Here is a 56952-nt window from a genome sequence, read left to right as displayed (position 1 = left end):
AACGTCTGGTTGGTTTGATAGAGCAGCGTGTCGAGGCGATGCACGTTGCGGGCCAGCAGCGTGAGGCGGGCGCGGGCCACCAGCGTGCTGTAGTAGGCCTTACTCACCTGCTCAATCACGTCGATTTCGGCCTGCTGAGTCTGCTTCTTCGAGAGCTCTTCGTACACTTTAGCGGCCCGCAGACCAATGAGATACGAACCATCAAAGAGCATCTGCGAAAACGAGGCGCTCGTGTTGCCCGCGTACTGTAGGCCGAAGGCAATGGCCTGGGGCGGCAGCGACACGGCCTGGGCGTAGGCCGGCGAGAGCGTGACGCTCTGGCCAGCCGAGGCCGCCGCAATATCGCGCGGCGTGAGAGTGGTACCGCTGAGCGTGGGGCCCGAAAAGGCGCCCGCATCGAGCAGCGACTTTTGCAGCTTGAAGTTGTCGGCCAGGTTGGCGGCCAAGCTCACCTGCGGCAGGCCCTGAGCCTTGGTTTCGCCTACTTTGGCCTTGGCGGTTTGCTCGGCCAGGCGGGTGGCCAGCAGGCTGGGCTTGTTAGCCACGGCGTAGCGCACGGCCTGGCTCAGGCTCATGGCCATGGGGCCAGCGGCGGGCTGCGCAGGCAAGGCTGCCGGGTTTTGGGCTTCGACCGGGGCCCAGGTACCGAGGGCCAGGGCCGCCAGCAGCGCCTTGGTTAATACGTTCTTCATGAAAGTGGTGAGGACCGAAGAAGGGTGATAAGTAGCAGCCAAGCAGGCTATTCTTCTTCCGTAATGTGTTGGTATTTATTGAATAACCGGTGGCCTTTCAGCGTAGCCACCCCTAGCAAAAAGTGCTCATCGAATACTCGGTTGACGCGCACGGGCGAAAACTGCGCGGGTGGGTAGCGGTCGGGGTCGAAGGCCAGCTCTATCTGGGCCAGGTTGAGGCGGGCCAGCACCTCCACGTCGAGGTCGGCCCGAAATAGTCCTTCGGCGATGCCGCGCCGCAGGTTTTGAGTTATTTGGTCGAGAATGAAGGCGTTTTTGTGCGTGGCAAACAGCGCCCAGGCATCGGAGTGGTACTTTTTGAGGTCATAGAAAATGCTGGGGTGCACGTTACTAAATTCCTTGTCGGCCCAGGCCGAGAGACTGAGCATCTCTTGCACGGCGTTGGCGGCGGTGCTCGCTACGCGGGTGCACTCGCCCTGCGCCTGGCCGAGGTGCGTCGTCATCACGGCCAGTACTATGTCATCCTTGCTGGCAAAGGTTTTGTACAACGTCTTTTTCGACATGCCAAGGTCCGCAGCAATGTCGTCCATGCTTACACTCTTGATACCGTTGCGCAAAAACAGCGCGCTGGCTCGGGTCAATATTCGGTCCTTGTTTTCCATGGTTGGCATGGCAAAGATACGACGGAAACTATGGGTGAGTTCAAAGTTTCCAAAGTTTCTTCCGTTGCCTCTCCGTTTCCCTTCTTGCTCCCCTAACGCGTTCACCTGCCGTTTACTTTAACTCACCCCCTTAATTTTTCAACAAGCGCGCTGGCCGGCGCGCCGCAGCTACTAATATTAGTTTTGCAAAGCTAATAATATTGGCTTAAATATAGTAGCATTTGGCTACTAATTTTTTTACAATCATTCTGGCGGCGTTGGGCCGGGGCGCGGGCCAATACCTTTGCAGTCTCGCTATTCTGCCTCATTTTTATGAAAATCCGCGTTGGCTTCGGCTACGACGTTCACCAACTCAAGGAAGGCCTGCCCTTCTGGCTCGGCGGCATTGAGGTGCCGCACACCCACGGCGCCCTAGGTCACTCCGATGCCGACGTGCTCATCCACGTCATCTGCGATGCCCTGTTAGGCGCGGCCAACCTGCGCGACATCGGCTTCCACTTCCCCGACACCGATGCGCAATACAAGGGCATCGACAGCAAAAAGCTGCTGGCCGAGGTCATGCGGATTCTGCGCGCGAAGGGCTACGAGGTGGGCAATATTGACTCGACCATCTGCCTCGAGCGGCCCAAGGTAAACCCGCACATTCCAGCCATGCGCACGGTGTTAGCCCAGGTCATGGGCGTGGACGAGGACGATATTTCTATTAAGGCCACCACCACGGAGAAGCTGGGCTTTGTGGGCCGGCAGGAGGGCGTAGCGGCTTATGCTACCGTGCTGGTTACGAAGGCCTAGGCAGCATCTATTCGCTATCTGGCACCCTATCCTTAATTATTTCCGCTTAGCTCCCGCTCACTGCCTTTCTAGTATGAGATACCCCCTGCTGCTCCTCGCCACCCTAGCGCTCCCGGCTACCCTAGCCGCCCAAACGCCGGGCGCGGTTAAGGTCAAAACCAAGACCAAAACGAGGCTCAACAAGACGCTCGTGGCCACGCCCATTGATGGCGGCATTGCGCCCCACGGCTCGGTGCCGGTGGCGCCCGTGCAGGTGGCCGACTACGCCACGCGCTACGCCGAGCGCTACATCACGCAGGACAAGCTGCGCCGCGACCTTTCGGTGCTGGCCTCCGACGAGTACGAGGGCCGCGAAACCGGCACCAAAGGCCAGAAAATGGCCGCCGCCTACATCACCCAGCAGTTTAAGCTGGACAGCCTGGTGGCGCCCGTGGCGGCCAACGCAGCTAACCCTTATCTGCAAACCTTCGACCTGGAGCGCAGCGCCTGGCAGAAGGGCGGCACGCTTACGGTGGGTGGCAAGACCTACGCGTGGCTCAAGGATTTTTACGCGTTTGGGCGCTCGCCCTTCCAGCAGGCTACGGCGGTGCAGCCCGTGTTTGTGGGTTACGGCATCGAGCAGGGCCCGTACTCCGACTACGCCGGGCGCGACGTGCAGGGCAAGGACCTGGTGATGCTGCTCGGCGAGCCCCGCACGGCCGAGGGAAAGTCGGTGCTGAGCGACGACGGCAGCGCTACCAAATGGAGCGTTGACTTTCGGGCCAAGGCGGCGCTGGCGGCGCAGAAAGGCGCCCGCAGCGTCTTTTTCATCAGCACCGAGCCGGCGCTGGCTTTCGAGAAAACGCAGGAGCGGCTGGCCCCGCGCGTGATGCAGCCCATCATTGCGGCGGCCGAGCCGGGCGGGGGCCGGGCGCCGTCGTTCTTCGTGTCGCCGGCCGTGGGCGGCAAGCTCCTAGGTGCCTCGGAGGCGGCGCTGCGCAGCTATGGCGCGGCCACAGCAGCGGCCAAAGCGCCGGTAGCCAGCAAGTTTAAGCCGGTTAAGTTCACCATCAACGCCCCGCAAGAACGCTCGGCGGTGGGTACCGAAAACGTGCTGGGCTTTTTGCCGGGCACCGACAAGAAGAACGAGATTCTGGTTGTCTCGGCCCACTACGACCACCTAGGTATCATTGGCGGGCAGGTGTATAACGGAGCTGACGACGATGGCTCGGGCACGACCGGCATGCTGGCCATTGCCGAGGCGTTTACGAAGGCGGCCCACGCGGGGCACGGGCCGCGCCGCAGTATCCTGTTTCTGGCCAATACCGGCGAGGAGAAGGGGCTGCTGGGCTCGGAGTACTACGCCAACCACCCGGTTTTTCCGCTGGCTAATACCATCACCGACCTCAACATCGACATGATTGGGCGCACCGACGTGGCCCACGAGGGCAAAGCCGACTATGTATATGTTATTGGCTCGGACAAGCTGTCGTCGCAGCTGCACACGGTGCTAGAGGCCGCTAACCAGCAGTACACCAAAATCGACCTCGACTACCGCTTCAACGACCCCAACGACCCGAACCGGTTTTACTACCGCTCGGACCACTACAACTTCGCGGTGCACAAAATTCCGGTGGCGTTTTTCTTCAACGGCGTGCACGCCGACTACCACGAAGCCAGCGACGAAATCAGCAAGATTGAGTTTGGCAAAATGGAGGCACGGGCCCGGCTCGTGTTCTACATTGCCTGGGAGCTGGCCAACCGCGACGAGCGGCCGGCCGTGGATTCCAATAAACCTTAAGTAACTTTCTCGCAGAGTTTGGCAGGGATAAACCGCAGCGGTTCGCGAAGTTTATTTCACCCTGCAAACTTCTGCGGTTTACCTCTGCAAACCGGAGGACAACGAAGTTCTACTCTGCGAGAAACTATGAAAGCCCAAGCCTTCCAACTAGACGCCGAAGCCAAAGCCTTCGACCTCGAGCACCGCCGCAAAATCCGCTTCAACATCGGCAAGTACGATGCGGCCGTGACGGCCGGCATGCAGCTTTACCAGCAGCACGACCTGGCCCGCGCCCGCGCCGCCTACCTCAAGGCTGGCGTGCTCGAAAAGCTCGATGAGTACCTTTTGCAGTTTGAGGCGGCCTTCACGGCCCGCGGCGGGCGCGTAGTCTGGGCCAGCGATGCCCAGGAAGCGCTGGACGAAATCGGTCGCCTCACTGAGGCGCGCCAAGCCCGCACGGTGGTGAAAGCCAAGAGCATGACCACCGAGGAAATCCACGTTAACAAGTACTTGCAGAGCCGAGGCGTGGAGTCGGTGGAGACCGACCTAGGCGAGTATATCGTGCAGCTCAACGGCGAGCGGCCCTACCACATCGTGACGCCGGCCATGCACCTGAGCAAGGCCGACATCGCCAATATCTTCGTTAAGCACCTCGGCATCGCGCACACCGACGATGCCCAGCAGCTGGTGCTCACCGCTCGGCATTTACTGCGCGACAAGTACACGGCGGCCGAGGTCGGCATCACGGGCGGCAACTTCTTGATTGCCAAGGAAGGCGGCGTAGCCGTGACCGAGAACGAGGGCAACGCCCGCCTCTCGGCCACTTTTCCCAAGCTGCACATTGCGGTGGTGGGCATCGAGAAACTCATTCCGCAGCTCACCGACCTCGACCTGTTTTGGCCCTTGCTGAGCACCAGCGGTACCGGCCAGCAGGTTACGGTGTACAACACGGTGTACTTCGGACCTAGGCAGCCCGGCGAGCCCGACGGCCCCGAGGAGATGGTCGTCATCCTGCTCGACAACGGCCGCACCAACCTGCTGGCCCGCCCCGACCGCCGCGAGGCGCTGCGCTGCATCCGCTGCGGCGCTTGCCTCAACGTGTGCCCAGTGTACAAAAATATCGGTGGCCACACCTACGAAACCACGTATTCGGGCCCCATCGGCTCGGTTATCAGCCCGCACCTGAGCGGCCTCAAGGAGCACCAGCACCTAAGCTTCGCCAGCAGCCTGTGCGGGGCGTGCACCAGCGTGTGCCCGGTGCGCATCAACCTGCATAATCTACTGCTGCTCAATCGGCAGGAGTCGGTAAGCGAGGGCCACAACGCCCCGGTCGAGAAAATGGCCATCAGCCTCTGGCGCTGGAGCATGCGCCACCGCTGGGCGCTCGACATTCTGCCCGGCCGCCTCAAGGATTTCAGCCTCGGCTACCTGCTCGACCAAGCCGGCTGGCGCAAGCGCCGCGAGAGCCTGAAAATAGCCGACAAGTCGTTTCGGGAGCTGTGGAGAGCCAGCCGTAACAGCTAGAAACTCATTACCCCCGTACAACGGGCCATGTCTTCTGCTGTTGAATATGGGTTGCGGGTGCTGGCTGGGGTAGCCGGGGGCTGGTTGATTATCACTACGGTATCGGGGGCCATCCGCTCGTTTGTGCTGCCGCGCAACGAGTCGGTGCGGCTCAATGCCTTCGTGTTTGGGGGCGTGCGGGCGCTGTTCAACTTTGCGGCGCGGCGCGCCCCCACCTACGCGCACCGCGACCGCATTCTGGCGCACTACGCGCCGGTGGGGCTGGTGGCGCTGCCCATTGGGTGGCTGGCGCTGGTGGGCATTGGGTACTCGGGCATCTACTGGGCGTTGGGCGTCGAGGATTTTACGAAGAGCTATGAGCTGAGTGGCAGCTCGCTGCTGACCCTAGGCACTACGTCGGAGGCGGGGTTGGCCATCAACGTCTTTAGCTATTCGGAGGCCACCATTGGGTTGCTGCTGCTCACGCTGCTCATCTCCTACCTGCCCACCATTTACCAGGCTTTTTCGCGGCGCGAAATCGTGGTGGCGCAGGTAGAATTGCGGGCGGGGGTGCCGGCCTCGGCGGCGGGGCTCGTGCGCTGGCTGGGGCACGACCACGATTTTCTGAACGACGATGACCAGTGGCTGGAGTGGGAAAAATGGCTGGTCGAAATCGACGAGAGCCACACCTCGCTGCCGGTGCTGGCCTTCTTTCGCTCGCCCAAAAGCGGGCGCTCGTGGGTGCTCACGGCCGGGCTGATTCTGGACGCGGCCAACATGCTGTTCTCGGCCCTCAACGTGCCGCGCTCGCGCCAGGTGGAGCTGACTTTCACCGCCGGCGTGCTGGCGCTCAACCGCGTGCACCGCTTTTTTGAAAATAAATCGGAAACCGAGCCAGCTGAGCTGCGCACCCCGGAGGAGCTGAACGCCACCACGCCGGGCCGCCAGGAATTTGCCGACGCTTGGCAATCTTTCCGCGACGCGGACCTACCCCTGCGCGCTGATGAGGAAACGGCCTGGCGCAACTACTCCGAGCGCCGGATGCGCTACGAGCCAGCCCTCAAATTTCTGGGGGCGCTGCTGATGACACCGCCAACTATGGAGTAACCGCTTGCTGATAACTCGTTATTTAACAGACCTAGGCGTTATTCATCGGGCAGGATGTTGACATCCTGCACCAGCACCATCTTCTCGATTTCGCGGCCGCGCCGGGTGTTGGCCAGGCCCCCTAGGGCCGTTTCCTTGTACCGGGTTTCCATGCTCTGGCCCACCTCGCCGAGGGCCGCCACGCACTGGTCGACGGGGATAACCGGGTCGACGCCCGCAATAGCAATCTGGGCCGACGAGAACGCGATGGCCGCCGCCGAGGCATTGCGCACCACGCAGGGCACCTCCACCAAGCCCGCCACCGGGTCGCAGACTAGCCCGAGCATGCACTGAATGGTGATGGCCACCGCCGCAAATACATGCTCGACAGTGCCCCCTAGGCAGTACACAATAGCCCCGGCGCCCATGGCCGCCGCCGAGCCGGTTTCGGCCTGGCAGCCGCCCACGGCGCCGGCCAGCGAAGCATTCTGCTCGATGATGAGCGCAATACCAGCCGCCACCAGCAGGCCCTCCAGTATTTTCTGGTCGGGCAGGTGGTGGATATTTTGAATGGTGGTGAGCACGCCCGGCAAGATGCCCGAGGCGCCCGCCGTGGGCGCGGCCACCACGCGGCCCATGCACGAGTTTACTTCCTTGGCGCCTAGGGAGCTGATGACCAAGTTTTTGAACTCGGGTGATAGAACCGTAACGGGCGAAGCGGCAATCTTCTTGGCGCCGTTGTTTATCATGCCCGAGCGCGAGGTCATGTCGCCGGTAAGGCCGGTGTGCACGGCGTCGCGCATCACGTCGTAGGCGCGTTGTAGGCCGGGCCAGATGTCGGCCTCGCTGGCCCCCTTCTGCTCGATTTCATAGGCCAGCACGGGCCGGAAGAGCGGCTCGCCGGTGGCGGCGCAGTGCGCCTGCCAGGAAGCGAAATCGGTGAAGAGGAGCGACATGGTGGGTGGAATAAATTAGGAAGTAGAGAATAGGCGCAAAGATAAAACGTCCGTCATGCTGAGCTTGCCGAAGCATCTTGACTGGTCGCGCTAGAAATAATATTCCAACGAACCGACCAAGATGCTTCGGCAAGCTCAGCATGACGGACGTTTTATTTAATAACCTAGGGCTGTTACCCCTAGGCCGGCGCCTTTTCCGTCACCAGCTTGATACTGGCCGAGTTGATACACAGGCGCAGGCCGCTCGGGGCGGGGCCGTCGGGGAAAACGTGGCCCTGGTGGGCGTCGCACACGTTGCAGAGCACTTCTACGCGCACCATGCCGTAGCTCGTGTCTTTGTGATACTTAATGGCATCTTCCTCCACGGGCTGCGTGAAGCTGGGCCAGCCGGTGCCGCTCTCGAACTTGGTGCGCGAGTCGTAGAGCGGGGTGCCGCAGCACACGCAGGCGTAGAGGCCAGCCTCGTGCGCCTCGCAGTACTCGCCGGTGAAGGCGCGCTCGGTGCCGTGCTCACGCGTGACGTGGAATTGCTCGGCGGTAAGCTCTTTTTTCCACTCGGCATTGGTTTTTTCTACGCGGCGGGGCGGGGTGGGCGCGCCGTGGTTGGCCAGGCGAATAACGTCGTTCCAGGTTTGCATCTTGGGTTGGTTTTTAGCAGGGGATATACCTAGGTAAAACGCAGGACGCGGCGCAGAGTTCAAGCTGAACCTTTAGGCCCAGTCGCCCAGCAATTCGAGGCCCGCGGGCCAGTCGCCGTAGCCACTATCGGCGTTGAGGTGGCCGGCGTTGCCTACTACGACTAGCTCGCTGCCCCAAGCCGCGGCAAACTGCCGGGCGCGGGCTTCGGTCACCCACTGGTCATTGGTACTGGTCACGACTTTACTCGGAAAAGGCAGGCGCTGCAACGGCATCGGCCCGAAGCCGGTGGCCGGGCAGGCTGCAAAATGCGCGGTTTCTACGTCGGCGGGCGCCACCAACAGTGCCCCCCGGATGGCCCGCCCGTACTGCGCAGCCCAGTGCGCCACCGTGGCGCACCCTAGGCTGTGCGCAATGAGCACCACCTGGGCCAGGTCCTCGCCTGCCAGCGCCTGCTCGATGGTGACCACCCACTCGGTGCGGTCGGGGGCGTCCCATTCGCGCTGCTCGATGCGCGTAAACTCGGGGTGCACGCGCTCAAAATAGGTTTGCCAGTGGGCGGGGCCCGAGCCGCCCAGGCCGGGCACGAGGAAGAATCGGGTGGTTCTTTGCATGGCCGAAGGTAGCTTTTGACTGGCCGCCGCGCGCACTCTTATTCTTATGAAACTCCTCTCCGCCGCCCAAATCCGCGAGCTCGACCAGGCCACCATCCGCGAGCAGCGCACCACCTCCACCGAGCTGATGGAGCGCGCCGCCACCGCCGTGGCCGAGTGGCTGCTCGGCCACTACCACCCCCACGCGGCCACCGACGTGCTCGTGCTGTGCGGCCCCGGCAACAACGGCGGCGATGGCCTGGCCCTGGCCCGCCTGCTCTACTACGCCGGCTACGCCGTGCGCCTGGCCCTGTTGCCCGCCGCCAAGTACTCCGACGACTATCAGCACAACCACCACGTGCTGCCCAAAGTCATTCCGGTGCAGGAGCTGGCCGCCGGGGCACTGCCCAGCATCGGGCCCGATACGCTGGTGATAGATGCGCTGTTTGGCACCGGCCTCGCGCGCCCGCTCACGGGGCTGCCCGCCGAGGTGGTGCGCCACCTCAACGCCAGCCGCGCCCGCGTGGTGGCCATCGACCTGCCCAGCGGCCTGCTGGCCGATGCGCCCCAGCCCGACCCCGCGGCGCCCGTGGTGCGCGCCACCCACACCGTGAGCTTTGGCCCGCCCAAGCTGGCCTTTTTGCTGCCGCAGAATGCCGAGTACGTGGGCGAGTGGCACCTGGAGGATATTCGCCTGAGCCAGCCGTACATCGACCACACCGATACGCCCTGGCATTTTACCCGCTACGCTCCGCCGCCGCCCGCTGGCTGGGCTGCCCCGCACGCCGCCCCGCAGCCCGCGCTGCAGCTACCTAGGCGCAACAAGTTTGCTTATAAAAACACCTTCGGCCACGCCCTACTGCTGGCGGGCAGCCGGGGCAAGGTGGGCGCGGCCGTGCTCAGCGCCGGGGCCTGCCTGCGCGGCGGCGTGGGCCTGCTCACGGTGGCCGTGCCTGGCTGCGGCTACGACATCATGCAGGCCACCCGGCCCGAGGCCATGTGCCTACCCGACCCGCAGGCCGACTTCATCAGTGAGCTGCCCGAGCTGGCCGCGTACCAAGCCATCGGCATCGGCCCTGGCCTGGGGCAGGAAGAGGCCAGCCGCGCCGTGCTTGAAAAGCTGCTGCGCGAAGCCCGGGTGCCGCTCGTGCTCGACGCCGACGCGCTCAACCTCCTAGGTGCCCACCGCGAGCTGCTGGAGCTACTGCCCGAAAACACGGTGCTCACGCCCCACCTAGGCGAGTTTGCGCGCCTCACCGAGAAGACGAAAGACGACTACCACCGCCTTGACTTGCTGCGCGCCTTTGCCCAAAAGCACAAGTGCATTGTGGTACTGAAAGGCGCCTACACGGCCACCGCCGCGCCCGATGGGCAGGTGTATTTCAATGGCACTGGCAACCCCGGCATGGGCACCGGCGGCAGCGGCGACGTGCTCACCGGCCTGCTGCTGGCCCTGCGCGCCGACCAGCGCCTAGCCCCGCTGCTGGCCACGCGCCTGGCCGTGCTGGCCCACGGACGCGCCGGCGACCTGGCCGCCGCGGCCACGGGCGAGGCCGGGCTGGTGGCCGGCGACCTGGTGCAGCACATCGGACCCGCGCTGCGCGAGTTGGAAACGGGCTCAATTGGGTAGCGTAGCTCGGACTCGCAGCGTCCAAGCTACGGGCTTACTCGGCAATGTTAAAATATAGGAAATAAAAACTTGTTGGGTGCAACCACTTGGCGGCCAGGCCGGCTCTGCCTAGTACCCCGCCGCTGGCCGGGGCCTACCCTCCTCATTTTCCTAACCTGATTGCCACATGAACCAACTGCTACTTCGCTCGTCGAGCTGGGCCCTGCTGCTGGGGCTGCTCACTTTGCTGGCTTGCGCCCGCCAGGAATCAGACCCGCAGCCGTCTACCTCTTCGTACCTGGTGTATGCCAGCTACCGGCCCCTGCTCCTGACGCGGGCCACCCTGGAAAGCTCGGTGGCCGCCGTGGCGCCCCAGGCCATGCACAACACCGGCAAGATTTACTTGCGCGGCAACTATGTATTTGTGAATGAGCGGTACGAGGGCATCCACGTCATCGACAACCGCGACCCGGCCAACCCCCGGCCCGTGAGCTTTCTGCGAATTCCGGGCAACGTGGACCTGGCCGTGCGCGGCAACCTACTGTACGCCGACAATGGCCCTGACCTGGTAACTATCGATATCAGCAACCCGGCCCAGCCCCAGCCCGCCGGCCGCGTGCGCAATGCTTTCCGCGAGCTGCCCATGCCCGAATACAGCCCCCTAGAAGAAGCCTACCAGCCCGACAAGCGCCCCGCCAATACCGTAGTGGTGGGCTGGCGCAAGCTGGCCGCCAACGAGGCGATACCCTACCGGGTAACGTACCGAAACTGGGGCTCTTCTTTTTATGCCGCTACGGCCGCCAGCGCGGCTAATTCGGCCGCGAGCGCCGATGCTGGTGCTGGCAAAGGGGGCTCGCTGGCCCGGTTTGCCATCGTGGGGCAGACACTCTACACCGTAGATATGCAGAGCCTGCGCGTGTTTGACCTGCAAGACCCGGCTACGCCCGTGGCAGGCAAGGAAATATCGCTTGGGTTCGGCATCGAAACGATTTTCCCGCAGGACCACTACCTGTTCCTAGGTACGCAGTCGGGCATGTACATCTACGACGTGGCTACGCCCGCGGCTCCGCAGCGGGTGGCCTTCTACCAGCACATGATGAGCTGCGACCCGGTAGTGGTGGATGGCCGCTACGCCTACGTGACCCTGCGCACGGGCCGCACCTGCGGCGGCGGCATCGCCAACGTGCTTGAAGTCATTGACCTAGCTACTCTCAGCCGGCCCACCCTGGTTCGCTCTTACCCCATGACTAACCCCGGCGGCCTAGGTGCCGAAAATAACCGGCTGTACGTGTGCGACGATGGCCTCAAGCTGTTTGATACCAGCAAGGCCCCGGTGCTGACGCAGCTTCAGCACTTTAGCACCACCATTACCGACGTTATTCCGAACGGCGACTACCTGCTGGCCATCGGACCGGGCGGCCTCTACCAGTACCGCGTGGGCGCCTCCAGCTTGCAGCCGGTGAGCTTACTCCCCATCTCCCCTACCCTGTAAGATGCGGATGCACTGCCTATTAAGCCGGGGGCTGGCCTGCCTGGCCCTCGGGTTGCTGGGCGGGCCAGCCAGCGCCCAAGCGCCCGGCGGCTGGGCCATCAAGGCCACGCCCCAGCACCTGGTGCTGAGCGGGTATTGGCTCGAAGCCGAGCACGCCCGGCCCGGTCACCCAGCCCAAACGCTCACGCTGGGCCCGCAGCTGTATTGGGGGCCGGCCGGCCGGCCCGACGTACCCGCCGACCTCAACCGCCCCCGCTACAACGAGGTGGTGCGGGGCGCGGGCCTACAAGGGCAGCACCGCTTTTACTTGTCTGCACCCGGGGCCAGTCACTCTTTTGCCACGGGCTTTTACCTGGGCTACAGCCCGCAGGTGCAGTTCTTCCGGCTGCACTTTGGGCGCAATGACCAGTGGCATGAGGAGCCCGGCCCCGGCGGCTTGCCCTACCTGGTATACGGCCCCCTTCGCTACCGCGAAACCGTGCTGCGCTACGGCGTGGCGGCGCAGGCGGGCTACCAATTGGCGCTGGCCAGCTGGGCGCTGCTCGACGTGTACGCCGGCGTAGGCGTGCGCAAAAGCTACTCGTGGTCAGACTTCGGGGAAAGCCAGTTTCGCAGCGGACCCTCCGACTATGCGCACCAGGGGGTGTACTTTCCGGCGGGCTTCAAGCTGGGCGTGGCGCTGCCCTAACGATTCTGCTTTCAGCCAGAGAAGTAGCACGCTGCAACTGAAATCATTTGCCTGATTAAAAACCAATTGCCATTAGCCTATACTTGAAGTAATCAGTTCTCTCAACCTAGGCGTGCTATTTGTAAGCTTAGGCAATATGGATGGATTCGTAGTAGGTCTGCTGGCGGTGCTTGTGCTACCACCACTGCTAGTGGGCGGCTTCCTACGCTGGTTTTGGCGGTTAAGCCGGGTGGCCGACAAGGCCGCGGCTGACCAGCTACCCCGCGCGCGGCGGCTAGGGCTACTGGCGATAGCTTGCGTTACGAGCCTGGTTTTTTACGGCTGGCTCGATACCGTGACGCAGCCGATAGGCACCCCACATGGCCCTAGTACGAGCATCTCGCCCCAGCACCACTACGCTACGCTGGGGCGGGTGCTGATACTGGGGGCGGGCGTCGGGCTGCTGCTGGCGCTGCAACCTAGGCGGCGGGCGGCGGCGCTTTACTTCGGGTCCGGGCTGCTACTGGCGCTGGGTGGCGCCGGCGGCGGGTGGTACCTCTACTTCGCCCACGAAAAACAAGTATATCAAGCCCGAATGGTTGATTACGCGCTCGTAGCGCGTACTGATAGCTTACAGCGGCTACCGAACGGCTTTTATGGGCGCAGAGCTGGAGGCAGCGCTACTGACCCTCGCTCGGACGAGGAAATTCCTACTTTTCCGGGTGGCGAACCAGCTCTTTACCAAGCTATTCAAGAGCGAATAAACTATCAGGCACTAACGCGCAAGTATCCACTTGATAAAGAGGTAGAGGTACAGGTTGAGTTTATTGTAGAAACTGACGGCCGCATCACTTGTGCCCACGTGAGCGAACACCACAGCTTTGCTTGCGACGCAGAAGCCGTACGGGTACTAAACAGCCTCCCCCGCTACAGGCCGGGCCTGCAAAAAGGCCGGCCTATAGCGGCCTCTTGGTATACGAGCGTACTGTTTCAGCGGCGGGGCGCGGCCAAACCGTAATACTGCTGATCGCTTTACAGCACGAGCACCGCCGCGGCCTGCACCAGCAGCACGGCATCGGCCACGCGGGCAGAGGAAGCCTTTTAGCACCCTAGCGGGCCACCCTGGCAGTTGCCGACAGGTCCTGCCAACGCAACCATTTAGCCTAGCGCCCGCCTCTTGTGGTAGCGGGCATCGGCCGAGGCTGCTCCGTGCTGCCGCTTACCTTAGGAGCCGCACCTTACTGCGGAGTAGCTGCTCTGGCCTTCTTTTTCTAGTTGTAAACGCATGGCATGAGGATTTTTAAGGGTTGGCTACTGCCTGACTACCAGCGGGCCGGCCAGCGTGGAGGCCGGCCGACAAGCCTGCTGCACTGGCTGCTACTGCTCGGGGCGCTGCTTGGTAGCCAGCCGCCCGCCCGGGCGCAGGCCGGCCAGCCCACTCCGCAAATACGAGTGAGCGGCACGGTAAGCGATGCCCGCACCGGGCGGCCGCTGCCGGGGGCCGCCGTGCGGCGCCTGCACACCCAGCGCGGCGTGGTGGCCGATGCCCAGGGCGACTTCCTGGTGCCCGCTACCGCTACCGATACGTTGCTTTTCCAAGCCCTAGGCTATAAGCCGCAGCGGCTGCCGCTGCGCGGCACTGCCCTGGCCCAGCTGGTGGTGCAGGTGCGGCTGGTGCGCGACTCGGTGCGGCTCGGCGAGGTGCGCGTGACGGCCGACCGCACCGACCGCACCAGCATCGACCGCGCCCTGCGCAACCTCAAGCGGCCGGCGGCGCCCGTGGTGCACAGCGCCCGCCGCCCACCCGCCCCCAAGCCGCTATTTGCGGTAGACTCGACCCCGCCGTCGCTACCACATCCGACCATCGGCTCGCCCGTTAGTTTGGTGTATGAAAAACTGTCGCGGGAGGGCAAGGAGCGCCGCAAGGTGCAGCAGCTAAAGACGCAGGATGCCCGCCGGAAAGCCTACCAGAAGCACCTGGAATACAACAAAGCGTTCAAGGATAACCGCGGCTACGAATAACCGCTAGTTAAGCAAAGCCGCCACACTGGCGTAGCCCAATTTACATTACCAGGCCAGCGCCACCGCGGCCTGCATCAACAGCGCGCCATCGGCCACGAGGGCGAAGAAATAGTCGCTGCGCGTGTCGCGGGCCACCGCGATAATCCAGGCGGCGAGGGCCGAGGGCAGCAGCACGACCAGCGGCGGCGCCCCGCGCCCCAGCCCAATGGCCACCGAGATGGCCAGCAGCGCCAGCGCCACGGCTTTGGCGCCACCTAGGCCCAGCACCACCGGCATGGTGCGCAGGTTGGTGAGCCGGTCGCGGCTAAAATCCCGAATATCAAAGACAATGGCCAGCGCCGAGACCAGAAAAAACCGCTGGGCCAGCAACGCCGCCAGCGGCGCCAGCGGCGCCAGCGGCCGGTGCAGCGCCAGCGCCGGCAAGCCTACCGTAACGGCCGCCCACACGCCCCCGATGAGAAAAACCTTGAGCAGCGGCACCTCGCGCACGGCCCGCCAGCGCCCGCGCCAGGGCAGCAGCGGCAGCGAGTAGCCGAGGGCCAGCGCGGCCAGCGGCAGCAGCAGCGGCAGGTAGTGCAGCCACCCGCCCGCCAGCAGCAGCCAGGCGCCCCCTAGGGCCGCTGCCCCGGCCAGCGCGGCTAGGCCCCAGCGGTGGCGGTGCTGCCAGGCCTTGCGCCCCGAGGTGCCCACCGGCTGCCGGTGCTTGAAGGGCAGGGCCGCGTCGAGGTTGTAGGTGAGCAGCGTGACGGCAAACACCAACGCCACTGCCTGCCACCCGGCGGCCCCGAAGCCGCCCGGCAGCCCGCGCAGCACGGCCGCCGTTTGGGCCGCCGCCGCCGCCGCCAGCCAGGCGCTGCTGTAGAGCAGCGCATCGAGCAGGCGCAGGGGCAAAGCGCGGCGGGGCAGCATGGGCAGGGCGAATGGGCTCAACAAAAGAACGCCAGGCAACCCGGCCGAGGCTGGGCTGCCTGACGTTCAGGCGGTGTACTACGCGGACCTAGGCGAGCTTGTGCTCGGCGCCGAAAGTTTCCTCGTACAGCTTCACGCTCTCGTGGATGATGCGGTAGGCATCTTCACGGCCCAGGAACTGCTTTACTTCTACGTGCTTCTTTTCCAAGGCTTTGTAGTCTTCGAAGAAGCGCTGCATTTCGAGAATCATGTAGGGCGGCAGGTCGCCCAGCTCGTTGTAGTGGTTCACGCTCACGTCGTGAGCGGCTACGGCGATGATTTTGTCGTCTTCCTCGTCTTGGTCGAGCATCTGCATCACGCCGATTACTTTGGCCTCCACTACGCACATGTGCGGAATATCGACCGAGCATAGCACCAGGATGTCGAGCGGGTCTTTGTCGTCGCAATACGTGCGCGGGATGAAGCCATAGGCGGCGGGGTAGTGCACGGCCGAAAACAGCACGCGGTCGAGCTTCAGCAGGCCACTGTCTTTGTCAAGCTCGTACTTGCCTTTGCTGCCTTTCGGAATTTCGATGATACCGGTTACGACTTCGGGGAGGCCGTCGCCACGCGCTACGTCGTGCCAGGGGTTAAAATGGGCCACGTTAAATGGGGTGAGAAAGTGAGGGGGAAGGAGAAATGGGCTGGTAATTACGTGACAAAGATGCGACGGATGTAGCCCTAGGTCGAAAAAAGCCGCCGCCGCCGCTATCTACTTCAGCAGCAGCGAGCTTTTTCTTTCCTACTAAAAGTGCTTATTCTATTTCATTACCTCCGTCAGCGGCACGCCCGTGCAGCCGCTGGGCTCCTGAATGTGGAGGTAGCGCGCCACGGTGGGCGCAATGTCCGTGATTTTGACCGCCGCCGCCGACTCGCCGTGGCGCACGTGCCAGCCCCAAAACAGCAGCGGCACGTGGGTATCGTAGGCCCAGGAGGCGCCATGGGTGGTGCCTTTCACTACGGGGTAGCCGTAGGCTTCGAGCCAGCCGGGCGAAAGCACGGCCAGCACATCGCCCGAGCGGGCGGCGTAGAAGCCGTTTTGCTGGTAGTGCCCCAGGCCCTCGTTCCAGCTGCCGTGCAGCAGGTCGTGGGCCGTAATGGCCTCCGTGATGTGCGGCTGCGCCCGCAGAATGTCCGCCACTTCGTCCTGCACCTGGCTCAAAACCAGCTTTTTCTGGGCAATAAGCGGGCGGTTGAGGTAAACCTGCTGGTTTTCGTAGCTCAGCACCCACTGGCCGGGGCCGTGCTGGCGGGCAAGCACCCGCTGCACGGTGTCGCGCACAATGGCCGGGCCCACGCCGCCGCCGGGTAGCCGGTGGGCTTCCAGAAAGCCGGGGGCCTGGTCGGCGGCGTGGTCGGCGGTGAGGAACACCAGGGCGTTGCCCTTGCCCACTTGCCGGTCGAGGCCATCGAGCAGGCGGGCCAGGTCGCGGTCGAGGCGCAGGTAGGTGTCTTCGGTTTCGATGGCGGTGGTGCCGAATTGGTGGCCCACGTAGTCGGTGCTGCTGAAGCTAACGGCAAGGAAGTCGGTTTGGGCGCCTAGGCCCATTTGCTCGGCGCGCAGGGCTTCGAGGGCGAAGTCGGCGGTGAGCGAGTTGCCGAAGGGCGTGGAGCGGATGAGGTCGAGGTTTTGGGAGCTGGCCTTGGCGGGCTTTTCGCCGGCGGCGCGCATGGTAGCGGCTACAGCCGTGGGCGTGGCGCCGCTCAGCACGGGCAGGTCGTGCGGAAACACGGGCTTGGTTTCGCCCTTGAAAGCTGATTCCCAGGCCACATCGTCGGGGGTGCTCTCGGTGTAGTCGCCTAGGGGCAGCAGCGTGGTCCAGGGCTTGCTGAGGTACTCGGCGGCGTGGCCTGCGGCGTTGAATTTTTGCACCCAGGCCGGCAACTCCTTGGCGTAGAACGTGCTGCTCATGAAGGCGCCGTTGGTGCCGTCGTACCAGTAGGCAGCGTTGGCGGCGTGGCCGGCGGGCAGGATGCTGCCCCGGTCCTTCATGCTCAGCCCGATAACCTTACTCTGGAAGTTGGTGGCTAGGCGCAGCTCGTCGGTGATGGTGGTGGTGAGCAGGTGGGCGGGCGACATTTGGCCGGCCGCTGCCGAGCCGCCCACGGCCTGCACAGTTTTGTCGTCGGTGACGTAGGTGGCTTTGCCGGCCTCGCGCTCAAACCAGTTGTTGCCCACGATGCCGTGGTTGGCGGGCGTGGTGCCCGTGTAGATGCTGGCGTGGCCGGGGCCGGTGTAGGTGGGCACGTAGTTGTAGTGACAGCTTTCGTAGCTAAAGCCCTCGCCCAGCAGCCGCCGGAAGCCGCCGCTGCCGAACTTATCCCAGTAGCGGTAGAGGTAGTCGTAGCGCATCTGGTCGACCACGATGCCCACCACCAGCTTGGGGCGGGCCAGGGCCGGGCCCTTTTTCTGCGCCGCCGCCGGCAGCGCCAATAGTAAGAGCAACAATATCTTTTTCATGCAAATGCCGGTAAACAACGGCTCGCAAAGATACCGTGCGGCCCTACTGGCTGCATTGTGAGCTTTTTGTTACCCTTTTTTGATGTCCGATTTACAAGCCTTGATATTCGACATGGACGGGGTTATCGTGGATAACACCCTCATCCAGGCCCGCGCTTTCCAACTCCTTTTCCGCGACCAGGACGTGGACGCCGATGCCATTGAGCTCCTGCGCCGCCTCAACGGGGCGCCCGCCTCCGAGATTCTGAAAGAAGCATTTGCCAAGAAACCTCAGCCCGACGAGAAGCTGACGGCCTACGCCGAGCAACGCGAATTCTTGTATCGCACCCTGTACTGGGACGACCGCCGCGCCCTGCCCGGCCTGGTTGAGTTTCTGGAAGCGGCCCGCGCCTCGGGCCTCAAAATCGGCCTAGGTAGCGGCTCGGGCCAAGAGTCGATAGCCTACATCCTCGATGGCCTCAACCTGCGCCGCTTCTTCGACGTGATTATCAGCAAAGACGATGTGGACAAAGGTAAGCCCCACGGTGACACCTACTCCGTGACGGCCGAAAAGCTGGGCGTAGACCCCGCGCAGTGCGTAGTTTTTGAGGATGCCACCCTAGGCGAGCAAGCCGCCTACCGCGCTGGCATGCACTGCGTGGCCGTAGCCTCGACCCTGCCGGGCCGCGATTTTCAGGCGCCTCTGCTCGTCATCCGCGACTTTACCGAGCTCACGCCCGAGCGGCTGCGCGAGGAGTTTGGGCGGGTGGGCGCGGTACCAAAGCCGCGTAGCAAAGCCTAGGTAGTAATAAAAACACGTTCATCAGGCTGAGCCTGACGAACGTGTTTTTACTCACTCTTACCCCTACCGTACTCAGCCCACCGGCTGAAACAGCCGTTCCCAACGCACTTTGTGCAGCAGGTCGGCGTAGGGGTCGAGGGAGAGCCACACAAAGAGCGCCTTGCCCACCACGTGGTCGGCCGGCACGAAGCCCCAAAAGCGCGAATCCTCGGAGTTGTGGCGGTTGTCGCCCATCATGAAGTAATAATCCTGCTTGATGGTGTACTGCGCCAGCGGCCGGCCGTGCTGGTAAATCTGGCCGTTTTGCCACGTCACGCCTAGGTTATGCTCGTACTGGGCAATGACTTTGTAGTAGATGGCCGCGTTGGCGGGCGTCAGCCGGATGGTTTGGCCTTTCCTAGGTACCGGCAGCGGCCCGTAGTTGTCAAGCTGCCAGCCGCGGGGCGCGGCGCTTTGCGCCGCTGACACGTGGAAGTCCGCGGCATCCGGAAACAGCGTATTGGCGGGCATGATGCCGCCCGCTACTGTCAGCGCCTGCACGTAGGGCTGCCGCCGGAAATAGGCAGCCACGCTGGCGGGACAGCTGATGAGGTAGCCGGTTTCGCCCGTCTCGGGGTTGGTTCCGGCGGCGGGCACGCCGTCGGGCTGGGTGTAGTCGACTACGTGCTGGTCGTGCAGGGCTTGGCGCACCTCGTCGTTGGGATGGGCCACGCGCATGAAATACGTGGTTTGCGGCTGGCCACCGATGGCGCCGGGCCGGCCACTGAGAAACACCTGACCCTGCCGAATTTCTAGCGTGTCGCCGGCCACCGCGATGCAGCGCTTGATGAGGTAGGTGCGCAGGTCGGCGGGCCGCTGCTGCTCGTGGGGCACGTGAAACACCACCACGTCGTTGCGCTGCACCGAGCTAAAGCCCGGAAACCGATAAGTCGGCAGTTGCACAAGGTCGGAGTAGCTGGGCCAGCCCACCACCGGCAGCGTCTGGTGCGTCAGGGGCACTTGCAGCGGCGTCTGGGGCGTAATGGGCCCGTAGTGCAGCTTGCTCACAAACAGGTAGTCGCCCACCAGCAGCGAGTGCTCCATGCTCTCCGACGGAATCACGTAGGCCTCCACCGCCGACCACCGGATGAAGGAGGCCACCACCACCGCAAACAGCAGCGAATTAGCCCACTCGCGCGAGTTGGATTTGGGCGGGGCGTCGGTCGCCGGGCGTTGGGGTCGGGAGAAGCGCATGAGAAAGGGTAGATTGGTTGCGCTAAATGTAAGGCGTGAAGCCAATTGGATTGTTCTGGCCAGGGCAATCCAATTGGCTTCACGCCTTACATTTAGCGCAGACTATCAGTAGCTTGTTTGTCATGTTTCTTGAATGTTGGTTTAAGAAACGTGACAAGACTCCCTTAGCCCGCTTTTTCACATTCAAGGAGAGGCGTTTACAACTCGTAAGAGGCACCCTGTAGCGGCCTTAACTTACTGAATATAAATAAGTTATAGTGTATAATCCTGCCTGCGTAATCTGCCTTGCTTCTGGCACTCATCCGAAAATCGGGCGGTTCAGCCACCGGCGAAACGCCCAAGTACCCAGCGCATAAGCGACCACGTCCCGCCAATCACCCACGGCGTGGGCAGCAAGGTGGGGGAGCAAGACTTCAAAGACCAGTGCGACGTACGCCCACGCGGCTAATAGCCACTGGTCGGGAAAGACCCAACTTCCGCTATACCGACCCAGGCGTCGTTGCGCCCCCAGGGCGAGGCTGAGCAACACGGGCATGGCCGTCAGGTCGGCCAGCTGCCCCGTGACCAGCGCTGGCAACGCCCCCGGGCAGACGTGTCGGCCCACCTGGTACACCCCGTACAGCCCAGCGGCTCCCAGGAAGAGGGGTTGCCGCAACTCTGGCCAGCCGCGCACGCTACGCCGCCGCCGCCGCGACCAACGCCACCAAGGCAGACATAATGGCGGCAAACAACACCTGTCCCCCGTAGACCAGCCGTTTGCCTAAGCGCGTGCTGGCCCCGTCCTCCGGTTTTATATCAAGCTGCCAGACGGGTTTGATACGTTGGGTACGTTGCACGTCATCGTACGCGTCTTGACTGGCGCGGGGGTCGAGCAACTCGCCGCAGTGTTCGCAGCGGTCGTCGGCGTGCTGCTGCCATTGGGACCACTGCTGGCAGGAAGGACACTTTTTAGAAGAAAGCAGGGGTGCGTTCATACGAGGAGAGGAAAGGAGCCAAGTACGCCGGCAAAGCGATAGGGGAAGGGCCGCGGCGCGGACGGTTGGCTCCTGGCTGCGCTGACTTTAGAACAAATGTTCTAACCAAACTCGTTAGTTAGAACAAATGTTCTAAAGTGAATACCTTTGGCCTATGAACACCCGCGATAAAATTCTGGCTACGGCCCTGCACTTATTCAATACCCACGGCACCAGCGGAGTAACGGTGCGGCATATTGCCAAAGAAATGGGTATTAGTCACGGCAACCTGTGCTACCACTTCCCGCGCACCGAAGACATTATCCAGCAGCTATACCTCAACCTGGTGGCGGAAATAGACAGGGGCTTTCACCTGCCGCAGGGTATTCCGCCGGACGTGCTCTTCCTGCTCCAAATCTTGCAGCATACTTTCGAGACCCTGTCCGCCTACCGCTTTCTGATGCTGGACTTTGTCCGGATTATGCGCACCCTTCCCGCCGTGAAGCTGAACTACCAGGCGCTCTACCAGCGGCGGCTAGCGCAAGTCAACGTCATTCGCGAGCAGTTGGTGGCCAGCGGGGATTTTCAGCCCGAGCAGTATCCTGGCCAGCACGAACACTTCGTAGCCCAGTGCTTTTTGCTGAGTGATTTCTGGCTGGCTGAGGCCGAGATTCTGTTTGACGCACCGGGGGAGACAAAACTGGCTTATTACCTGCGGCTTGCCGGGGGAGTGCTGTTCCAATACCTCACCCCACAGGGCCAAACTGTGCTGCGGCCTTTGTTAACCCCTGCTTAAGAGCGGATTTTAAGCGCTCATTCACGGAAGGATACTATCTAGGGTGGGTAGCTTTGGCACAACAAAACCCGCACTTATTTTAAGAGCGGGGCCATAAAGTCTTTATATATTATGCAGTATTGCCGAGCTTATGACGTTAATTAAACGCACGTTCAATTAACGTCATAAGCTCGGCACTAAAAACTTAAGCAGAACCCTACCCCACTGGCTTGGCCGGCGCCTCCATATAAGTGCCGCAAACCTTGCAGGTGCGCAGGTCGTCGTTGGCCCAAAAGGCGTTCATGATGGGCGGGAGTTGGGCTACGATATCGGTAATCTCGGCGTACTCTTCGTAGAGCTTGTGGCCGCAGTTTTCGCAGTACCACTGGAAGCCGTCGAGCTCGCCGGCCGTGCGGTAGCGCTCCAGCACCAGGCCCACGGTACCGGCCGGGCGGCGCGGCGAGTGCGGCACGCCGGGCGGCAGCAGAAACATATCGCCGGGGCCGATAACGATGTCCACCGGCTGGCCGTCCTCCATAATCTTGACGGTCATCTCGCCTTCGAGCTGCCAGAATAGCTCCTCGCCTTCGTCCACATGGTAGTCTTTGCGGGCGTTGGGGCCGCCCACCACCATCACGATAAAGTCTTTGTTGTCTTTGAAAACTTGCTGGTTGCCCACCGGCGGCTTGAGCAGGTGCCGGTGCTCGGCTACCCATTTCTGGAAGTTGAAAGGACGAGAAATCATGCGGTAAAAAAGGAGGTGAGTAAATGAGTAAGGCGGGGCGGCCCGGCCGGAGCAATGACAACCGCCCACCCAAGATGTTCCTAGGTTCGTAGTCGCAAAGGAAAGGTTGCTTCCCCAGTTGCCAGCCCCACCTCACTTATTTACTCACCTACTCTTTCACCGTGACTCTTTCCTCATACCACGCCCTGGTGGGCGGCAGCACCCAAGGCATCGGCCGCGCCGTGGCGGAGGCCCTCGCTGAGGCGGGCGCCTCCGTCACGCTCATCGCCCGCAACGAAGCGGCCCTGCGCGAGGTAGCCGCCGCGCTACCCACACCCGCCGGCCAGGCGCACGACTATTTGGTGGCCGACTTTGCCCAACCGGCGCAGGTGGCGGCGGCCGTGGCGGGCTACCTAGGCGCCCACCCGGCGGGCTTTCAGATACTGGTCAACAACACGGGCGGGCCGCCCGCGGGGCCGCTGCTGGCCGCCACGCCCGCTGATTTTGAAAAGGCGTTTGCCCAGCACGTTATCTGTAATCAGCTGCTGGCACAGGCACTGGTGCCGGGTATGGCCGCCGCGGGCTACGGGCGCATCATCAACGTTATCAGCACCTCGGTGAAGGTGCCGCTGGCGGGCTTGGGCGTGAGCAACACCATTCGGGGCGCGGTGGCGAGCTGGGCCAAAACCCTGGCTAACGAGGTGGCCGCCCAGGGCATCACGGTGAACAATGTGCTGCCGGGCGCCACCGTCACGCAGCGCCACGAGTCGCTGATTGAGCAGAAGATGGCCGCTACTGGCCAGCCCAGAGAGCAGGTAGAGGCCGCCATACTCCAGCAGATTCCGGCGCACCGCTTTGGGCAGGCGCGCGAACTGGCGGCGGCCGTAGCGTTTCTGGCGTCGCCGGCGGCGGGCTACATCACCGGCACCAGCTTGCCCGTGGATGGCGGGCGCACGGGCAGTCTTTGAGAAACCAGTAGTTTTGCGGGCTGACGAGCCACCCCGGCCTGTTTCCACTACGTAAACTATGCTGCGCACATTTTTCCGGCGGCCGGTGCTGGGCGCATTGCTCGTGGGACTGCTGGCCGCCGGCATCCTGGCTAGGCTGTTTCCGGGCATGCTGCGCTACCCCAGCGCCTACCTAAGCGCCACCGGCGATGGGCTAAAAAACTATTACGTGGTGGCCTACTACGCCCGCTACGACCACGGCCTGCTCTTCACGGGCATGAACTACCCGCGCGGCGAGCACGTCAACTACCCCGACATGCAGCCGCTGCTGGCCCTGCCCCTGGCCTGGCTGCGCGACCTAGGCCTGCCGTGGGCGGCGGCCTACAGCGTGGGCTTCATCAACCTCGGCATGCTGCTGGCCTTGGGGGCTACGGCCGTGATGCTGTATTTGCTGCTGCGCCGCCTACCGCTGCCGGGCTGGTACGCAGGGCTGGCGGCGCTGCTCATCACATTTTTGGCGCCGCAGGTGCTGCGCTTTCAGGCGCACATGTCCTTGAGCTACGCCTGCATTGTGCCGGTGCAGTGGTACTGCCTGGTGCGCATGCAGGCGGCGCCGCGGCGCTGGGGCTGGCCGGTGGCGCTGGGGCTGTTCAACTTGGCGGTGGGCCTGCTGGCGGCGTATCACCTGGGTATCGGCAGCTTGTGGCTGCTGGCGTTCGTGCCGGTGCTGGGCTGGCAGCAGGGCTGGCGGCGCAGCGCGCCGCTGCTACTGCGGGTGGTGACCACAGCGCTGGTGCCCATGCTCGTGTTTTGGGCGGGGCTCAAGCTCACGGACCCCATCACCGACCGGCCGCCCAATCCGTGGGGGCTTTTTGTGGCGCGCAGCAGCTTTACGGGGGTGTTCTCGCCTTATGATAGCCCCCTACGCGAGGCGTGGCGCTACTTCTTCCCCAGCACCGACCCTTCGTGGGAGGGCGCGGCCTACGTGGGCCTGGTGGGGGGGCTGGTGCTGCTGTTTAGCGTGGTGCTGGCGGCGCGCTACCTAGGGCGCGGACAGTGGCGCCGCGTGGTGCGGCCGGTGCTGCCGGCCCCGCTGCGCACCGGCCTGTGGGCGGCCACGCTGCTACTGCTGTTTGCCATGGCCTACCCGTTTTACCTGCCCGCCCTGCGCGACTACGTATGGCTGCTGGGGCCACTGAAGCAGTTTCGGGCGCTAGGGCGCTTTGCGTGGCCTTTTTACTACGTGTTTGCCACGTACGCGGCGTATTACGTGTACCGGCTGTGGCGCTACCTGCGGCAGCGCCGGGCTGCCGCCTTTGCCTGGGGGTGGTTGGCGCCGCTGCTGCTGCTGTGGGGCCTGGAGGCCTGGTGGCACGTGCAGCCCGTGGCGACGGCCGAAGAAGCCAGTCCCGCGGCCCAGGCTTTTATCGGCGAAGAAGGCAATTTCCGGCACCTCCTCGGCTGGACCAAGTACTCGCCCGAGAGCTTCCAGGCCATTATTCCGCTGCCCTATTTCTGCATTGGCACCGATAAAATCGCCATTGAAGGCGGCGATGCCACGCGCTACCAGGCCTACAAAGCCTCGCTCAACCTGCACCTGCCGCTGCTCAATATGCTCATGTCGCGCTCGTCGGTGCACGAGACCCTAGGGCTGGTGCAGCTGCTCAGCAGCCTGCTGGTGCCCAAAAGCTTATTGCCCAAGCTGCCTTCGGCCAAGCCCATCTTGCTGGTAGTGGCGGCCGGCCCGCTCACGCCCGCCGAGCAGCGGCTGGTGAGCCTAGGGCAGCTCATCAAGGCCACGCCCGAGGTGAGCCTCTACGCACTGCCCGTGGCGGCGCTGGCCGCTACCTCGCTAGCCGCCGAGCGCGCCAAGGCCACCGCCCTGCTGCCCCGCCTCACGCCCACCAACGGCCTGTACACCAGCACCGGCCGCGGCGCGCTGCACTTGGCCTTCGACCGCAGCCCCGACCGCCGAGGCCGCCTGGGGCCGGGCGCGTTCTCCGAGCCGCGCGAAACGTTTTCGACCCTCTACGACGGCCCCTTGCCCACGCCCGCCGACACCGGCCGCTACGAGGCCTCGGTGTGGGTGAACGCCACCACCGGCTACGGCCTGGGCAATATGCAGGTGAAGCTCTATCAGCATGGCCAGCAGCTAGACCACCAAGTGGCCGATACCCGCGTCTCGACCGAAGTGCTTGGCGACTGGGTGCGAGTGGCCGTGGTGTTTCGCCGGCCGCCGGCCGCCGACCGCCTCGAAATCGTCTACGACGGCCACGACCTACTGGCCGACGACCTGCTGGTACGGCCCCTAGGTACCGACGTGTACTGGCGCGATGCGCAAGGCCAGCTGGTGCTCAATGGCTATCCTTTGGGTGATTAGTGGGTGGTGAATAGTATTTAGTGCTTAATAACTATTCACTAAACACTATTCACTGCGCACCATCCGGCGGCTACCTTTGCCAGTAGCCTAATTTGCTTTTGCTTTGGTAAAACTCGACAAGCTCTCCATCGTCATTCCCGTTTATAACGAGGCGCGCACCATCCACCAGATTCTGGATTTGCTACGCGAGCTTACGCTGGTGCGGGACATTGCCAAGGAGCTTATCCTCGTCGATGATTGTTCGACCGACGACTCGGCGGCCGTGATAACGGCCTACGCCGCCCGCTACCCCGCCCTGGGGCTGCGCCTGCTGCGGCACCCCGTCAACCAGGGCAAGGGCGCCGCGCTGCACACGGGCATCCGCGAGGCTACGGGCGACTACGTCATCATTCAGGATGCTGACCTGGAGTACGACCCCGAGGAGTATAACCTGCTGCTCAAGCCCATTCTCAAGGGCTTTGCTGATGTCGTGTTCGGCTCGCGGTTTTTGGGCGGCAATCCGCACCGCATCCTGTTTTTCTGGCACAGCATTGGCAACCAGATTCTTACCTTCCTGTCGAACATGGCCACTGACCTGAACCTGACCGACATGGAAACCTGCTACAAGCTCTTTAGGCGCGATATCTTGCAGGGCCTGGCGCTCGAAGAAAAGCGCTTCGGCTTCGAGCCCGAGGTCACGGCCAAAGTGGCCCGCGTGCCGGGTGTGCGCATCTACGAAGTAGGCATCAGCTACTACGGCCGCACCTACGCCGAGGGCAAAAAAATAGGCTGGCGCGATGGCTTCCGCGCCATCTTTTGCATTCTGAAATACGGCTTTTTGGGGCGGTAAACGAGCTGTATTGTAGCTCGGACTCGCAGAGTCCAGGCTACACTTTACTACGGCTTGTGCATGGTCGTCACACTCAGGTTGTCGATATAGAGCGGCAGGTCGGAGCTGCCATTGATGACGTAGACCTTGAACACGTCGTCGGGGCGAGCATCTTTGGGCACTTTGCTGGCCAGTTTCACTTCGTCCCACACGCCGGCCGTGCCGCCCCACAAGTTGCTTATTTCACCTACCTGGTTGGTAATGCGGATGCTACGCCACTTGTAGGGGTCTTCGTTGGGGTGCCGGTACTCGATTATCAACCTCGGCATGGAGTAGATGCCGTACTCTTTTTGCGGGAAGAAGGCCTGCACGCGCCCTTCCACAAAGTCGCCGGGCACTAGGTGAAATTCGCACAGCGTGCCCGCGTAGCCGGGGCTGAAAGGGTGCTGCTTATCGACGCGGCACACGGGCGGCTGCTGCGCGTATTCGTTGGTAATGACCGAGCTAGTGTCCTTACTAAAGTCATTGAAGTACACCATATTCAACTGAAAATCATCCGGGTTCGGCGTAGCCTCGTTGGCGTCATACTTCATCAGGTCGTTGCGGTCGAGGTGGGTTTTGCCGAAGATGGTTCCGTAGTAGCGCGAGGTCATGTACTCGGTAATGTAAATGCCTTGGCGCAGCTGCCAGGCCTGAAACATCACCAGCGCGATGCAGAATGTAACGGCCAGCGTGGTGGCCACGCGCACCAGCTGCCCGCGCTGCCACAGCGCGTGCAGGCACACCCCGAGGGGCAGCGTGAGCATGGGATACGCCTGCACCATAGTGCGCGAGCCCACACCATCCATGTACCACCAGCACCACCAGCTATAGGAGATAAACAGGTGCAGCGGCAGGTAGGTAATGAGCAGCCAAAACCACTCGCGCCGCTGCCGCCACAGCAGCCCTATTCCAATGACGGCCAGTCCCATCACGGGCGTGTAAGTGAGCCAGCCGTTGTTGAAGCTAAACAGCCCGAGCAGGATGTGCGGGTGCAGAAAATCAAACTTCTCGTTTGGGTACGAGTCGTAGACCCAGTGCCCCGACATGCTGTGCCAGTACAGTAGCTGCGGCACATTGACGGCGATGGCCACGGCCCCCGCAATGGCGACCTGCCCTAGGTGCTGGCCGGCCAGCGCCAGGCGGCCGCGCAGGTCGGCCATCGTAGCCACGCCTAGCAGCAGCGGCGCCAGCAAGATTATCATCTCCGAAGGCCGCATGAGCACGGCCAAACCGATGGTGAGGCCCAGGCCAGCGGCCAAAATCCAGCGCGGGCGCGCCAGCCAGTGCGAGAGCATCAGCAGCGTGGCCGTATGCAGCATAAACAAGGGGCTGTGCGCGTATAAGCTCCTGAACACGCTGTACACCAAGTAATTGGTACCCAGGTACACTATCAGCAGGATAACCGCGCTCAGCCGGTCGCTGAAGTAGCGCAGCAGCAGCCGGCGCATCAGGCCCAGCCCCAACAGCGCGTAGCAGAGGCCCGCCAGGTACATGGCGAGCTGGTAGGGCGCCGAGTAGCCATCGGGTGGGTACTTGCTAAAGTGCTGGGTATACCAGTGCGCCGCCTGGAAAAAAGGCCACCACAGCAGCGCCTGGCCCATGGTGTACTTAATAACGTAGCTGTCGGGGTTGGTGCGCGCGCGCGACACCTCCCAGTTGCCGAGCGGGTGGGCCGGGTTGCCGCGGTTGGTGAGGTCGGTGCGGTCGAGTAGCTCGGGCACGAAGCTGAGGCCCCGCAGGTCGTGGTAGACGGTGGTGGCCGGCAGGTAGAGGTAGTACCCAAACATGTCCCAGCGGGTCACCTTCAACTCGGGCCAGTTGGCCGTGGCCGCCGCCATACCCAGCATGATGGTCATTATCAGGGTCATGGCGCCGGTCGACCACGGGGTGCGCCGGCGGGCCGCGGGTGCCAGCGGCGCGGCCGGCGCTACGGCTGGCGAAGGAACTGCGAGGGAAGCCATACTACGCTTATTGAGAACGCAAACAAAAAGAATACCACCAGTCTAGGCGGCCTGGGCGACACTACCAGCACCTAGGTGCTAAAGAAGTACCAAGCTCAGTCAGCCCGCAAAATCTGTATATCATCGAGGTAGGCAGGCTGCGTGCTGCTGCCGCGCCACATGTACACGCCCAACTGGCTGGTGAAGGCCGCCGACTCGGGCAAGTCCACCGTTTTTTCTACTTCTATCCATTTGTTCACGCCCTTAGCCTTGGCTTCTTTCAGTAGGTCGAGGCCATCCCAGAGCACCGGCTTGGGCTCGCCGGGGTTTTTGAGCTCCACTACCAGGGTTACGGGCGTGTTCTCGTTAGGCAGGTTTACCCAGGCGTGCACTTTCACTTTGGTCACGCGCACGCCGCTCACGCGGCCTAGCTGGTTGCTGTAGCCAAAGCTGTAGTCGATGGAGGGGTCCACCTTGACTGCATACACCCCCGAGTGAGCTTTTTCTTTAGTAAGTGAGGGGCTGGTCACGCCATTCATCCAGCCGTCGAGCGACTCAAAATCGTTGCTTGCCAACTCGTTATCTGGTTTGCTCGACTCGTGGCTCCCGCATGATACCAGGCCGAGGGCCAGCAGGCCGCAAAGTAAATTTTTCATTAAAATCAAAAGAAGTAATCTAGTGCGAAAATAAGGTGAGGACCTAGGGCAGGCCAGCCCACGGCCTACCATTTCACCCGAAAAATGGACATGATGCGCTGCCCGCCGCGCCGAATGGTGGTCATCTCAAACGGGTACTCGGTATAGTCGTAAGCGTGCCAGCGGTAGGTCGTGACGTAGTAGTCGGCCTTGCCCCAATCTTCCAGCACTTCGAGGCGGTCGCGGTCGTAAGGCTTCAGAATAAGTCGGTTGGCTTCTAGCTCATTGCGCATCTGGCCGCCTACCTTAATGTGCAGGCGGTTGTCGTGGTCGGCTATCCATTGCAGGCCCTCGCGGTAGCTGAGCACCCAGTAGTCTATCTCGAAGCGCCCCTCTAGGTGGCGGCCGGGCAAGATGTTGAAATACGTGTTTTGCAAGGGGTGCATGGCCACGACTTGGCCCGCCATCACGAGCAGCGTGATACCTAGGGTAGCGTAGCTAAAGCGCTGCCACAGGCGCTGCCAGTTGGGCGCCGCGGGGCGCCAGCGCAGCAGCGCCACCAGCCCCCGCAGCGACACCAGCAGCAGCGACGGGTACACAAAATAGAGCTGCCGCCAGCCATCGTAGATGATAGAATGCAGGGCAATCACGGCAATAATGGGGGCCAGCGTAAGGCCCAGAAATAGCAAGTCTTGCCACTCGGCCGCCGTGGCGTAGAGCCGCCAGCCACGCAGCACCAGCTGGCGCAGAGTTAGGAAGGCGCCCACCAAAAACCCCACCAGGTACAGCACCGGCGTGGTAATGCCTATCCAGACCGGGGCGTAGTGCCAGGGTATCTCGGAGGCGCGCATCATCTGGCCGGCGTACAGCAACTTGCTGTACCACCGAAACTTAGACATATTATGGAAGGCCAGCAGAAAATTCTGCAAGGGGGCTTCCCACAGAAATGGCCATTGCAGAATGACTAAACCCACCAGCAGCCCTAGGTAGGCGGGGAGCTTGAGGCCCAGCTGCAGGCGCTGCCCGCGGTAGGTGCCGCGCGCCGCCTCCAGCCCCGTGAGCACGAGCGTGGCCAGCGGCAGGATAACCCCCATAATGCGCACATCGATAGTGCAGGCGCAGGCCAGCGCGTGCCACCCCAGCCGCTTCCAGCTCGGGCGCTGCACAAACGCCACTGTGGTATTAGTGGCGATGGCGAAGAGGGCCATGAAGACGGCGTCCTTGTCGTTGTAGAAGGACTCGGCAAACAACCTAGGGCTCAGCACGAGCAGCAGCGCCCCGAGCAAGCCTATGCGCCAGTCGGCAAAGCGGCGCCGGGCCAGCTGGTACACGGCTATCACCCCGCCAAAGCACACCAAAAATGTGCACAAGTGCCTAAAGAAGAAAATATTGCGCTCACCCTTGATGTGTAGCAGCAGCTCGAGCCAGGCCAGCGGCAACTCAAACGCCACCCCATAATCGCGGTCGCTGAACTGGTGCAGCGGCGGCCCAATAGGCTTAAAAACCTCGTGCGACTCGATGTAGCCCGGGAAGTAGCGCTCGCCGATGTACTTGAGCGAAATCATGCCCGTATTCCGGCTCTGCGGCTCGTCGATAGACACCCCGTAGTCGCGCACGATGAGCAGCCCTATCCCCAGCAGCACCACAAAAAAAGCCCCCACTACCAGTCGTTGCTGGCGAGCGAGTGCTTTTAACATTGGATAAAAATTTGCCATTATATCGTAAAACTAAGCTACCAGCAATACGCAGCGCGTTTCTTGCTTCGGCGCTTCTCCTGCTAAGGCGCCGCTACCGCGGGCGCCAGCCAAGCCGCAGTGGGCCCAGAATCAGTCGGTTGGTCGAGCAAGTAGAGCGCTTGGTAGCGCACGGCGCGGCCCAGCTGCACGCGCACTTGGTAAGCGCCGGGCGCCAGGCCACCTAGGCTGGCCGCCGTCACGGGCCAGCGGCCGGGGGGCCAGTCGCCCGCGCGGCACGGGTAGCCCTGGGCGTCCAGCACCGTCCAGTGGGCGGCGGTTGTGTCGGTGTTAGTGACCACAATCGGGGTGGCCTGCCGGCCTATCGTCCAGGGGCCGTGCCACTCGGGCGCCAGCGGCAGCGGGCCGTTGGACATGCAGGTGGGGTTGTAGTTGTCGCGCAGGAATAGGCTGACCTGCCCAGTTCTCGCGCGGCTCAGCTGCCAGCGCTGCTCACCGGCTGGGTTGCTGGCGGCCGGGGCCGTGGCCTTCGGAAAGCGAAAGATGCCGCCCTTCAGCGGCTGCGCCGCCTCGGCCCCGAAGGGCTGGGCCGGTAGCTGGCGCGGGTGGTAAATGCGGATATAGTCGATGTCCAAGGCATCGGTGGCGGGCCCGGCCCAGGCCCACATGGCCAGGTTGGCAATAACGGCCATGGCGCAGCCCATAGGTTTAAAGCGGGTTTCGCGCCGAATGGGCACGCCGTCGAAGTAAAATATCAGCTCGCCCGGCAGCCACGACAGTGCGTAGCGGTGGTAGCCGTGGGTGAAGCGCGTGGCCTTGGGCCAAAAGAAAAAGCACTGGCAGTTGGGCTCCTCCAGCGGGCCGGGCCGCCAGTAATCGTGGGCATACAGCAGCACGTTGTTGCTGATGAGGCTGCCGCCGCCTTCAAAAATATCGACCTCGTCGGGGTTGCCAAACAGCCAAAAGGCCGGAAACGACCCCACATCGTAGGGCTGGCGGCACCGGATTTCGAACAAGCCGTAGGTGATGCCCTCGCCTGTGCCGCAGGGCGCGGGGCGCAGCGAGTCGGGCGCTGTGTGGCGGCCGTAGAGCATGCCCGAGGTGTAGCGTAGCTTGCGCACCTCGCTGCCGGCCGGGTACAGCCGGGGCTCGGCCAGCTTGTGGGCCGTTAGCCGCAGGCTGCCCTCGCGCACGTTCACTTCCTGGCCGGTGTAGTACTCGGTTTCGAGGCCGCCGGGGCTGCGGCCCCAGGGGTAGGAGAAGCGCCAGCGGGCCGCCAGCGCCGCGCTATCGCTGGCCACGTTGAACTCGTCGGCCTGCGCTAGGCGCCAGTTGGCGTACGTCAGCGTGTCTTGCGCGTGGGCCGGCCGCCAAGCTAGTAGCAAGACGACCAGCCACAGCCAGCAGCTTGGCTGGGCGGCCCTAGGGTAGCGGGCCAGCTGCGTTAAGTAGTACGCCCGCATGGCTTACTCTTCGTTATAGTACTGTTGCACAAAGTAGAGCGGCCGGTTCTGGTTTTCGCGGTAAATCCGGAATACGTACTCGCCCAGAATGCCCAAAAACAGCAGCTGAATGGACCCCACGAAGTAGATACTCAGCCCCAGCGACGACCAGCCGAAGGGCGCAATACCCACTATCTTACTGAAAATAACGTAGATACCAGCACCTAGGAACACCAGCATGCCCACCATCCCGCTGTAGAGGCACACTTTGATGGGCAGGTCGGAAAAGGAGAACAGGGCATCCAGGGCTAGCGCAAACAGGCGCTTGTATGACATCTTGGGCAGCGTGCCGTCGTGGCGGGCCTGGCGGGCGTAGGCCACGCCCACCTGGCGGTAGCCAATGAAGGAGCGCAGCCCCGGCAGGTAGCGGTTTTTCTCGTGCAAGGACAGAAACGCGTCGAGCGCTCGCCGGTTCAGCATCGAAAAATTGCCGACATTATCGGCCTCCGCCAGCTGCGAGAAGCTGCGGAAGATACCGTGAAACGCCTTAATGAGCACCTGCCGGCCCCAGTCCTCGGCCCGGTCGGTGCGCTGGCCATAGGCGATGTCGTAGGCATCGTGGCGCAGTAGCTCGTACATGCGCGGTAGCAGTTCGGGCGGGTCTTGCAGGTCGCCGTCCATCATGGCCACGTACTGGCCGCGGGCGGCGTGCAGCCCGGCGGTGTAGGCGGCCTGGTGGCCAAAGTTGCGCGAAAGGGCCAACACCTTCAGCCGAGGGTCGCGGCGGCGCCAGGCCAGCAGGGCCGCCAGGGTTTGGTCGCGGCTGCCATCATCGACGCAGATGAGCTCAAAATCATCGGTAATCTCGGCCAGCGCGGCCAGGCAGCGGCTAATGAGCGTGTCAATAAGCTGTTCCTCATCGAAAACGGGCACGACAACGGAAAGCAATGGCGAAACGGACACGGGGACGGCAGTAGGTGGCACGGGCAAAGATAGACCACCCGCCCAGTGCAGGCCCCGGCCCACTAGCCCGGCAAAACGACCCTAGGGTGAGGGTTATCTTAGCCGTAGAGCATTCTTTCACTTTCCGAAGAGGGCACGGGGCCCCTAACCCCTTTCGCGCTGTTACCTTTGCGGCTGCCAACCCCCTGTCTTCGCTCCGTGGCCGACCTAGCTGCTGATTTTTATGCGCATCCCAGCGCCGTGCTCGATGCCGGCTGCCGCGTGGGGGCGGGCAGCCGCATCTGGCACTTTTGCCACTTGGCGGCGGGCGCCGTGCTGGGCGAAAACTGCTCGCTGGGCCAAAACGTGTTTGTGGCCGACGGCGTGACCCTAGGGCGCAATGTGAAGGTGCAAAACAACGTGAGCCTCTACAGCGGCGTGGTGTGCGAAGACGACGTGTTCCTGGGTCCATCGGTGGTGTTTACCAACGTGAAGAACCCCCGCAGCGCGGTGCCGCGGCGCGGCGCCGGCCACTACCAGCCCACTTACCTCGAGCGCGGCGTCAGCATCGGAGCCAATGCCACGCTTGTCTGCGGCGTGCACCTGGGGCGCTACGCCCTGGTGGGCGCGGGCAGCGTGGTTACGGGCGACGTGCCCGCATTTGCGCTGATGTACGGCAACCCCGCCCGGCAGCACGGCTGGGTCAGCACCCACGGCCACCGCCTGGCTTTTGACGCGGCGGGCCTCGCCACCTGCCCCGAAAGCGGTGCAGCCTACGAGCTTAGCGCCACCAAGAAAAGTGTAACCGCTGTGAATGAAGCCCTTATTGTTAGCAACAGCAATTCATAATTCCTATTTTATAACTCATAATTAACTTCGAAGTGTACGACGAACTCCTCCGCAAAGAAGCCAAGCTGGCCGTGATTGGCCTCGGCTATGTGGGCCTGCCCATCGCCCTAGAATTTGCTAAGCAACTCTCGGTTATCGGTTTTGACATCAATGCCAGCCGCGTGGAGATGATGCGCAACCACCAGGACCCCAGCGGCGAGCTCGATAGCGCGGCCTTCGAGGGTGCGGATATCACTTTCACCGATTCGCTGGAAGTACTGCGCGAGGCCCAATTCTATATTGTGGCCGTGCCCACGCCCATCGACGAGCACGCCCAGCCCGACCTGCGGCCGCTCCTAGGTGCCTCCGGCTCGGTGGGCAAGGTGCTCAAGAAGGGCGACTACGTGGTGTTTGAAAGCACCGTGTACCCCGGCTGCACCGAAGAAGACTGCATTCCGGTAATGGAGCGGCTCTCGGGCCTGAGCTTTGCCGCCGGCGACTTTAAGGTGGGCTACTCGCCCGAGCGCATCAACCCCGGCGATAAAGAGCACACGCTGCGCCGCATCATTAAGGTGGTAAGCGGCTGCGACGAGGAGAGCCTCGACACCATCGCCAAGGTCTACGAGCTGGTGGTGGATGCCGGTGTGCACCGCGCCAGCAGCATCCGGGTGGCCGAGGCCGCCAAGATTATTGAGAACACCCAGCGCGACGTCAACATCGCACTGATGAACGAGCTGTCGATGATTTTTGACCGCATGAACATCAACACATACGAGGTGCTGGAGGCGGCCGGCACCAAGTGGAACTTCCTCAAGTTCAGCCCCGGCCTGGTGGGCGGCCACTGCATCGGCGTAGACCCCTACTACCTGACCTACAAGGCTAAAGAGCTGGGTTACGACGCCAAAGTAATTCTATCGGGCCGCACCACCAACGACAACATGGGTGCCTACATCGCCCGCAAAACGGTGCAGATGATGATAAAGCGCGGCAAGGATGTGGCCAAAAGCCGCGTGCTGGTAATGGGCGCTACCTTCAAGGAGAACGTGGAAGACATCCGCAACTCGAAGGTGGCCGACGTGATTCAGGAGCTCAAGAACTTCTCCGTGAACGTGGACATCGTGGACCCGCACGCCAGCTCCGACGAGCTGCTGCACGAGTACGGCTTCCGCCTCACGCCCCCCGAAAAGGTGCGCACCGACTACGATGCCGTTATTGTGGCCGTGAGCCACCAGCCCTACCTAGAAAAGAACGAAGCTTACTTTCAGTCGATTACGGCTGATAATGCGGTATTGGTCGATATCAAAGGGCTGTACCGCGCCCAGCCCATGCAAGAGCTGCACTACTGGAGCTTGTAATTTAATGAGTGAATAGGTGAATGAGTGGGTGAGTGAATGAAAATTTGCCCGCCCATCCATTCACTCACCCACTCATTCACCTATTCACTCATTAGTTATGAAGATTCTCGTTACCGGCGGGGCCGGCTACATTGGCTCCCACACCGTAGTGGAGCTAACGCTGGCGGGCTACGAGCCCATCATTGTCGACGACTTCAGCAACTCGAAAGAATCGGTGCTGGCTGGCTTGCGCGACATTCTGGGGCACGACGTGCCCTGCCACCACGTCGACTGCGGCGATACCGACGCGCTGCGCGAGGTGTTCAAGAAAGAAGGCAACGTGCAGGGGGTCATTCACTTTGCGGCTTTCAAAGCCGTGGGTGAGTCGGTGCAGAAGCCGCTGGCCTACTTCCAGAACAACGTGGGCTCGCTGCTGACCCTGATAGAGGTAATGAACGAGGTAGGCGTCGAAAACCTGGTCTTCTCGTCGTCGTGCACCGTGTACGGCGTGCCCGACCAGCTACCCGTGACGGAGGCCACGCCCACCAAGCCGGCTTCCTCGCCCTACGGCCGCACCAAGCAGATGTGCGAAGACATTGTGCACGATGTGGCGGCTGCGCCCGGTAACAAGCTGCGCACTATTTTGCTGCGCTATTTCAACCCCATCGGGGCGCACCCCTCGGCCAAGATTGGCGAGCTGCCCCTAGGGGTGCCCAACAACCTGATACCCTTCATTACGCAAACGGCCGCCGGCCTGCGCGAGAAGCTGACCATCTTCGGCAACGACTATGACACGGCCGATGGCACCAACGTGCGCGACTACATCTACGTGGTGGACCTGGCCAAGGCGCACATCGTGGCGGTGCAGCGTCTGCTCGACCGCAAGGCCACCGAGGCTGTCGAGACCTTCAACATCGGCACCGGCCACGGCAACACGGTGCTCGAAGTAGTAACCACCTTCGAGCAAGCCAGCGGCCAGAAGCTCAACTACGCCATCGGCCCGCGCCGCGCCGGCGACGTGCCGGCCATCTACGCCGATGCCACCAAGGCGGCCGAGGTGCTGGGTTTTAAAACCGAAACCTCGCTCTCCGACGCTCTGGCCAGCGCCTGGAAGTGGCAGCAGACACTAAAATAGGTGAGCAAGTGAAGAGGTTAAACGGTGAACAGAGCTAGATATGGGAAGCTAATGAGGCAGTTCAATCTGCCTTCTTCTCCTAGCCTGACACTCCTGCTTAGCCGAGCCTATCCTACTCACCTAGTTACCTTCTAACCTACTCACCTTATTTACTTTATGAAAATTCTCATTACCGGCGGGGCCGGCTTCATTGGCTCGCACGTGGTGCGGCTGTTCGTTACCAAGTACCCCGAGTACCAGATTCTCAACCTCGATGCCCTGACCTACGCGGGCAACCTGGAGAACCTGCGCGACATTGAGAATGCGCCCAACTATCGCTTTATCAAGGGCGACATTGCCGACCAGGCTTTCGTAAATGAGCTGTTTGCCAAGGAAGAGCCCGACGCCGTGATTCACCTCGCGGCTGAGAGCCATGTCGACCGCAGCATTACCGACCCGCTGGCGTTTGTACGCACCAACGTGCTAGGTAGCGTGTACCTGCTGCACGCGGCCAAGAACCTGTGGCAGCCGGGCGGCTACGACGGGCACACCTTCTACCACGTGAGCACCGACGAGGTGTACGGCTCGCTGGACTTTGGCCCCGAGCTGTTTACGGAGGAAACCTCCTACGACCCCCGCTCGCCCTACTCGGCCTCCAAGGCGGCGTCGGACCACTTTGTGCGGGCTTGGTACCACACCTACGGCCTGCCCATCAAGCTCAGCAACTGCTCGAACAACTACGGCCCCAACCACTTCCCCGAGAAGCTTATTCCGCTGGCCATTCACCGCCTGCGCACCGGCCAGCCGGTGCCCGTGTACGGCAAGGGCGAGAACGTGCGCGATTGGCTCTTTGTGAAAGACCACGCCACGGCCATCGACGCGGTTTTCCACCGGGGCAAGCTGGGCGATACGTATAACATCGGCGGCGTAAACGAGTGGCAGAACCTGAAACTCATTCAGCTGCTGTGCGATGTAGTGGACGAGAAGACGGGCCAGGAGGCGGGCACGTCGCGCAAGCTCATCAAATTCGTAACCGACCGCGCCGGCCACGACATGCGCTACGCCATCGACTCCAGCAAAATCATGAATGAGCTCGGCTGGAAGCCCAGCGTCACCTTCGAGCAGGGACTGAGCCAGACCGTGGACTGGTACCTAGCCAACGAGGAATGGCTGAACAACGTGACCAGCGGCGCCTACCAGGACTACAACCAGAAACAATACGCTGACCGCTAGCGCGGAGTTAAGAGTTATGAGTTGAAAGTTAAGAGTTGATAACCAGCAACTCCGACCACTGAGACTCAACTCTTAACTTTTAACTCACAACTCTTAACTAACGAAGTGTACGATTTTCCTTTCCACAACCAGCCGCTCAGCGACACGTCTTTTCTCGTAACGGGCGGTGCGGGCTTCATCGGCTCCAACCTGGTTGAGTACCTGCTGAAGTTTGGCGCCAAGAAGGTGCGGGTGCTGGACAACTTCTCCAACGGCTTCCGCAAAAACCTGCGCTTGTTTGAAGGCAACCTGGCGCTGGAAATACTGGAAGGCGACATCCGCGACCGCGAGGCTTGCGCCCGCGCTTGCGAGGGCATCGATGTAGTGCTGCACCAGGCCGCCCTAGGTTCGGTGCCGCGCTCCATCCACGACCCGGTTACCACTGACGAGGTGAATGTGGGCGGCTTCGTCAAGATGCTGTTTGCGGCCAAGGAAGCGGGCATCAAGCGCTTCGTGTACGCGGCCAGCAGCTCGACCTACGGCGACCACCCCGGCCTACCCAAGGTAGAAGACCGCATCGGTAAGCCCCTCTCGCCCTACGCCGTGACCAAGTACGCCAACGAGCTCTACGCCGACGTGTTTGCCCGCACCTACGGCATGGAGATTATCGGCCTGCGCTACTTCAACATCTTCGGCCCGCGCCAGGACCCCGGCGGGGCCTACGCGGCCGTGATTCCGCTGTTTATCGACGCCATTTTGCAGGAAAACCCGCCCACGCTGAACGGCGACGGCGGCCAGACCCGCGACTTCACCTTTGTGGAAAACTGCGTGCAGGCCAACATCCGGGCGGCCCTCACCGACAATCCCGAAGCCGTGAACCAGGTCTACAACATTGCCGTGGGCGACCGCACCTCGTTGGTGCAGATGTACGACATCCTGCGCGAAGAGGCGGGCTCAGCACTGGAGCCCAAGTTTGGCCCCAACCGCGCCGGTGATATCCGCGACTCGCTGGCCGACATCAGCAAGGCCGAAACCCGCCTAGGGTACGCCCCGCAGGTGCGCATCCGCGAAGGCCTGCAGCAGACGCTGAGCTGGTTTGGGGCTAACCAGGAGTTTATCAAGGAGCGCAACTAAGTAGCACGACACTTTTTTCTTACCCTACTCATGAAAGGTATTATTCTCGCCGGCGGCTCCGGCACTCGCCTGCACCCGCTCACGCTGGCCGTGTCGAAGCAACTCATGCCCGTTTACGACAAGCCGATGATATATTATCCGCTGTCGCTGCTTATGACGGCGGGCATCCGCGATATCCTCATCATCACTACGCCCCACGACCAAGCGCAGTTTAAGAAGCTGCTGGGCGACGGCCAGAACCTAGGCTGCAACTTCCAGTACGTAGTGCAGGAGCTGCCCAACGGCCTCGCGCAGGCCTTCGTGCTGGGCGCCGACTTTATCGGCGGCGATAAAGTAGCGCTGGTACTGGGCGATAATATCTTCCACGGCGACGGCATGGAGGAATTGCTAAAAGCCAACAACAACCCCGATGGCGGCGTGGTATACGCCTACCACGTGCAGGACCCCGAGCGCTATGGCGTGGTCGAGTTCGACGCTAACAACCTAGCCCTCAGCATCGAGGAGAAGCCTACCCAGCCCAAGAGCAACTACGCCGTGCCGGGCCTGTATTTCTACGACAACGAGGTGGTAGAAATCGCGAAAAACCTGGCACCCAGCCCCCGCGGCGAGTACGAAATCACGGACGTGAACCGCGAGTACCTGCGCCGGGGCAAGCTTAAGGTCGGCATCCTGGGCCGGGGCACTGCCTGGCTCGACACGGGCACTTTCGAAAGCCTGATGCAGGCCGGCGAGTTTGTGCGCGTGCTCGAGCAGCGCCAGGGCCTAAAAGTGGGCTCTATCGAGGAAGCCGCTTACCGCCAAGGCTTTATCAACGCCGAGCAGCTTCGCAAAATCGCCGAGCCCCTGCGCAAGAGCGGCTACGGCGACTACCTACTGCACCTGCCCGAGCAGCTGATTATCAATGAGTGAAGGAGGGAGTTGGTGAATGAGTGAATGAAAAGGGCTAGCGAGGATTAAACACCTTATCGCTAGCCCTTTTCATTCACTCATTCACAACACACTCCTTTACTCATTGATTGAGCACCAACCGGAAGGTAGTTCCTTTGCCCACCTCGCTCCACTTGATGAACAAGCGGCCCTGGTGGTAATTCTCGATGATGCGGCGGGCCAGCGCAAGCCCTAGGCCCCAGCCGCGCTTCTTTGTGGTGTAGCCGGGCAGAAACACGCTTTCCAGCTTGTTTTTGGGGATGCCCTTGCCTGTATCGGTAATTTCGATGGCCACCTGTGGGCGTTGGGGGCGGCGCGTCCACCAGCGGCGGCGGTGGCGCACGGGGCGCAGGCGCAGCGTAATGCTGCCGCGGCCGTCCATGGCGTCCACGGCGTTTTTGCAGATATTTTCGACCACCCAGTCGAACAGCGGCACGTTGAGGCAGGCGGGCGTGTCGAGCGGCAGGTCGGTTTCGATGGTAAACTTCACCTTGCGCGACACGCGGGCCTCTAGGTAGGCAATGGCGTTGCGGGTCGTCAGGTACAGGTTCTCGGCCTTCAGCACCGGCACCGAGCCGATGTTGCTGAAGCGCTCTGTAATGATTTCCAGGCGCTTAATATCCTTACCCAGCTCCTCTATTATGGGTTCGTCACGAAAGCGCTCCGACTCGCGCAGGTAGCTTTGCCAGCCCACCAGGCTGCTCAGCGGCGTGCCGAGCTGGTGGGCGGTTTCCTTGGCCAGGCCCACCCACACCCGGTTTTGTTCGGCCCGGCGCGAGTAGCTAAAGCTGAGATAGGCTAGCATGGCCAACGAGGCGATAACCGCCAGCTGCACCCTAGGGTAGGTGCGCAGCTGGCTCAGCGAGGCCGAATCCTGGTAAAAAATGTAGTTGCGGGTGCCCCCCGGCAGCTCAATCACGATGGGCGGGTGCCGCTGCTGCATCGTCAGCAGCAGCCGCTTCACCTGCCGCAGCGAGTCGGGCGTGGTAATATTTTTTCCTAGCTCCAGGTTTCTGGTGTCGATAATATTCTCGCCATCCGTCAGGATAACCGGAATCGTATTATTGGCATTGATAATCTGCTCTTGCAAAAACGGCAGGTTAGAGCTCTCCTCCGTGCTGATGATGTAGCGCTGCGTTTTAGCGTAGAGGTCAATCTGGTGCTGCTCTTGCTCCGATAGCTTCTGCACCAATGTATTGGTGTACAGCATAGTAGCCGCCCCAATGAGCAGCGCCAGCACGAGCACCAGCAGCTTAATTCGAGATTTTTGGTCGTAAAGAGGAGGCAGCATACAGCGACAAAGGTCGGGAAACAACGCGCTTTAGAACGGCACCGCGGCCCAAGCCACTATCTAGAACTATTCCAGGTTACTGCAATTACATCCCTAGTCCAGGTTTTACCCTAATCTACTCGAACCACGCGGTTCGGATTGCTGTTTCTAAAGCTACTGATTATACCGTAATTTTGCAGGCCGGCCTTGGGCCGTCCCGTGCTATGTCTCATTCTTTTAAAGCGGTTAGTTTATCCTTCAAGAAAGCGCCGCTCGCCATTCGCGAGCTACTGGCCCTAGACGAGCCCGCGTGTCGTCGCTTCTTGCAGCAGTTGCACACTGAGCTGCACCTCAGCGACTTACTGGTGCTCAGCACTTGCAACCGCACTGAAGTCTACTATGCCCACGACGACGACCAATCGGCGGCCATCATTCAGGCCCTAGGTACGCTCAAGCACCGCGCTGATATTGGCAGCTTTGCGCCCTACTTCGACCGCTACAACGACGCCGAAACCGCTACGCGCCACCTGTTCGAGGTAGCCATTGGCTTGGATGCCCAGGTGGTGGGCGATTTGCAGATTATCAACCAGGTGAAGCTGGCCTACCAGTGGGCCGCCGATGCCGACGTAGCTGGCCCCTTTCTGCACCGCCTGCTGCACACTATTTTCTTCACCAACAAGCGCGTGCAGCAAGAAACCAGCTTCCGCGACGGCGCCGCTAGCATGAGCTACGCCGCCTTGGAACTGGTAGAAGAGCTAACGGCCGACGTGGCCGCCCCTAGGGTACTGGTGGTAGGCCTGGGCGAAATTGGCTCGGACGTTTGCCGCCACTTGGCCGACAGCAAAGCCTTCGCCAGCGTAACGCTGTGCAACCGCACCCGCGCCCGCGCCGAAGAGCTCGCCGCCGAGTTTGCGCCCGGTCAGCTTCAGGTTGTTGACTTTGAGAGCCTGACCACCGCGCTACGCGAGGCCGACGTCGTTATCTCGTCCATTAACCGCGCTGAGCCGTTTTTCACCCGCGAGTTGGTGGCCCACCTCGACGTGCTGAGCTACAAATTCTTCATCGATTTGTCGGTGCCACGCTCGGTAGCCGCCGACGTGGAGCAGGTGCCCGGCGTACTGGTGTATAATGTAGACGCCATCGAAAGCAAGGCTTCGGCGGCGCTCGAGCAGCGTCTGGCGGCCGTGCCGCAGGTACGCAGCCTCATTGATAGCAGCCTACTAGACTTTGCCGACTGGAGCCGCGAAATGCTGGTTTCGCCGCTCATCCAGCGCATGAAAGCCAGCCTCGAGCAGCTGCGCCAGCAAGAGCTCGACCGCTTCCAGAAAAAAGCCACGCCCGCCGAAGTAAAGCTGCTTGACGAGGCCACCCGTGCCTTCATGCAAAAAGTCCTCAAGCAGCACGTACTCCAGCTGAAAGCAGCCTGCCGTCGCGATGAGGCCGAGCAGCTTTTGCCGCTGCTTACCTCCATCTTTGACCTGGAAGGCCAGTCGGTACCGGCCTAGGTGGCGCGCCACCGGCCGGCCCGCAGGCCCACCGCACTACTAGTACCAAATGAAAAGGGCCGCTTCTAGAAGCGGCCCTTTTTTTCAGGTTTCTGACTCGTTGCTTAGGCAGAAAGCGTTTTCACAGCGGGTAGCGGGCAAAGGCCCACTACAGAAGGGTGCATTAGATTCGAGCGGAGTAATCCTCCAGGGTATCAATCACTTTCATCAGTTGCGGTACCGCTAGCGCATAATAGATTTTGGTACCAATCTTGTTCGATTTCAGCACCCCACGGTCTTTGAGCGTGATAAGGTGCTGCGAAGCAATAGCCTGGGGTAAGTCTAGTGCCTGATAGATTTCAGTTACGGACATCTGCTGGTCTTTGCTGCCTTTGAGCTTACCCAGGAGGTCGACAATTGCCAGACGCTTGGGGTGAGACAGAACTTTCAGCATAGCGGCAGCGCGGTCCAGCTGTTGCGTTTCGACACGCGAGTGCAGTGGTTTCATTGAGGAGTATGAGATGGAAAATTTATTTATACTACGCGGAGGCAAGAAGATTAGTTCTTAAATACTTAATGCTTTAATTTATACATTATTAATCAATGCGCTATATTATCCTACTGTGGACTTAACAATTCTAATAACCAGAGGTTTCCAAATAATTATTTTAACAATTTTTTCTTTTAAATATTCTAATAACTCTTTACCTGGGGGCAAAGCCTTGTCTGGCGGCTGTTTGTGGTAAGGGTTTGCTACCGAGCCCGTGGGCGTACTGCCGAGCTTTTGCTTAGCAAAAGCCAACTGACGAGGTTGCGGGTGCGTATCGGCAACATTGTCTCTTTTTCTTATAGGAACTACGCATTAGATGGAAATACCTCCTTTTTTGCACCGTGAGGTGCTGGGTAATGAGTTGCTAGACTACGTTTTTGCCGTCGTCATTTTAGGCTTCGGGACTGGCCTAAATCGACTACTGACGCGCTTGCTGAGCAATGTCTTATTCCGGCTTACCAAGCGCTACACGGCCGGTATCACGGAGCAAGAACTGCACGAACTATTTATCCAACCCCTAAGCACGCTGCTCTTCCTCTGCACTTTCTATCTGTCTTTCAGCGTACTGCGCTACCCACTGCCCCCAACTGCCATAAAAGGCGTGGAGCCCTGGCCGAAGGTTGCACTGCTTAACGTCTTTCACCTCGGTGTTATTGTGACTATTGTGTGGGTTGTGCTGCGGGTGGTTGATTTTGCCTTACTAATGCTGCAACGGCGCGCCGAGCTTACCGCCACGCCGGGGGCCCAGCGGCTTGATAATCAGTTTCTACCGTTTGCCAAGGACTTAATCAAAGTATTTGTCCTGCTCATTGGGCTCATGGTGATACTGGGGCGGGTGTTTGGGGTAAATGTGGTGGGCTTTGTGGGCACGCTGGGCATTGGGGGGCTAGCGGTGGCATTTGCCGCCAAGGAGAGCATCGAAAACCTGCTGGCTTCCTTCACTATTTTCATCGACCAGCCTTTCGGCGTTGGCGACCTCGTGTCGGCGGGCGACGTGAGCGGCACGGTCGAAAAAATCGGCTTTCGCAGTACGCGCCTGCGCACCGCCGAGAAAAGCTTCCTCACCGTGCCTAATAAGAGCATGATTGACAAGCCTTTGGATAACCTAAGCCTGCGCACGTCGCGCCGAGTCGGCTTCACGCTGGTATTTGACCAGAAGACGACCAGCGCGCAGCTGCACGCCATTATTGAGGGAGCCGTAGCGGCCATCCAGCAGCACCCCCTGATACTACCCGATGTGCAAATGAAGTTCAATGCCCTGACGCCCAGTGGCAAAGAGGTGACCGTGCAGTACTTTGTAGAAACCACTGACTACGACGAGTACCTAGATACCAAGGAAGACCTCAACTACCGCATTGTAGAAGTGGTGGAGCAGGCCGGCGGTGCGTTTGCCAGCATAAGCACTCCCGCTACTGGTGTAAAGAGCAGCTAGGGCGCTCTCGGAGTTGACACGCGCAGCGTGGGATAACGTAGTGTAAGTCACTGTGGCTCGCGGCTGTTGGCGCGCCCGGCCCGCGATTAACTACGCTGGTCGCGCGGCCGTCTGCCTTCGTGTTGGTTCAAAAAATGCTTCGGGCAGTTCCCCGCCGCCAACGCAAAAGCGCGGCTGCCTTTCCCGAAGGAAGACAGCCGCGCTTTTGCGTTGTGTGCGACAGTGGCTAGCGGCCAAACAGGCCGCCGAGCAGGCTGCCCATGCCGCTGCCCAGGATGCCACCGCCCCCCGCGCTACGCGGCTGCGAGTTGGGCTGGCCACCTAGGCCGCCCAGCACCGACATAATGGAGCCCAGCCCCCCGCTACCCATGGAGCCCTGCTGCGGGTAAGCCGAGGTATCCGTGTTATTAGCGTTGTTGCCGCCGCCGCCCAGCACGCTGCTGAGCAAGCCGCCGCCCAGCAGACCGCCGAGCAGCCCACCCATACCACTGCCGCTGCCGCCGCCCTGGCCGCCGCCCAGCAAGCCCCCGAGCATGCCGCCCATGGTGCCGCTCGGCTGGCTTTGGCCGTAGCCTGCCGAATTATTGCCGCCGCCCATCACCCGCGAAATAACCATGGGGGCCACTACCCCGAGCAGGCCGGCCATCAGTGCGCCTTTCGGGATACCCACGTTGCTGAGCTTGTCGCCGATACCGCTCAAGAAGCCTTGCTTATTGGGGTCCTGGGCATCGTGCGGCACGTTGGCAGCTTGGTCAACTACGTTTTCAAGAGTGGCTTTCTGCTCGGCATTTACGCCTAGGTAGTTCGACATTTTGCTCACCATTGCCTCCTCGTCGTTGGAGTAGGCGCCATCGGCGCGGGCAAAGCTGATAAGGTCCGTCACCAGCGAAAAGCGCAGGTCACTACCTTTCAACTGGTCGAGGCTCTGTTGAATGCTTTGGTTGTTCGACTGTTGGGCCGCGGCTAGCACTTGCTGCGCCGACCCTTCGGACAAGCCAGCCTGCTGCGCCAGGCGCTGCAAAAACTCAGCTTCGGGCGCCGTAGCCTGGCGGTCGGCCGTAGCTAAGGCCGCAATGGCGCTGAGGTAAGCCGTTTTTTCGGCTTCGGAATAGTTCTGGAGGAGTTGCGTTTCCATGAAAGAGAAGAAATATCGGTGAAAAAGGAAGTTCTTGTGCTTAAGCACATCTGAATAATGCCTAACGGGTGCGGCGCATTCGCGTTGCCTCATCCGTTAAGATGCATTTTTTTTGAAAATTTTTCAGCCTGAAACTGAAAATCTTAGGTTACCCTAGGTCCTTACAAGAGCTATTTAGAGCCGTTATTTTACACTTACGTTTTGTACTTCCAAAAAATCCCCCCATCTTTGTACTCCCAAACGGCAATAGCCACTCGGGAAGGAAGGGAGATTAGCTCAGCTGGTTCAGAGCATCTGCCTTACAAGCAGAGGGTCACTGGTTCGAACCCAGTATCTCCCACGTTGATAAACACCCACTTAGCTGCAAAGCTGAGTGGGTGTTTTGCTTTTGGCTTAAACGCAGGTTTCAGCGGCCTCGCTATTTATCCCATATCAAATGTCTGTTCCATTTCGACACCTTCTTTAAGGAGTACGCTGGCCCTACCTCTGCGTGCGCGCTGTCACTAGCCGGTACGCAGGCGTATCTGGTTCGTTGATGGTTTGATTTATGAAGAGAATGGGTTGATTTGTGTTAGACTGCCCACCCGGCGTCCGCGGACCTTTGTATGACGCTATAACTGGTGCTCACTAGCGGAAAACGCCAGAAAAGCTTCCCTCTTGCGCGTGCGCATCGTGGGGTTGCAGCACGGCAGGCACCCAGTCCCAGGCTTTGAGCAAGCCCTGACCCTGCATCGCTTGCTCGACCGGATTGAGAAAGCGGCCCTACTCCGCTAACCTACCGTTGAAGGCATTCCATTTCCTCCCAACTGTATCATGAACAACGCACTCATTCTCGTTGGCGCCGGCCCCGGCATGGGCATCGCCCTGGCCGACCTCTTTGGCCAGCACGGCTACCGGGTGGGCCTCATCAACCGCCAGCCCGATAAGGTAGCTGAGCAGGTAGCGCAGCTCACCGCCAAAGGCATCGAGGTCTATTCGGCGGCCGCTGACGCCTCCCAGCCCGAAGCGCTGGCGCAGGCCATCACCGCGCTGCAAGCCAAGCTAGGTCCGGTTTCGGCCCTGATTTACAATGCGGCGGCTATGAAAGCCCAGGATATTCTGGCCGAAACGGCGGAGACGCTGACCCAGGATTTCCGGCTCAATGTCGCCGGGGCCTTGCAAAGCGTACAGCTCCTGCACGCAGACCTAAAGGCCACCCAAGGCGTGGTGCTGTTAACCGGCGGCGTGTTTGGGGTGACTCCCTACCCTTCCTACGGGTCGCTCTCCATCGGTAAAGCGGGCATCCGCAACTTGGCGCAGCAGCTGCACGAGCGCCTGAAAGACGACGGTATTTATGCCGGCACGCTCACCATTGGGGGCAGCGTCAGCCCAGACAGCCCCACGCATTCGCCGGCCCAGCTGGCCGAATTATTCTGGCAAATGGCCCAGGACCGCACGGCCGCTGAAGTTCAGCACTAGTAGCGCAACCCCTAGAAGACAAGCGAAAGCTGGAACTGCGCGTGCAGTTCCGGCTTTCGCTTGTCTCCTACCTAGGATGGCGAACGGCGCTTTCGCAACGGCGGCTTTCCGTTTGTGGCAGCGGTTGCCCGCTTGCGCGCTACCGGCCACCCGCGGCGCAATTTATCCGGTACTCAACTCTTACTATATATGACGAGACTACGCTATATCTCCCTCATCCTGATTCTAGGCACGCTCACGGCGCTGGGGCCCTTCTCGATTGATATGTACCTGCCGGGCTTCCCGGCCATTGCCCTCGACCTGCACACCACGGCGGCGCGGGTAGCGCTGTCGCTGTCGAGCTTTTTCGTGGGCATTTCGGCGGGGCAGCTACTCTACGGGCCCCTGCTCGACCGGTTTGGCCGCAAGCCCCCGCTCTACCTGGGGCTGGCGCTCTACGTGGGGGCGTCGGTGGGGTGCCTGGCGGTGCACAGCATCGAGGCGCTGATTGTGCTCCGGTTCGTGCAGGCCATTGGCAGCTGCGCGGCGGCCGTGGCGGCGGTGGCCATGGTACGCGACCTGTTTCCGGTGCAGGACAGCGCCAAGGTCTTTGCCCTGCTGATGCTGGTGGTGGGCGTCTCGCCCATGGTGGCCCCCACGCTGGGCGGCTACGTGATAGCGGCGTTTGGCTGGCGCGCCGTATTTGTGGCCCTGGGCGGACTGGGCGCGGTACTGCTGCTGGCCACCGCGCGCTGGCTGCCCACCAATTATGTGCCGGACACCGCGCTCTCGCTCAAGCCCCGGCCCATTTTAACCAACTTCTGGGCGGTGCTGCGCGAGCCGCAGTTTACCACTTACGCCCTGACGGGCGCCGTGTCGTTCAGCGGGTTGTTCGCCTACGTATCGGGCTCGCCGCTGGTGTTCATGGATATTTATCACGTCGATAGCAAGGTCTACGGCTGGATATTCGCCTTTCTATCCATCGGTCTTATTGGGGCCAGCCAGGTCAACAGCCAGTTGCTGCGTCGCTACCAAAGCGAGCAAATCGTGTTTGTGGCCCTAGGGTGCCAGGTAGTCACCACGCTCGTGCTGCTGGGGCTCACCAGCGCCGGGGTGCTGGGCCTGGGTGGGACTATCGCGCTGCTCTTCGTTTTCCTAGGTTGTCTGGGCTTCACCAGCCCGAATACTTCAGCGCTGTCGCTGGCTCCCTTCACGCGCAATGCAGGCAGTGCCTCGGCGCTGATGGGCGCCATCCAGATGGGCATGGGCGCGCTGGCCTCGGTGGGCGTGAGCTTGTTTAACGCGCACACGGCCCTGCCGATGGTGGCCATCATGGCCGTGACTTCGCTGCTGGCGCTGCTCCTGCTGCTGGCGAGCCGGCAGCGGATAGGAGCCATCGTAGCAGCTCCCGCGGGGGCATTAGAAGGCGGGCTGCACTAGGCCGGGCGGCGGGCGAGGAGCTTCTCAGAAAAGATGGCCTTCGCTAATAAACAGCTTACGTTCCGTGGCTTCGTGGTGTTGAAAGGTGCAAATACAGCTGCTCGCTTCGCCACCAACTCCTAGGGCGCCACCGCCTGCCTAAGAACGCTAATTAAGCCAACCAGTCAACAAATCAAACAACCAGCCTTAGCTCGCTAGTGCTGGGGCAACTTCGTGACTCAGCGAAGTGCGCAGCGCCGATGGGGTAATACCGGTGTGCTTTTTAAAAAAGGTGTTGAAGTAGGACGGGTACTCGAAGCCGAGCCCGTAGGCGATTTCGGCGGTGCCCCACGTGGTGTGCAGCAGCAGCGCTTTCGCTTCCAGGATGATGCGTTCGGCAATGTGCGCGATGGTGGATTTGCCCGTTACCTCTTTTATTACCCGATTGAGGTGGTTGACGTGCACGGCCAGGTGGTCGGCAAAGTCCTTGGGCGTACGCAGCTTTATCCCGTGGTCGGGCGCGTCGATGGGAAACTGCCGCTCCAAGAGTTCCTGAAACATGTTTACGATGCGCGAGGCCGCGTTGGGGTGCTGATGATACGCCGCGTGGGGCTGCATCTTCAGGGCCTCGTGCAGCAGTAAGCTCACGTACGTGCGCATCAAATCCTGCTGATGGATGTAGCCAGACCCCATCTCTTGCAGCATTTTACGAAAAATCTGCGCTAGGGTCTCGTACTGCTCCTCGTTGACGAAATACACTGGTTCGCTGCCTATTTTGAACAGCGGCGAATCTTGCAGGCTCGCCGACCGCTCGCTGCCGAAAAAGCCATCGGTGAAGAGGCAGAAGTAGCCGTCTTGCTCCGGGGAGAGCGGCTCGTAGGAGTACGGGACCATCGGGTTGGAAAGCAGTAGCGCTGGCCCATCCAGCAGTACCCCCCGGGTGGCGTAGTTTAGCTGACCCGTGCCCGTGAGCAGCGATATCTTGAAGAAGTCGCGGCGGCTAAAAGTCATTTTCCGGTTGCAAAAGTCCCCCCGGTTGTACACGTTGAAGTGGCCCATCGCGGCCGTGATGTGCTGCGGAGCCGCATGGCCCTGCCGCTGATAAAACTGGTCGAGGCTTTCAGTGGAAGCAGGCATGAGGCAACAGTGCTTAGTGTACAATTCAAACAACCGGTGAATCCAGCGCATGGTTTTCGCCACCCGCGTTTCGCAGGCACTCCTTTTTTAGGATAGGCTTCCAGGAAATCCGGCGGGCTCAACGGCTGATGGGGCACTTATTTGAAATGTATACTTATTGGTTTGAATCGTGATTGCTACCGCGGGCGAGTGGCCAGACCTTTGTAGAGCGGAAAGCAACGCGCTGAGAAGCCTCAAAAACAGGCACTTGCCGGGCGGCCGACATTTGCTTTCTGCCCACACCCCACCGCGGCTCTCTAGGCATCACGGAAGCTTAAAATTCAACTCCCTTTTATCCTCTTTACCGATGAAAACCAGAAAAATAGGTAACCTCGAAGTATCGGCCCTGGGTCTGGGCTGCATGGGCATGAGCCACGGCTTCGGCCCGGCCGCCGACACTAAGGCCATGGTGCAGCTGATTCGGACCGCCGTGGAGCGCGGCGTCACCTTCTTCGACACGGCCGAGGTGTACGGCCCGTTCACCAACGAGCTGCTGGTGGGCGAGGCCCTGGAGCCCCTGCGCGACCAAGTAGTGATTGCCACCAAGTTCGGCTTCAACACCTCGGTGCCCGGCACGGGCGGCGGGCTCAACAGCCGGCCCGAGAACATCCGGGCCGTGGCCGAGGCCTCACTCAAGCGCCTGCGCACCGACCGCATCGACCTGTTTTACCAGCACCGCGTGGACCCTGGCGTGCCGATTGAGGACGTAGCCGGCGCGGTGAAGGACCTCATCGCCGAAGGCAAAGTGAAGCACTTCGGCCTCTCCGAAGCCGGGGTGCAAGTCATTCGCCGGGCGCACGCGGTGCAGCCCGTCACGGCGCTGCAGAGCGAGTACTCGCTGTTTTGGCGCGAGCCGGAAGCCGAGATTCTGCCCCTGCTCGAAGAGCTGGGCATTGGCTTCGTGCCGTTTAGCCCGCTGGGCAAGGGCTTTCTCACGGGCAAGATTGACGAAAACACCGAGTTCGACAAGACCGACTATCGCAACACAGTGCCGCGCTTCAACCCCGAAAACCGCAAGGCCAACCAGGCGCTGGTAGACCTGCTGGGCCGCATTGCTCAGGCCAAGCAGGCCACGCCTGCCCAGGTGGCGCTGGCCTGGCTACTGGCCCAAAAGCCCTGGATTGCGCCCATCCCCGGCACGACCAAGCTGCACCGCCTCGACGAAAACCTCGGGGCCGTGGACCTGGCGCTGACCGCCGACGACCTGCGCCAAATCGAGGAAGCTGCCGCCCAAATCACGATTCAGGGCGAGCGCTATTCCCCGGCCGCCCAGCAGATGATAAACCGCTAACGCACTCTAGGTCTGAGCACCGACCTATTTAGTACCATAGTAATAGCTACTCCGCATTAAACCAGTATAGCCCCGGCCTTCATGAGAAGGCCGGGGCTATACTGGTTAGGTAGCACTGGCGGGAGCTACCCAACCAACCTAGGTGCACAGGCCCAACGGCGGCTCGCGGGCCCCGAGCGCTGCTAACGCTGGGCAAGCCGATGGCTGGTTACCTAGACCAGCGGGAACAGGGTGTCCAGCTGCAGCAACCGCAGGCACCGGTGCAGCAGCGGGTCCACGTTGCTCAGAAAAACGCGGGCCCCGCCCTGGTGCAGCACCAGCAGCTGCGAGACTACGTGGCTAACGCCCAGCTGGCGCAGGCAGCGCAAGTGGGTGCAGTCCACCAGGAGGTGGGGCGGGGCCAGGCCCGGCCGCGAGGCCAGGTCTCGCAGCAAGGTCGTGGCTTCCACTTCATCTAAATCCACCGGGATGAACGAGGCAAGAGCGGCGGGAACGGATAAAACAGTATACATACTAAAGCAGGGAATAGGAGACCAAGAAAGACACGCCACCCCGGCCCTGGCAAAGGACCTAGGGCAAGGCCGGCAGCGAACCGCGCCCGGCGATGACTCCTGGTAAACAGGCATTCCCGCCAATTGCCTCCCGGATTAGTACGGGTTTATAAACCGAATAAACCCGTATCCGCACCTGCGTATTTTCCAGCGGAGGCCGCCCACTACGTAGCGCAGTCAGTAGTTTCGCCGGGCCCGGCCGGGTTCAGCCGCGCCGCGCCACGGCGGCGCGGGGGCTTACGTCAGCCAGCCCTGGCTCATGGCTTCTTTCACCAGGGCGGCGGTATTCTTCGTGCCGGTTTTTTCCATGATGTGCTGGCGGTGCGTTTCCACGGTGCGCGGGCTGGTGAAGAGCTTGTCGGCAATCTGGGCGGTGGTGAGGCCGTCGGCCACCAGGCGCAGAATTTCCTGCTCCCGGGCCGTGAGGCCGCTCGTGGGCTTGGCGGCATCCGGCACCCCCGTCAGCACCTTTTCCAGCATAGTGAGGCCCAGCTCAGAGCACAGGAAGCGTTTGCCGGCGGCCACGGTCCGCACGCCCACCACGATTTCGTCGTGGCCGGCGTTTTTCAGCACGTAGCCCGCGGCCCCGGCCGCCAGCACTTGCCCGATGGCGCGCTCATGGTCGGCCATCGAGAGGATGAGCACCCGCACCTCGGGAAACTCGGTGTGCAGGCGCTGGGTGGTAGCCAGGCCATCGAGCTCCGGCATGTGCAGGTCGAGCAGCACCACGTCGCAGGGCGTGTCGGGCAGTTGGGCAAGCAGCTGGGCGCCGTTTTCAGCTTCCCCCACCACCTGCAGCTCGGCGTGCTGCTGAAAAAGCGCCCGCAGGCCATCGCGCAGCACCGTATGGTCATCGACGAGAAACAAGCGTATCATAAAGTTGGGAAATCAGGTAAGGGAATGCGGATGCGGACGTAAGCCCCGCTAAGCGGGACGGTACCGGTTTCTACCTGGCCCCGGAGCAGGGCCACCCGGTCGCGGATGCTGCGCAGGCCTAGGCCGGGGCGGTTGGCCGAGCCAAAGCCGGGGCCGTTGTCTTCGGCCCGCAGCAGCACCGCGCCCGGCATGGTTTCGAGCTCCAGGCTGGCCTCGGTAGCACCTAGGGCGTGCTTCACAATGTTTTGGGCCAGCTCCTGAGCCATGCGGTAGAGGGCCATTTGCAGGGCCGGCGCCAGCGGGGCCGCGGCCTCGTCCAGCAGCACGTGGCTGCGCAGGCGCAGCTGCGGCGTGCTCATCTTCCCGGCGATGTCGCGCAGGGCGGCGGCCAGGCCAAACTCTTCTAGCACCACCGGCACCAGCTCGTGCGAGAGCGTGCGGGTTTGGCGGATGGCCTCGCCCAGCAGCTTGTCGGCCTCGTTGCGGGCGGCGGCCAGGGCCGGCAGCGTGTGCAGCACCGGGGCGTGGAGCTGGTCGAGGCGCAGCTTGGTGGCGTACAGCAGCTGGCCGATGCCATTGTGCAGGCTCTCGGCCATGCGGCGGCGCTCTTCCTCCTGGGCGGCCTGCACGGCCTCAAACAGCGCCTGCTGCTGGGTGAGGCGCAGGCGCAGGTTGTCGGCTTCGAGGCGGTGCAGCTCACTGATGTCCAGGTCCACGCCCAGCACCCGCGCGGGCTGGCCGGCCTCGTCGTGCAGCACCACCGACTTGACGCGCACAGTTTTGACTTGCTCGCCCACGCGCAGGCGCAGGGTTTCCTCAAAGCAGTCGCTGCCCGTGGTCAGGCAGTGCACGAGGCGCTCGGCCTGGGGCCGGTCCTCCGCCACCACGTAGCCTAGGTAGATGCCGGGGGCAATGGCTTGCCCCAGCGGCAAACCGAACAGCTGGTACATGCCTTCCGACCATAAAAACTGCCCGCTCAGCAAGTCAAAGTCCCAGCTACCCAGGCCGGCCACGGCTTCGGCCTGCTCCAGCAGGCGCAGGTTGCGGGTGCGCTCCTGCTCGGCCTGCTTGCGCGGCGTGATAACTTCCGACGTCAGCACGAGTAGGCCGTCTTGGCGCACGACAATGTGGCGAAACCAGTGCTGCATGCCCTCGCCATCGTACCACTGCTCAAAATCGGCCGGCTCGCCGGTGGTGGCCACCGCTAGCAGCCGAGCCAGGATGCCGGTGGGTACCGTTTGCGGAAACATGGCCGTGAAGCGCTGCCCCACGATGTCGTCGCGGCCCACTACCTGCTTGTTGAACTCGTTGAAAATCAAGATTTCAAAGTCCTCGGGCCGGCTCGCTGCGTCGCGCAGGATGCGCATGACCACAATGGCGGTGGGCGAGGCGTCGAACACGGTTTGCAGCAGGTGGCGGCTCTGCTGCAGCTCCTGGGTGCGGGCGGCCACCTGCTGCTCCAGCTCTTGGCGGTGGCTTTCCTGGGCGAGGCGCAGGGCTTCCTCGGCCTGTTTGCGGGCGGTAATGTTGGTGAACAGCAAGGCCACGCGGTGGGGCGCCGGCCCGTCCAGCGGGTAGGCGTACACGTCGAACCAGCGGCCCAGCCCGGCCACGTGCTGCTCGTAGCGGATGGGCTCGCCGGTGCGCACCACCTCGCCGTAGCGCCGCACCATCGCCGCCTCCACGTCGGGCACCAGCTCCCGCACCCGGCGGCCCACCACGGTGGGCGGCATCCCAGTCATTTTCTCGTAGGCCTGGTTTAGCTCCAGGATGCGGTAGTCGGTGGCCTGCCCCGCCGCGTCGAACAGGACTTCGAGGGTGGCGAAGCCCTCGTTGATGGAATCGAACAGCACGCGGTACTTTTCTTCGGAGCGAGCCAGGGCCTCCTCGGCACGGGCCCGCTCTAGGCGCGTCCAGATGCGCGCAGTGAGCTCGCGCAGCAAGTCCACATCGCCCGCCGGCCAGTCGCGCGGGGCGGCATCGGAGATGCTCAGCAGCGCCAGCCACTGCCCGTTGCGCACGTAGGGCGCGGTGACAAACGCCCGGATACCCTGCCGCGCGTAGGCTGCGTCGTCGGTGCGTGCGTCGGTGCGCGTGTTGCAGATGATGAGGATTTCTTCGGCGCGCGCGGCGCGCTGAAACGCGTCCGTCACAAAGTCGCCGAGGCGGTGTACGCGCTGGTCGACCAGGTCCGGCAGGTCGGCTGCGTGCCATTCGTGGGTTACTACGGCCGTTTGCGCCGCTTCATCGATGGCGGCCAGGTGCACGCGCGGCACGCCAAAGTACACGCCGATTTTATGGCTCAGCGAGGCCATTGTTTCGGCGATGCTCGTCAGGCCCACGAGCTCCTGGCTGACGTCGGCCAGGAAACCTAGGTCGGCTTCGCGGCGCTTGCGGGCCGTGATGTCGCTGAAGAGCACGGCCACGTGGTGGGCCCCGGGCGCACCCAGCCGGAAGGCCTGCACGTCGAACCAACGACTTACCTGCGGCACGTAGTGCTCCACGCGGACGGGCTCGCCGGTGCGGGCCACGCGGCCGTAGGTATCAAACCAAAATGGCTCTAGGTTGGGCAGCAACTCGCGGGCGGTGCTGCCCTGCGCACCCTCCGGCAGGCCCGACTGCTGCACAAATACTGGGTTCAGCGCCAGGTAGCGAAAATCTAGGGCCTGCTGCCCGGCTTCGTCGAAGAGAATTTCCAGCACGCAAAACCCCTGGTCCATGGTGTGGAACAAGGTGTGGTACTGGTCGGCGGTGCGCTGCGTTAGCTCACGCTGCAGGCGCAGGGTTTCGGTCTGGGTCTGCTGCAGCTCGGTAATGTCGCGGGCAATGGCGAGCACGGTGGCTACCTGGCCATCGCGCAGCTCCGGCACCAGGCGCGAGTAGAAGTACCTAGGGCCGTGGGGGCCGAGAAAGGGGTTGTAATGCTCTTGTGGCTGGCCGGTGTCAAACACGCGCTGCAACGCCGCCATGTACGGGCCGGTGATGTCGGCCGACGCGCCCATCTCGGCAAACGTGCGGCCCAGCAGGGCATTTACCGGCTGGCCAGTTTTGGCAGTAAAAGCAGCGTTGGCGTAGCCTAGGCGCAGGTCGGGCGTCCAGCGGGTGAGCACGTCGGGCGTGTTGTCGGCTAGGGTCTGGTACTGTTGCTCGCGCTGCTTCTGAGGGGTGACGTCGTGGGCATAGAGCACCCAGCCGCTGGGCTGGCGGGTGGCCGAGAGCGTAATCCACCGCTCGGGCTGCGGCAAGTACACTTCGCGGGGTTGCGCCGCGCCCGGCTCCAGCAGCTGTAGCAGCGCGGCGCGGAGGGCGAGGGGCAGCCCGGCTTCGAGCAGAGGCCGGCCGAAAAGGGTTTCGGGCAGCGTGCCGCACCACTGGGCCGCCTGCTGGTTGACGCATCGGATGCGGCGCTGCTCATCCAGCACTAGCACGCCCCAGGGCAGGGCATCCAGCAGGTGCCCGGCGGAGAAGTCCGGGGCCAGGGACGGGCAGGCGAGGGAGTACGACTGCTCGACAACGACGTTAGCGGATGGGTCCATACGAAGGCGGGCGGAGGATGAAATAGCGCCTGTGTTTCACAATCTTACGTATAGTTCCGGCAAGTAGCCGGACCCAGCTTCGGTAAGCTGAACCCTAGCAAAAGGCTTGTTGGCAAGCCACCAGAGGAGTACCCACCGGCAGCGGCCACCCTGCGTTTACCTGGGCTTTGCACGTTGGGGCCGGCGGCCAAAGAAACAATCGGCGCGGCAGCCGGCGGGTGGCTTTTCAAGCCAACGCCGCCCCGCCAAGGGTAACCTAGGTGCCCACCAGCTGGCAGTTGCCAGCCCCTGGCAACCGGGTTATTCCGGGGCCGCCTCAGTGGGCGGGGGCACCTGGGCCCGGGCCGGGGGCACGTCGCCCGGGCCGGCGGGCCAGCCTTCGCGCTGTTGCCGGCGGTGGCCGTCGGTAGCTTCGGTCTGGTTATGAAACAGAATCTGCCGGGTCGGATAGGGCAGGTCGATGCCGGCGGCCGAGAGCTTGTTTTTAATGGCTTCCAGCACCCGGTCTTGGGCGTCGAGCACGTCGGCCTGGCGGGGCGGGTTTATCCACCAGCGGGCCCGGATGTTGACCGAGCTCTCAGCTAGGTCCATAACCAGCGCATCCGGGGCCGGGTCCGCGAGCACGCCCTTGACTTCGCGCACGGCTTCCAGAATGAGCTGGCGGGCGCGGGCGATGTCGTCGCCGTAGCCAATGCCCACGTCGTACTGCAAACGGCGCTTGTCGTAGGCCGTGTTCACGGTGATGGCATTGGTGAAAATCTCCGCGTTGGGAATAATCACTCGGCGGCCGTCGTAGGTTTTGATGGTGGTGGCGCGGGTCTGAATGTCTTCGACCGTGCCCTCAAAGTCCTTGTACTTAATCTGGTCGCCGATGGTGAAGGGCTCGGTGAGCAGCAGCAGAATGCCGGCCAGAAAATTCTGAAAGATGTCCTTGAACGCAAAGCCAATGGCAATGCCGCTGACGCCCAGCGCGCTCACCAGGCTGGCGGGCGTGAAGCCGGGCAGGATAATCGTGGCCGTGACCAGCACCCCCAGGATGAGCGTGGCCACGTAGGCCAGGCGGCTCAGCAGC

Annotated in this window: 49 protein-coding genes and 1 tRNA gene (2 of these 50 cut by a window edge); 26 read left to right on the top strand and 24 right to left on the bottom strand. The window is 62.0% G+C overall.

Annotation, left to right across the window (positions count from 1 at the left end):
- On the bottom strand, positions 1-692 hold the 5' end (the start) of the coding sequence (locus ACFSDX_RS01870) for a TolC family protein (RefSeq protein ID WP_382311496.1). Its footprint begins 973 nt before the window's first position; only the first 692 of its 1665 coding nucleotides appear in the window; the start codon lies at positions 690-692; the stop codon falls past the left edge of the window.
- A gap of 47 nt (positions 693-739) precedes the next feature.
- Positions 740-1354 carry a TetR/AcrR family transcriptional regulator gene (locus ACFSDX_RS01865; RefSeq protein ID WP_382311495.1) on the bottom strand — a complete coding sequence of 205 codons (615 nt, stop codon included), beginning with the start codon at positions 1352-1354 and terminating at the stop codon, positions 740-742.
- A 312-nt stretch (positions 1355-1666) separates the two neighbouring features.
- Between ACFSDX_RS01865 and ispF the strand changes: the two genes are divergently transcribed.
- The 4 genes from ispF to ACFSDX_RS01845 all read left to right on the top strand — a co-directional run bounded on the left by ispF (position 1667) and on the right by ACFSDX_RS01845 (position 6515).
- Complete coding sequence (ispF, locus tag ACFSDX_RS01860; RefSeq protein ID WP_382311494.1) at positions 1667-2146, top strand: 2-C-methyl-D-erythritol 2,4-cyclodiphosphate synthase; 480 nt, start codon at positions 1667-1669, stop codon at positions 2144-2146.
- A gap of 73 nt (positions 2147-2219) precedes the next feature.
- Entirely contained in the window at positions 2220-3926 is a 1707-nt protein-coding gene (locus ACFSDX_RS01855) for a M28 family peptidase (RefSeq protein WP_382311493.1), read from the top strand.
- Positions 3927-4052: 126 nt separating this feature from the next.
- Complete coding sequence (locus ACFSDX_RS01850; RefSeq protein WP_382311492.1) at positions 4053-5429, top strand: lactate utilization protein B; 1377 nt, start codon at positions 4053-4055, stop codon at positions 5427-5429.
- A 27-nt stretch (positions 5430-5456) separates the two neighbouring features.
- Positions 5457-6515, top strand: coding sequence for a hypothetical protein (locus tag ACFSDX_RS01845; protein ID WP_382311491.1), 1059 nt, complete (start codon positions 5457-5459; stop codon positions 6513-6515).
- Between the two features lie 38 nt (positions 6516-6553).
- Here ACFSDX_RS01845 and sdaAA read toward each other — a convergent pair whose 3' ends face one another.
- The 3 genes from sdaAA to ACFSDX_RS01830 all read right to left on the bottom strand — a co-directional run bounded on the left by sdaAA (position 6554) and on the right by ACFSDX_RS01830 (position 8700).
- Positions 6554-7450 (bottom strand): L-serine ammonia-lyase, iron-sulfur-dependent, subunit alpha, encoded by an 897-nt coding sequence (sdaAA, locus tag ACFSDX_RS01840; protein WP_382311490.1) that lies wholly within the window; start codon positions 7448-7450, stop codon positions 6554-6556.
- Between the two features lie 179 nt (positions 7451-7629).
- A complete protein-coding gene (msrB, locus tag ACFSDX_RS01835) occupies positions 7630-8088 on the bottom strand; it encodes a peptide-methionine (R)-S-oxide reductase MsrB (protein WP_382311489.1) in 459 nt (152 codons plus the stop codon).
- 72 nt (positions 8089-8160) lie between these two features.
- The gene (locus ACFSDX_RS01830; RefSeq protein WP_382311488.1) at positions 8161-8700 is read right to left on the bottom strand and encodes an RBBP9/YdeN family alpha/beta hydrolase; all 540 of its coding nucleotides are present in this window, start codon (positions 8698-8700) and stop codon (positions 8161-8163) included.
- Positions 8701-8746: 46 nt separating this feature from the next.
- Between ACFSDX_RS01830 and ACFSDX_RS01825 the strand changes: the two genes are divergently transcribed.
- From ACFSDX_RS01825 to ACFSDX_RS01805, 5 genes are all read left to right on the top strand, one after another.
- Complete coding sequence (locus ACFSDX_RS01825) at positions 8747-10309, top strand: NAD(P)H-hydrate dehydratase (RefSeq protein ID WP_382311487.1); 1563 nt, start codon at positions 8747-8749, stop codon at positions 10307-10309.
- A 166-nt stretch (positions 10310-10475) separates the two neighbouring features.
- Positions 10476-11780, top strand: a complete 1305-nt coding sequence (locus tag ACFSDX_RS01820; protein WP_382311486.1) for an LVIVD repeat-containing protein — start codon at positions 10476-10478, stop codon at positions 11778-11780.
- A 7-nt stretch (positions 11781-11787) separates the two neighbouring features.
- Positions 11788-12468 (top strand): hypothetical protein, encoded by a 681-nt coding sequence (locus ACFSDX_RS01815; RefSeq protein ID WP_382311485.1) that lies wholly within the window; start codon positions 11788-11790, stop codon positions 12466-12468.
- A gap of 136 nt (positions 12469-12604) precedes the next feature.
- Positions 12605-13465, top strand: coding sequence for an energy transducer TonB (locus ACFSDX_RS01810; RefSeq protein ID WP_382311484.1), 861 nt, complete (start codon positions 12605-12607; stop codon positions 13463-13465).
- Positions 13466-13737: 272 nt separating this feature from the next.
- The gene (locus ACFSDX_RS01805; protein ID WP_382311483.1) at positions 13738-14469 is read left to right on the top strand and encodes a carboxypeptidase-like regulatory domain-containing protein; all 732 of its coding nucleotides are present in this window, start codon (positions 13738-13740) and stop codon (positions 14467-14469) included.
- Between the two features lie 45 nt (positions 14470-14514).
- Here the strand turns inward: ACFSDX_RS01805 and ACFSDX_RS01800 are convergent, their stop codons facing one another.
- The 3 genes from ACFSDX_RS01800 to pafA all read right to left on the bottom strand — a co-directional run bounded on the left by ACFSDX_RS01800 (position 14515) and on the right by pafA (position 17878).
- On the bottom strand, positions 14515-15402 hold the full coding sequence (locus ACFSDX_RS01800) for a UbiA prenyltransferase family protein (protein WP_382311482.1): 888 nt from the start codon (positions 15400-15402) through the stop codon (positions 14515-14517).
- Positions 15403-15466: 64 nt separating this feature from the next.
- Positions 15467-16021 carry an inorganic diphosphatase gene (locus ACFSDX_RS01795; RefSeq protein WP_382311481.1) on the bottom strand — a complete coding sequence of 185 codons (555 nt, stop codon included), beginning with the start codon at positions 16019-16021 and terminating at the stop codon, positions 15467-15469.
- Between the two features lie 156 nt (positions 16022-16177).
- The gene (gene pafA / locus ACFSDX_RS01790) at positions 16178-17878 is read right to left on the bottom strand and encodes an alkaline phosphatase PafA (protein WP_382311480.1); all 1701 of its coding nucleotides are present in this window, start codon (positions 17876-17878) and stop codon (positions 16178-16180) included.
- Positions 17879-17960: 82 nt separating this feature from the next.
- Between pafA and ACFSDX_RS01785 the strand changes: the two genes are divergently transcribed.
- Positions 17961-18659, top strand: a complete 699-nt coding sequence (locus tag ACFSDX_RS01785; RefSeq protein ID WP_382311479.1) for an HAD family hydrolase — start codon at positions 17961-17963, stop codon at positions 18657-18659.
- A gap of 72 nt (positions 18660-18731) precedes the next feature.
- Here the strand turns inward: ACFSDX_RS01785 and lepB are convergent, their stop codons facing one another.
- Both lepB and ACFSDX_RS01775 read right to left on the bottom strand, forming a co-directional pair.
- A complete protein-coding gene (gene lepB / locus ACFSDX_RS01780; protein ID WP_382311478.1) occupies positions 18732-19892 on the bottom strand; it encodes a signal peptidase I in 1161 nt (386 codons plus the stop codon).
- Between the two features lie 674 nt (positions 19893-20566).
- The gene (locus tag ACFSDX_RS01775) at positions 20567-20866 is read right to left on the bottom strand and encodes a hypothetical protein (protein WP_382311477.1); all 300 of its coding nucleotides are present in this window, start codon (positions 20864-20866) and stop codon (positions 20567-20569) included.
- Positions 20867-21020: 154 nt separating this feature from the next.
- Here ACFSDX_RS01775 and ACFSDX_RS01770 point away from each other — a divergent pair, with 154 nt between their 5' ends.
- The gene (locus ACFSDX_RS01770; RefSeq protein ID WP_382311476.1) at positions 21021-21641 is read left to right on the top strand and encodes a TetR/AcrR family transcriptional regulator; all 621 of its coding nucleotides are present in this window, start codon (positions 21021-21023) and stop codon (positions 21639-21641) included.
- Positions 21642-21837: 196 nt separating this feature from the next.
- Here ACFSDX_RS01770 and ACFSDX_RS01765 read toward each other — a convergent pair whose 3' ends face one another.
- Complete coding sequence (locus ACFSDX_RS01765; RefSeq protein WP_382311475.1) at positions 21838-22365, bottom strand: 3-hydroxyanthranilate 3,4-dioxygenase; 528 nt, start codon at positions 22363-22365, stop codon at positions 21838-21840.
- A gap of 161 nt (positions 22366-22526) precedes the next feature.
- On the opposite strand from ACFSDX_RS01765, the gene ACFSDX_RS01760 reads away from it, so the two are divergent.
- From ACFSDX_RS01760 to ACFSDX_RS01750, 3 genes are all read left to right on the top strand, one after another.
- Positions 22527-23312: an SDR family oxidoreductase gene (locus ACFSDX_RS01760; protein WP_382311474.1), complete on the top strand. Its 786-nt coding sequence runs from the start codon at positions 22527-22529 to the stop codon at positions 23310-23312.
- Positions 23313-23370: 58 nt separating this feature from the next.
- Positions 23371-25671, top strand: coding sequence for a DUF6311 domain-containing protein (locus tag ACFSDX_RS01755; protein WP_382311472.1), 2301 nt, complete (start codon positions 23371-23373; stop codon positions 25669-25671).
- A 103-nt stretch (positions 25672-25774) separates the two neighbouring features.
- On the top strand, positions 25775-26500 hold the full coding sequence (locus tag ACFSDX_RS01750; RefSeq protein ID WP_382311471.1) for a glycosyltransferase family 2 protein: 726 nt from the start codon (positions 25775-25777) through the stop codon (positions 26498-26500).
- A 47-nt stretch (positions 26501-26547) separates the two neighbouring features.
- On the opposite strand, the gene ACFSDX_RS01745 is transcribed toward ACFSDX_RS01750, so the two are convergent.
- The 5 genes from ACFSDX_RS01745 to ACFSDX_RS01725 all read right to left on the bottom strand — a co-directional run bounded on the left by ACFSDX_RS01745 (position 26548) and on the right by ACFSDX_RS01725 (position 33165).
- Positions 26548-28482, bottom strand: coding sequence for a hypothetical protein (locus ACFSDX_RS01745; RefSeq protein ID WP_382311470.1), 1935 nt, complete (start codon positions 28480-28482; stop codon positions 26548-26550).
- A gap of 95 nt (positions 28483-28577) precedes the next feature.
- Positions 28578-29117, bottom strand: a complete 540-nt coding sequence (locus tag ACFSDX_RS01740) for a hypothetical protein (protein ID WP_382311469.1) — start codon at positions 29115-29117, stop codon at positions 28578-28580.
- Positions 29118-29182: 65 nt separating this feature from the next.
- A complete protein-coding gene (locus tag ACFSDX_RS01735; RefSeq protein WP_382311468.1) occupies positions 29183-30793 on the bottom strand; it encodes a glycosyltransferase family 39 protein in 1611 nt (536 codons plus the stop codon).
- An 80-nt stretch (positions 30794-30873) separates the two neighbouring features.
- Positions 30874-32253, bottom strand: coding sequence for a glycoside hydrolase family 16 protein (locus tag ACFSDX_RS01730; protein ID WP_382311467.1), 1380 nt, complete (start codon positions 32251-32253; stop codon positions 30874-30876).
- A gap of 3 nt (positions 32254-32256) precedes the next feature.
- Positions 32257-33165: a glycosyltransferase family 2 protein gene (locus ACFSDX_RS01725; RefSeq protein WP_382311466.1), complete on the bottom strand. Its 909-nt coding sequence runs from the start codon at positions 33163-33165 to the stop codon at positions 32257-32259.
- Between the two features lie 228 nt (positions 33166-33393).
- On the opposite strand from ACFSDX_RS01725, the gene ACFSDX_RS01720 reads away from it, so the two are divergent.
- From ACFSDX_RS01720 to rfbA, 6 genes are all read left to right on the top strand, one after another.
- Positions 33394-34023 (top strand): acyltransferase, encoded by a 630-nt coding sequence (locus tag ACFSDX_RS01720; RefSeq protein WP_382311465.1) that lies wholly within the window; start codon positions 33394-33396, stop codon positions 34021-34023.
- A gap of 32 nt (positions 34024-34055) precedes the next feature.
- Positions 34056-35357, top strand: a complete 1302-nt coding sequence (locus tag ACFSDX_RS01715; protein ID WP_382311464.1) for a nucleotide sugar dehydrogenase — start codon at positions 34056-34058, stop codon at positions 35355-35357.
- Positions 35358-35454: 97 nt separating this feature from the next.
- A complete protein-coding gene (galE, locus tag ACFSDX_RS01710; RefSeq protein ID WP_382311463.1) occupies positions 35455-36471 on the top strand; it encodes a UDP-glucose 4-epimerase GalE in 1017 nt (338 codons plus the stop codon).
- A gap of 156 nt (positions 36472-36627) precedes the next feature.
- Complete coding sequence (rfbB, locus tag ACFSDX_RS01705; RefSeq protein WP_382311462.1) at positions 36628-37683, top strand: dTDP-glucose 4,6-dehydratase; 1056 nt, start codon at positions 36628-36630, stop codon at positions 37681-37683.
- Between the two features lie 105 nt (positions 37684-37788).
- A complete protein-coding gene (locus ACFSDX_RS01700) occupies positions 37789-38796 on the top strand; it encodes an SDR family oxidoreductase (RefSeq protein WP_382311461.1) in 1008 nt (335 codons plus the stop codon).
- Between the two features lie 30 nt (positions 38797-38826).
- Positions 38827-39705 (top strand): glucose-1-phosphate thymidylyltransferase RfbA, encoded by an 879-nt coding sequence (gene rfbA, locus ACFSDX_RS01695; RefSeq protein ID WP_382311460.1) that lies wholly within the window; start codon positions 38827-38829, stop codon positions 39703-39705.
- A 100-nt stretch (positions 39706-39805) separates the two neighbouring features.
- On the opposite strand, the gene ACFSDX_RS01690 is transcribed toward rfbA, so the two are convergent.
- Positions 39806-41014, bottom strand: coding sequence for an ATP-binding protein (locus ACFSDX_RS01690; protein WP_382311459.1), 1209 nt, complete (start codon positions 41012-41014; stop codon positions 39806-39808).
- A gap of 203 nt (positions 41015-41217) precedes the next feature.
- Between ACFSDX_RS01690 and hemA the strand changes: the two genes are divergently transcribed.
- The gene (gene hemA, locus ACFSDX_RS01685; protein ID WP_382311457.1) at positions 41218-42498 is read left to right on the top strand and encodes a glutamyl-tRNA reductase; all 1281 of its coding nucleotides are present in this window, start codon (positions 41218-41220) and stop codon (positions 42496-42498) included.
- A gap of 163 nt (positions 42499-42661) precedes the next feature.
- On the opposite strand, the gene ACFSDX_RS01680 is transcribed toward hemA, so the two are convergent.
- Positions 42662-42985: an ArsR/SmtB family transcription factor gene (locus ACFSDX_RS01680; RefSeq protein WP_144846328.1), complete on the bottom strand. Its 324-nt coding sequence runs from the start codon at positions 42983-42985 to the stop codon at positions 42662-42664.
- Between the two features lie 358 nt (positions 42986-43343).
- Here ACFSDX_RS01680 and ACFSDX_RS01675 point away from each other — a divergent pair, with 358 nt between their 5' ends.
- Positions 43344-44459, top strand: a complete 1116-nt coding sequence (locus ACFSDX_RS01675) for a mechanosensitive ion channel family protein (RefSeq protein ID WP_382311456.1) — start codon at positions 43344-43346, stop codon at positions 44457-44459.
- A gap of 226 nt (positions 44460-44685) precedes the next feature.
- On the opposite strand, the gene ACFSDX_RS01670 is transcribed toward ACFSDX_RS01675, so the two are convergent.
- Positions 44686-45594, bottom strand: a complete 909-nt coding sequence (locus ACFSDX_RS01670) for a TerB family tellurite resistance protein (RefSeq protein ID WP_382311454.1) — start codon at positions 45592-45594, stop codon at positions 44686-44688.
- A 265-nt stretch (positions 45595-45859) separates the two neighbouring features.
- Here ACFSDX_RS01670 and ACFSDX_RS01665 point away from each other — a divergent pair.
- The 3 genes from ACFSDX_RS01665 to ACFSDX_RS01655 all read left to right on the top strand — a co-directional run bounded on the left by ACFSDX_RS01665 (position 45860) and on the right by ACFSDX_RS01655 (position 48471).
- Positions 45860-45934, top strand: a tRNA-Val gene (locus ACFSDX_RS01665).
- 473 nt (positions 45935-46407) lie between these two features.
- Positions 46408-47052, top strand: coding sequence for an SDR family NAD(P)-dependent oxidoreductase (locus ACFSDX_RS01660; protein WP_382311453.1), 645 nt, complete (start codon positions 46408-46410; stop codon positions 47050-47052).
- Between the two features lie 189 nt (positions 47053-47241).
- On the top strand, positions 47242-48471 hold the full coding sequence (locus ACFSDX_RS01655; RefSeq protein ID WP_382311452.1) for a multidrug effflux MFS transporter: 1230 nt from the start codon (positions 47242-47244) through the stop codon (positions 48469-48471).
- A 186-nt stretch (positions 48472-48657) separates the two neighbouring features.
- On the opposite strand, the gene ACFSDX_RS01650 is transcribed toward ACFSDX_RS01655, so the two are convergent.
- Positions 48658-49587 (bottom strand): helix-turn-helix domain-containing protein, encoded by a 930-nt coding sequence (locus ACFSDX_RS01650; RefSeq protein ID WP_382311451.1) that lies wholly within the window; start codon positions 49585-49587, stop codon positions 48658-48660.
- Positions 49588-49933: 346 nt separating this feature from the next.
- On the opposite strand from ACFSDX_RS01650, the gene ACFSDX_RS01645 reads away from it, so the two are divergent.
- Positions 49934-50917 (top strand): aldo/keto reductase, encoded by a 984-nt coding sequence (locus ACFSDX_RS01645; protein WP_382311450.1) that lies wholly within the window; start codon positions 49934-49936, stop codon positions 50915-50917.
- A gap of 212 nt (positions 50918-51129) precedes the next feature.
- On the opposite strand, the gene ACFSDX_RS01640 is transcribed toward ACFSDX_RS01645, so the two are convergent.
- The 4 genes from ACFSDX_RS01640 to ACFSDX_RS01625 form a co-directional block, all read right to left on the bottom strand.
- Entirely contained in the window at positions 51130-51429 is a 300-nt protein-coding gene (locus ACFSDX_RS01640) for a hypothetical protein (RefSeq protein WP_382311449.1), read from the bottom strand.
- Between the two features lie 276 nt (positions 51430-51705).
- The gene (locus tag ACFSDX_RS01635) at positions 51706-52344 is read right to left on the bottom strand and encodes a response regulator (protein WP_382311448.1); all 639 of its coding nucleotides are present in this window, start codon (positions 52342-52344) and stop codon (positions 51706-51708) included.
- Entirely contained in the window at positions 52341-55880 is a 3540-nt protein-coding gene (locus tag ACFSDX_RS01630) for a PAS domain-containing protein (protein ID WP_382311447.1), read from the bottom strand. Before ACFSDX_RS01630 ends, ACFSDX_RS01635 begins: the two co-directional genes overlap by 4 nt.
- A gap of 300 nt (positions 55881-56180) precedes the next feature.
- Positions 56181-56952: the 3' portion of a mechanosensitive ion channel family protein gene (locus ACFSDX_RS01625; RefSeq protein WP_382311446.1), read on the bottom strand. Its footprint extends 179 nt past the window's final position; only the last 772 of its 951 coding nucleotides appear in the window; the start codon falls outside the window, past its right edge; it ends in the stop codon at positions 56181-56183.

The organism is Hymenobacter bucti (genome assembly GCF_042681145.1).
Classification (GTDB): Bacteria; Bacteroidota; Bacteroidia; order Cytophagales; family Hymenobacteraceae; genus Hymenobacter; species Hymenobacter bucti.
Note: the sequence above shows the minus strand (reverse complement) of the source record. Positions and strands in the feature narration are given on the sequence as shown.

What these genes read in the sequence shown, in the direction of transcription:
- ispF (WP_382311494.1), top strand. Translation starts at nt 1,667, where the DNA reads ATGAAAATCCGCGTTGGCTTCGGCTACGACGTTCACCAACTCAAGGAA.
- ACFSDX_RS01630 (WP_382311447.1), bottom strand. Translation starts at nt 55,880, where the DNA reads ATGGACCCATCCGCTAACGTCGTTGTCGAGCAGTCGTACTCCCTCGCC.
- ACFSDX_RS01740 (WP_382311469.1), bottom strand. Translation starts at nt 29,117, where the DNA reads ATGAAAAATTTACTTTGCGGCCTGCTGGCCCTCGGCCTGGTATCATGC.
- ACFSDX_RS01745 (WP_382311470.1), bottom strand. Translation starts at nt 28,482, where the DNA reads ATGGCTTCCCTCGCAGTTCCTTCGCCAGCCGTAGCGCCGGCCGCGCCG.
- ACFSDX_RS01830 (WP_382311488.1), bottom strand. Translation starts at nt 8,700, where the DNA reads ATGCAAAGAACCACCCGATTCTTCCTCGTGCCCGGCCTGGGCGGCTCG.
- ACFSDX_RS01650 (WP_382311451.1), bottom strand. Translation starts at nt 49,587, where the DNA reads ATGCCTGCTTCCACTGAAAGCCTCGACCAGTTTTATCAGCGGCAGGGC.
- ACFSDX_RS01765 (WP_382311475.1), bottom strand. Translation starts at nt 22,365, where the DNA reads ATGATTTCTCGTCCTTTCAACTTCCAGAAATGGGTAGCCGAGCACCGG.
- ACFSDX_RS01645 (WP_382311450.1), top strand. Translation starts at nt 49,934, where the DNA reads ATGAAAACCAGAAAAATAGGTAACCTCGAAGTATCGGCCCTGGGTCTG.
- lepB (WP_382311478.1), bottom strand. Translation starts at nt 19,892, where the DNA reads ATGCGCTTCTCCCGACCCCAACGCCCGGCGACCGACGCCCCGCCCAAA.
- ACFSDX_RS01855 (WP_382311493.1), top strand. Translation starts at nt 2,220, where the DNA reads ATGAGATACCCCCTGCTGCTCCTCGCCACCCTAGCGCTCCCGGCTACC.
- ACFSDX_RS01735 (WP_382311468.1), bottom strand. Translation starts at nt 30,793, where the DNA reads ATGTTAAAAGCACTCGCTCGCCAGCAACGACTGGTAGTGGGGGCTTTT.
- rfbB (WP_382311462.1), top strand. Translation starts at nt 36,628, where the DNA reads ATGAAAATTCTCATTACCGGCGGGGCCGGCTTCATTGGCTCGCACGTG.
- ACFSDX_RS01775 (WP_382311477.1), bottom strand. Translation starts at nt 20,866, where the DNA reads ATGAACGCACCCCTGCTTTCTTCTAAAAAGTGTCCTTCCTGCCAGCAG.
- ACFSDX_RS01730 (WP_382311467.1), bottom strand. Translation starts at nt 32,253, where the DNA reads ATGCGGGCGTACTACTTAACGCAGCTGGCCCGCTACCCTAGGGCCGCC.
- ACFSDX_RS01820 (WP_382311486.1), top strand. Translation starts at nt 10,476, where the DNA reads ATGAACCAACTGCTACTTCGCTCGTCGAGCTGGGCCCTGCTGCTGGGG.
- ACFSDX_RS01825 (WP_382311487.1), top strand. Translation starts at nt 8,747, where the DNA reads ATGAAACTCCTCTCCGCCGCCCAAATCCGCGAGCTCGACCAGGCCACC.
- hemA (WP_382311457.1), top strand. Translation starts at nt 41,218, where the DNA reads ATGTCTCATTCTTTTAAAGCGGTTAGTTTATCCTTCAAGAAAGCGCCG.
- msrB (WP_382311489.1), bottom strand. Translation starts at nt 8,088, where the DNA reads ATGCAAACCTGGAACGACGTTATTCGCCTGGCCAACCACGGCGCGCCC.
- sdaAA (WP_382311490.1), bottom strand. Translation starts at nt 7,450, where the DNA reads ATGTCGCTCCTCTTCACCGATTTCGCTTCCTGGCAGGCGCACTGCGCC.
- galE (WP_382311463.1), top strand. Translation starts at nt 35,455, where the DNA reads ATGAAGATTCTCGTTACCGGCGGGGCCGGCTACATTGGCTCCCACACC.
- ACFSDX_RS01690 (WP_382311459.1), bottom strand. Translation starts at nt 41,014, where the DNA reads ATGCTGCCTCCTCTTTACGACCAAAAATCTCGAATTAAGCTGCTGGTG.
- ACFSDX_RS01810 (WP_382311484.1), top strand. Translation starts at nt 12,605, where the DNA reads ATGGATGGATTCGTAGTAGGTCTGCTGGCGGTGCTTGTGCTACCACCA.
- ACFSDX_RS01815 (WP_382311485.1), top strand. Translation starts at nt 11,788, where the DNA reads ATGCACTGCCTATTAAGCCGGGGGCTGGCCTGCCTGGCCCTCGGGTTG.
- ACFSDX_RS01675 (WP_382311456.1), top strand. Translation starts at nt 43,344, where the DNA reads ATGGAAATACCTCCTTTTTTGCACCGTGAGGTGCTGGGTAATGAGTTG.
- ACFSDX_RS01655 (WP_382311452.1), top strand. Translation starts at nt 47,242, where the DNA reads ATGACGAGACTACGCTATATCTCCCTCATCCTGATTCTAGGCACGCTC.
- ACFSDX_RS01845 (WP_382311491.1), top strand. Translation starts at nt 5,457, where the DNA reads ATGTCTTCTGCTGTTGAATATGGGTTGCGGGTGCTGGCTGGGGTAGCC.
- rfbA (WP_382311460.1), top strand. Translation starts at nt 38,827, where the DNA reads ATGAAAGGTATTATTCTCGCCGGCGGCTCCGGCACTCGCCTGCACCCG.
- pafA (WP_382311480.1), bottom strand. Translation starts at nt 17,878, where the DNA reads ATGAAAAAGATATTGTTGCTCTTACTATTGGCGCTGCCGGCGGCGGCG.
- ACFSDX_RS01755 (WP_382311472.1), top strand. Translation starts at nt 23,371, where the DNA reads ATGCTGCGCACATTTTTCCGGCGGCCGGTGCTGGGCGCATTGCTCGTG.
- ACFSDX_RS01805 (WP_382311483.1), top strand. Translation starts at nt 13,738, where the DNA reads ATGAGGATTTTTAAGGGTTGGCTACTGCCTGACTACCAGCGGGCCGGC.
- ACFSDX_RS01635 (WP_382311448.1), bottom strand. Translation starts at nt 52,344, where the DNA reads ATGATACGCTTGTTTCTCGTCGATGACCATACGGTGCTGCGCGATGGC.
- ACFSDX_RS01865 (WP_382311495.1), bottom strand. Translation starts at nt 1,354, where the DNA reads ATGGAAAACAAGGACCGAATATTGACCCGAGCCAGCGCGCTGTTTTTG.
- ACFSDX_RS01660 (WP_382311453.1), top strand. Translation starts at nt 46,408, where the DNA reads ATGAACAACGCACTCATTCTCGTTGGCGCCGGCCCCGGCATGGGCATC.
- ACFSDX_RS01850 (WP_382311492.1), top strand. Translation starts at nt 4,053, where the DNA reads ATGAAAGCCCAAGCCTTCCAACTAGACGCCGAAGCCAAAGCCTTCGAC.
- ACFSDX_RS01770 (WP_382311476.1), top strand. Translation starts at nt 21,021, where the DNA reads ATGAACACCCGCGATAAAATTCTGGCTACGGCCCTGCACTTATTCAAT.
- ACFSDX_RS01680 (WP_144846328.1), bottom strand. Translation starts at nt 42,985, where the DNA reads ATGAAACCACTGCACTCGCGTGTCGAAACGCAACAGCTGGACCGCGCT.
- ACFSDX_RS01640 (WP_382311449.1), bottom strand. Translation starts at nt 51,429, where the DNA reads ATGTATACTGTTTTATCCGTTCCCGCCGCTCTTGCCTCGTTCATCCCG.
- ACFSDX_RS01670 (WP_382311454.1), bottom strand. Translation starts at nt 45,594, where the DNA reads ATGGAAACGCAACTCCTCCAGAACTATTCCGAAGCCGAAAAAACGGCT.
- ACFSDX_RS01785 (WP_382311479.1), top strand. Translation starts at nt 17,961, where the DNA reads ATGTCCGATTTACAAGCCTTGATATTCGACATGGACGGGGTTATCGTG.